Source organism: Paenibacillus phytorum, from assembly GCF_013141715.1.
In the GTDB taxonomy this organism is placed as follows: Bacteria; Bacillota; Bacilli; order Paenibacillales; family NBRC-103111; genus Paenibacillus_E; species Paenibacillus_E phytorum.
In genome coordinates this window covers 1-43436 of the sequence record NZ_WHOA01000203.1, presented here as the reverse complement: position 1 = coordinate 43436, position 43436 = coordinate 1, and the positions used below count along the sequence as shown (strand labels likewise).

At 45.8% G+C, this 43436-nt stretch carries 30 protein-coding genes; 11 read left to right on the top strand and 19 right to left on the bottom strand.

What is annotated here, in order from left to right; translation table 11 throughout:
• Together GC098_RS29145 and GC098_RS29140 are read left to right on the top strand one after the other, a co-directional pair.
• Positions 1 to 198, top strand: a 198-nt coding sequence (locus tag GC098_RS29145) for an alpha-helical endospore appendage domain-containing protein (RefSeq protein WP_512699025.1), incomplete at its 5' end; no start/stop codon positions are given.
• On the top strand, positions 198 to 482 hold the full coding sequence (locus GC098_RS29140; protein ID WP_171646806.1) for a hypothetical protein: 285 nt from the start codon (positions 198 to 200) through the stop codon (positions 480 to 482). The genes GC098_RS29145 and GC098_RS29140, both read left to right, overlap by 1 nt.
• Here GC098_RS29140 and GC098_RS29135 read toward each other — a convergent pair.
• The 5 genes from GC098_RS29135 to GC098_RS29115 form a co-directional block, all read right to left on the bottom strand.
• The gene (locus tag GC098_RS29135; protein ID WP_171646804.1) at positions 462 to 1451 is read right to left on the bottom strand and encodes a ketoacyl-ACP synthase III; all 990 of its coding nucleotides are present in this window, start codon (positions 1449 to 1451) and stop codon (positions 462 to 464) included. The genes GC098_RS29140 and GC098_RS29135 overlap by 21 nt on opposite strands.
• A 774-nt stretch (positions 1452 to 2225) precedes the next feature.
• Positions 2226 to 3482, bottom strand: a complete 1257-nt coding sequence (locus GC098_RS29130) for a Gfo/Idh/MocA family protein (protein ID WP_171646802.1) — start codon at positions 3480 to 3482, stop codon at positions 2226 to 2228.
• Positions 3483 to 3504: 22 nt separating this feature from the next.
• Positions 3505 to 5091, bottom strand: coding sequence for an extracellular solute-binding protein (locus GC098_RS29125; protein WP_171646800.1), 1587 nt, complete (start codon positions 5089 to 5091; stop codon positions 3505 to 3507).
• A 37-nt stretch (positions 5092 to 5128) separates the two neighbouring features.
• A complete protein-coding gene (locus GC098_RS29120; RefSeq protein ID WP_171646798.1) occupies positions 5129 to 6013 on the bottom strand; it encodes a carbohydrate ABC transporter permease in 885 nt (294 codons plus the stop codon).
• A gap of 24 nt (positions 6014 to 6037) precedes the next feature.
• Positions 6038 to 6982, bottom strand: a complete 945-nt coding sequence (locus GC098_RS29115) for an ABC transporter permease (RefSeq protein ID WP_171646796.1) — start codon at positions 6980 to 6982, stop codon at positions 6038 to 6040.
• 256 nt (positions 6983 to 7238) lie between these two features.
• Here GC098_RS29115 and GC098_RS29110 point away from each other — a divergent pair, with 256 nt between their 5' ends.
• Positions 7239 to 9497, top strand: a complete 2259-nt coding sequence (locus GC098_RS29110) for a helix-turn-helix transcriptional regulator (protein ID WP_171646794.1) — start codon at positions 7239 to 7241, stop codon at positions 9495 to 9497.
• Positions 9498 to 9582: 85 nt separating this feature from the next.
• Here GC098_RS29110 and GC098_RS29105 read toward each other — a convergent pair whose 3' ends face one another.
• Positions 9583 to 9819 (bottom strand): IclR family transcriptional regulator domain-containing protein, encoded by a 237-nt coding sequence (locus tag GC098_RS29105; protein ID WP_246359038.1) that lies wholly within the window; start codon positions 9817 to 9819, stop codon positions 9583 to 9585.
• Entirely contained in the window at positions 9803 to 10201 is a 399-nt protein-coding gene (locus GC098_RS29100; RefSeq protein WP_171646791.1) for a helix-turn-helix domain-containing protein, read from the bottom strand. Before GC098_RS29100 ends, GC098_RS29105 begins: the two co-directional genes overlap by 17 nt.
• A 154-nt stretch (positions 10202 to 10355) precedes the next feature.
• Here GC098_RS29100 and GC098_RS29095 point away from each other — a divergent pair, with 154 nt between their 5' ends.
• Both GC098_RS29095 and GC098_RS29090 read left to right on the top strand, forming a co-directional pair.
• Positions 10356 to 11405, top strand: a complete 1050-nt coding sequence (locus GC098_RS29095; protein ID WP_171646789.1) for an alpha/beta hydrolase — start codon at positions 10356 to 10358, stop codon at positions 11403 to 11405.
• A 484-nt stretch (positions 11406 to 11889) separates the two neighbouring features.
• Positions 11890 to 12690 (top strand): peptidoglycan-binding protein, encoded by an 801-nt coding sequence (locus tag GC098_RS29090; RefSeq protein WP_246359037.1) that lies wholly within the window; start codon positions 11890 to 11892, stop codon positions 12688 to 12690.
• Between the two features lie 235 nt (positions 12691 to 12925).
• On the opposite strand, the gene GC098_RS29085 is transcribed toward GC098_RS29090, so the two are convergent.
• Both GC098_RS29085 and GC098_RS29080 read right to left on the bottom strand, forming a co-directional pair.
• A complete protein-coding gene (locus tag GC098_RS29085) occupies positions 12926 to 13957 on the bottom strand; it encodes an anthranilate phosphoribosyltransferase (protein WP_171646787.1) in 1032 nt (343 codons plus the stop codon).
• Positions 13954 to 14604, bottom strand: a complete 651-nt coding sequence (locus GC098_RS29080) for an ANTAR domain-containing response regulator (protein ID WP_171646785.1) — start codon at positions 14602 to 14604, stop codon at positions 13954 to 13956. Before GC098_RS29080 ends, GC098_RS29085 begins: the two co-directional genes overlap by 4 nt.
• A gap of 462 nt (positions 14605 to 15066) precedes the next feature.
• Between GC098_RS29080 and GC098_RS29075 the strand changes: the two genes are divergently transcribed.
• The 4 genes from GC098_RS29075 (at position 15067) to GC098_RS29060 (ending at position 21535) form a co-directional block, all read left to right on the top strand.
• Positions 15067 to 16308 (top strand): nitrate/nitrite transporter, encoded by a 1242-nt coding sequence (locus GC098_RS29075; protein ID WP_171646783.1) that lies wholly within the window; start codon positions 15067 to 15069, stop codon positions 16306 to 16308.
• Between the two features lie 241 nt (positions 16309 to 16549).
• Positions 16550 to 18970 (top strand): nitrite reductase large subunit NirB, encoded by a 2421-nt coding sequence (gene nirB, locus GC098_RS29070; RefSeq protein WP_171646781.1) that lies wholly within the window; start codon positions 16550 to 16552, stop codon positions 18968 to 18970.
• 29 nt (positions 18971 to 18999) lie between these two features.
• Entirely contained in the window at positions 19000 to 19350 is a 351-nt protein-coding gene (gene nirD / locus GC098_RS29065; protein ID WP_064743424.1) for a nitrite reductase small subunit NirD, read from the top strand.
• Between the two features lie 76 nt (positions 19351 to 19426).
• A complete protein-coding gene (locus GC098_RS29060; protein ID WP_246321303.1) occupies positions 19427 to 21535 on the top strand; it encodes a molybdopterin oxidoreductase family protein in 2109 nt (702 codons plus the stop codon).
• Positions 21536 to 21615: 80 nt separating this feature from the next.
• On the opposite strand, the gene GC098_RS29055 is transcribed toward GC098_RS29060, so the two are convergent.
• From GC098_RS29055 to GC098_RS29010, 10 genes are all read right to left on the bottom strand, one after another.
• Positions 21616 to 22317, bottom strand: coding sequence for a DUF1961 family protein (locus GC098_RS29055; RefSeq protein WP_171646779.1), 702 nt, complete (start codon positions 22315 to 22317; stop codon positions 21616 to 21618).
• Positions 22318 to 22350: 33 nt separating this feature from the next.
• The gene (locus tag GC098_RS29050) at positions 22351 to 23937 is read right to left on the bottom strand and encodes a sulfatase family protein (protein WP_171646777.1); all 1587 of its coding nucleotides are present in this window, start codon (positions 23935 to 23937) and stop codon (positions 22351 to 22353) included.
• On the bottom strand, positions 23934 to 25133 hold the full coding sequence (locus GC098_RS29045) for an oligogalacturonate lyase family protein (RefSeq protein ID WP_216625460.1): 1200 nt from the start codon (positions 25131 to 25133) through the stop codon (positions 23934 to 23936). Before GC098_RS29045 ends, GC098_RS29050 begins: the two co-directional genes overlap by 4 nt.
• 75 nt (positions 25134 to 25208) lie before the next feature.
• Positions 25209 to 26765, bottom strand: coding sequence for an extracellular solute-binding protein (locus GC098_RS29040; protein WP_171646775.1), 1557 nt, complete (start codon positions 26763 to 26765; stop codon positions 25209 to 25211).
• Positions 26766 to 26897: 132 nt separating this feature from the next.
• Positions 26898 to 27779 carry a carbohydrate ABC transporter permease gene (locus GC098_RS29035; RefSeq protein ID WP_171646773.1) on the bottom strand — a complete coding sequence of 294 codons (882 nt, stop codon included), beginning with the start codon at positions 27777 to 27779 and terminating at the stop codon, positions 26898 to 26900.
• Positions 27780 to 27839: 60 nt separating this feature from the next.
• Positions 27840 to 28805: an ABC transporter permease gene (locus tag GC098_RS29030; RefSeq protein WP_376773973.1), complete on the bottom strand. Its 966-nt coding sequence runs from the start codon at positions 28803 to 28805 to the stop codon at positions 27840 to 27842.
• Positions 28806 to 28972: 167 nt separating this feature from the next.
• A complete protein-coding gene (locus GC098_RS29025) occupies positions 28973 to 30031 on the bottom strand; it encodes a glycoside hydrolase family 88/105 protein (RefSeq protein WP_246359036.1) in 1059 nt (352 codons plus the stop codon).
• A 48-nt stretch (positions 30032 to 30079) separates the two neighbouring features.
• Positions 30080 to 32725, bottom strand: a complete 2646-nt coding sequence (locus tag GC098_RS29020; protein ID WP_171646768.1) for an exo-rhamnogalacturonan lyase family protein — start codon at positions 32723 to 32725, stop codon at positions 30080 to 30082.
• 183 nt (positions 32726 to 32908) lie between these two features.
• The gene (locus GC098_RS41335; protein ID WP_171646766.1) at positions 32909 to 35209 is read right to left on the bottom strand and encodes an AraC family transcriptional regulator; all 2301 of its coding nucleotides are present in this window, start codon (positions 35207 to 35209) and stop codon (positions 32909 to 32911) included.
• A gap of 167 nt (positions 35210 to 35376) precedes the next feature.
• A complete protein-coding gene (locus tag GC098_RS29010; RefSeq protein ID WP_171646764.1) occupies positions 35377 to 39729 on the bottom strand; it encodes a DEAD/DEAH box helicase in 4353 nt (1450 codons plus the stop codon).
• Between the two features lie 426 nt (positions 39730 to 40155).
• Here GC098_RS29010 and GC098_RS29005 point away from each other — a divergent pair, with 426 nt between their 5' ends.
• Both GC098_RS29005 and GC098_RS29000 read left to right on the top strand, forming a co-directional pair.
• The gene (locus GC098_RS29005) at positions 40156 to 40683 is read left to right on the top strand and encodes a hypothetical protein (protein ID WP_171646762.1); all 528 of its coding nucleotides are present in this window, start codon (positions 40156 to 40158) and stop codon (positions 40681 to 40683) included.
• Between the two features lie 468 nt (positions 40684 to 41151).
• Positions 41152 to 43170, top strand: a complete 2019-nt coding sequence (locus GC098_RS29000) for an S-layer homology domain-containing protein (RefSeq protein ID WP_171646760.1) — start codon at positions 41152 to 41154, stop codon at positions 43168 to 43170.
• Positions 43171 to 43436 lie beyond the last annotated feature (266 nt).

Here is a 43436-nt window from a genome sequence, read left to right as displayed (position 1 = left end):
CATGAACATCAGATGAAACAATCTGGAGAGATTCATGAGTATGTGATAGAGCTCATCGATGGTTTAACGAAGATGGAGAACTCCTTAAACCGACATATGCAGGCTCTTCTTGGACAAAATGAATCGGGAGCAGGTGCAGGGGGAGACGGTTCGAACGGAGTGGGTAACTTATTTTCGTTTGGTGGGGATGATAAGTAATGAAAGCATCGAATCGTGAGAGAGTTGAATTGCATATGCTAACCTCGCTGGCTAGAAGCCAGCGAGCCTTATGCCGAATCATAGAGACGATAGCGGATCAAGTAGCGGTCTCCGAGGAGCTTGCAGTCCATATGGCTGAGAATCTTAAGACGATAAGTGAATACCAGCGTTCGATGATTCAGAAAATAACGAAACAAAGTCCACGTCAACGCCGGTTAGGAACGCCCGGCAAGCCGTGGATCAGCAAGAATGTCGCTCGCGGATCATCCCCAACGCATGATTAAACCCGCGTGAGTAAGACCCCCGCCAAAGCCAAAAAGCAGCAGCATATCACCGGCTTTGACCTTACCCTCTTGTATGCCTAGATCCAGAGCGAGAGGAATGGAAGCCGCGGATGTATTGCCATAGTATTCAAGGCTGTACAGCGCTTTTTCGAATGGAATACCGCTCTTTTCACAGATGGATTCAATAATTCGAAGGTTAGCGCTATGAGGAATGAACCAATCAATTGCAGTATGAGGTAAACGGCCTTTTGCGAGCAGCTTCTCGATTCCTTGCGGGACAGTCGTTACGGCATATTTGTACACCTCGCGGCCGTTCTGGACGAGCTTGCCTTCACCCGTTAATGGCGTTCCGTTCAATTCAGAGGCAAGTCCGGTTCGGTATACGTGCTTGCCGCCTGTACCGTCCGATCCAAGATGGTGAGCAAGAAAAGCAGGATTTTCTTCTTCCCTTTCAACTATCACGGCTCCGGCGCCATCACCGAAAAGAATGCAGGTGGAACGATCCGTGTAGTCTGTAATTTTGGATAAAGAATCGCCACCGACGACGAGTACTTTGCGGTGTACCCCAGCAGCAACAAGGCCGCTTGCTGTATGCAGGGCATAAGCGAACCCGGAGCAGGTGGCATTGAGGTCGTAGGCACCAGTTTCAGGGATGCCGAAATGAGCTTGAATCTGGCAAGCGACAGGGGTGGAAGGCAGATCCGGTGTATGGGTAGCGACGATGATTAAATCAACATCGCTCAGTGATGTCGGATATCTAGTGAGCATATTTTGTACAGCTGCTATACATAAATGGCTTGTGAATTCATTCGCTGCTGCAATTCTACGTTCCCGAATTCCTGTGCGTTGAACGATCCATTCATCATTCGTGTCGACCATACCTTGGAGATCCGCGTTGCTTAGTATGCGATCGGGCACGTAGCTGCCGATTGCTGTGACTCTAGCTTGCAAAGGGGAAGCGATTGACATCAATGATTCACTCCTTATTGGTATCTGATATTAGTACTAGGTACTAAATATAATTACACTTTATCGGATACTCGGGGTAAAGTCAATGGAAAAAGAACCATTTCCCTTTCGTTATATCGAAGTGTGACCCGAAAGATGGACACTTTGAAAAAAGTGACCTTTTTCGGGTCTTTTAACAGTTATATTCTTGAATAAGAAAGGTTGGGGATTACACGTGGGAACTAGTTGGAATAGGAGGGGAATAAGGTTTGAATGAATGAATGAATGAATGAATGAATGAATGAACCCATCTTCTCAGTTGAATGATGTTGCAGAAAGTGCAACAATTTTGCCTAGATCCCACCTCTATCCCTTCAGTGTTGCATAATGTACAACAATTTATCTCCATACAGGCCATTTCGCGACAAATGGGTTCGAATTGTTGTACAAGCTACAACTTTTGCTTGCAAAATAGCCTTTAGATGTGTGAATTGTTGTAGAAACGACAACATTGGTAATCACGGTTGCGCATCGAAGTTATTGAACGACAAAAAAATCGAATTTTGGAGTTATGTCTAACAGTTTTGAGGCGGCACAATGAATGAATAGACAGTCTCTTTCAACCAGCATTCAAGCTAGGTGTGGTTAAAGCTTTGGACATAAAAAAAGATGACTCCCGGTGAATACCGAATACAGGAGCCATCTTTGAACAGCTTAAACTAGGGTCTTTCTTTTAAGTGTCCACGATTTGGGTCAAAGTCCATATCGAGGGAATTGGCTCTGCTTATTTTTCCGCTATGTTTTCATATTATGAATGGCAAATTCGGATAAATCTATGGACTTCCCATGATTCAATCGGGACTCTTCAGCAGCAAAAGCCATCAAATGGCTGCGCACGGATGCAGATGCGGATGTCAAGCTTTCTCCTCCGTCGTAGTTCCTTACTTCCTCAAGGAAGCTGCTCACGATTCCAGAGTCCCCGCCGCCATGGCCGCTTGTTGGAGTCGCAATTTTAATCTCCGTCTCCTCATGTGTGACGAAATCTAGCAGGGTCAACTTGTCTTCGTCCCCGCGAAGCTCGCCTTTGGTGCCCATAATCTGAATCCTTCTCTCCTGGTGACGAGTGAAGCCGCACATGCTGAACATCGCCGTAGCCCCATTCGCGAATTCCATATTGACAACTTGATGATCAACGACATTATTATCGCTTTTGTATACGCAGCGTCCATAAGGGGTTTCCTTCAAGCCTTTGACGATATTTTCCCTTGTCAGTTCTTCTGTGAAATGTCTCGCCCATCCTTTTCCTTCTCCTAAGTAAAACCGTGGTGCAGAATAGGGACAGGTCGATTCGACCGTACAGCCATTAACGCAATAATCCGTTGATCCTTCAGGGGCATTCCCGGAATGAAAATGCATCAAGGAGCCGTAAGAGCTGACACGCACACAAGGCTGATCCATTAACCAGGAGAGCACATCCATATCATGGCATGATTTGGAAAGAATCATCGGGCTTGAGGTATCGGAGTTATTCCAGTTTCCTCTAACGAAGCTGTGAGCAATATGCCAATAACCGACGTTCTCGTTTAATTGAATGGAAACGACTTGGCCAATTCTGTCCTCTTGGATCAGCCGTTTAATAGCAGACCAGAACGGCGTATAGCGGAGAACGTGACAGATGGTAAGTAGTCGGTTATTTTCCTTTGACGCTTTCTCCATCTCCAAGCATTCCTTTGGACTGGGTGACATGGGTTTTTCCAATAGCACATGATATTTGTTGTTCAAAGCTTGAAGTGTAGGATGGTAATGCATCCGGTCCTGCGTGCAAATCATCGCAATATCTGCCATTTGCGGCTGCTCCAGCAGCTTTTCCCAGGATCCAAAGCAGCGATCCTCTGGAATTCCGTGCTCTTTGGCAAAACTTGCCCTTCGCTCCGGATTCGATTCTGCAACGGCGACGAATTTCAATAAGTGAGGGTAATTGATGGCATAAGGCGCATAACCATGGGCGCCTCTCGCTCCCGCACCGATCAGTACAGCTGTAAGCTCCTTCATAGTAGGTTCTCTCCTTGAGGAATTACTTTTTCCATTCCCCTTGTAATTTCATATCATTAAGCTCTTTGTTGACTTCATCGATAGCCTGTTTTCCGCCTTTAGCCATCCATTCATCAACCATCTTATCCCAATCGGATATCGGTCTTTGACCCACAACCATTTTGGTCGTTTCATCCGTAATATATTGGTTCAATTCCGTCTTTTTCTCCATAAACGTAAGGGGATGAATCCGACTGATTGGATTTACATAAAACGGTGAACTTTTCAAAAGATCGGCTAGCTTTTGGTTGAATACTTTTCCATCAGCTGTTTTATTCATTTTCGCGTAATCATACAGAATGTCATCGCCAGTCTGCCATCCTTCGTTTAAGATATAGGCATTAGGCGCAACATTAGATCTGTTTTCCTTCATTTGTTGCGCGATTCCGTCAACCATTTTATAACCTTTGCCTTCATGACCGTTCATCCAATCGAAGTATTCGTTCTTCGGATTCTGCTGATCGAAGGGAACGGGCTTTCTGAAGTAATCGATGATCTCCAGGATGCGTTTTACTTTATTCGGATCGTTTTTCAGCTTGGCCGAAATCATATACATACGATAAAAGCCACTCCCTAGTGTATAGCCGGAATTCCCGTCCGCTGTTTTAAACGGAGGAATCGGAACGACTACCGCCTTCGGATCATTTTTCATCAATACTTCAAAGTCAACGCCGCCCGGCCCGCCAGGTCCCGGTTGATCGTACCAAATCCCGACTTTACCCGCGTTAAACGCTTTAAATACGTCGTTATATTTCGTAACAGCCCAATCTTTATTGAGCGCGCCTGCCTTGTAAACATCAGCAAGGAACTGAATCTTTTCTTTATTGGCTTGAGAAATATTGCCGGGGATCAACTGTCCGCTTGGATTCTTATGATACCATGCGGTATTGCTGTAGTAAGCGCCAAATCCCGGATCATAATAAATCCCTTTAGCAAGACCTAAACCTACGGTATCGTCTTTCCCGTTTCCGTCCGGATCGTTTTTCGAGAAAGCAGTTACAACTTGCTTCAGCTCTTCATAGGTGGTCGGCATTTTAAGACCAAGTTTATCCAACCAATCTTGGCGGATAAGCGGTTTCTTTCCGCCTTTTGCCGTAAAGTAGGTTGGAATCCCGTAGATTTTCCCGTCCACTTTCAAAGGATCCCATACATAATCCGGAACCGCTTTAAATGTGTCATATTGCTTAATGAACTCATCCAATGGAAGGTAAGCACCTTGCTTCGCCCATTTCACGAAGTTGGAATCAACTTCCTCCATGCCGATCACATCCGGAAGATCGCCGGAAGCCATTTTTACAGCAAGCTTTTCATCATAGGTATCCCAGGGAATATACTGCGACTTGAAATCAACCTTAAACTTTTCATTGATTGCTTTTACCGCGTCACTATCCGGTGGCGGGACTGGATCTTCCCAAGAACCTTCAAACCAATTGATCGTCACTTTTTTGTCGGTATCCGTCCCAGCCTTGCCGGTTTCTTGTGGGGCCGTAGATTGCCCGCTGGAACAAGCCGCCAGACTGGTTGCCATAGTAAGAGACAGTAGGACAGTAGTTATACGTTTCATTTGCATGTAGAACCCTCCTCATTGTTATGTAATCGGTACTCCCTTATCCTTTCACTGATCCCAACATCACCCCTTTCGCAAAATGCTTTTGCAGAAACGGATATACAAGTAAAATCGGGATCGTTGCGAGCAGGACAGCAGCCATACCAATCGTCTCGGCGGGCGGCGGGTTTTGAGCCAATCCCATTAGGTGACCATCAGAAAGTGTCCCTGAAGCTTGCTCCAAAATGACGATTTGGCGCAATATGACCTGTACGGTCCATTTTGCTGGATCACTAATATAGATTAATGCCGAGAAATAAGTGTTCCAGTTGCCTACCGCATAAAACAAACCAAATGCCGCGAGAGCAGGCTTAGAAAGCGGGATGATAATGCGGGAAAAAATTTGCAAATCATTTGCACCATCCATGTAAGCAGCTTCCGATAAATCTTGAGGGATACCCATGAAAAACTGCCTCATCACGATCAAGTTGAACGAGTTGATCGCACCTGGAATGATAAGCGCCCAATACGTATTGAGCAAGTGTGTTGCTTTTACCACTAAGTAGGTTGGGATAATGCCTGCACCGAAAACAAAGGTAAACAGCACAAGGAATAAATAAAATCGTTGGCCCCATATTTGGCGCGACAGCGCATAAGCCATCATGGAAGTCAGCAGTAGACTTATCAACGAACCAACGATTGTAACAAAGACAGTAACGCCAATAGAACGGACAAACGCTTTGGAATCAAAAATGTAATTGTAAGCGTCAAGCACCCATGTCTTCGGAAACAGCAGTAATTCCTTTTGTACAAATTCAGCGTAAGACGTAAATGAAGTAACAATCATATAATAAAACGGAAACAGCATGATCAAGCTAATCACAATAAGTATAAGCGCATTGAGCGCATTCATCGATTTACTTCGCCAACTTAAATGTGAATTCATTCCCTTTACCTCCTTATCTGATGATTAAAAGACGCCTTCTTCACCGAATCGCTTCGCCAGACGGTTTGCCCCAACGATCAAGATTAAGCCAACAAACGATTTGAAGAGACCGACCGCAGTCGCGAAGCTAAAGTCCGATTGTTCGATACCTTTGTAGTAAACGAACGTATCAAGCACGTTGCCCATTTCCCTGTTAAACGGATTAATCATCAAGAAGATTTGTTCAAAACCAACGTCGAGGACGCTCCCGAGCCGTAAAATCAACAAAATGACAATCGTGCTGCGAATAGCTGGCAGCGTAATATGCCAAATCTGCCTCAGTCGGCTTGCACCATCGACAACAGCCGCTTCGTACAAGCTTGGGTTCACACCTGATAGGGCGGCGAGGAAAATAATTGTACCCCAGCCGGATTCCTTCCAGATCACTTCCAAGACGATCAAGGGCATGAACCAGCTTGGCTCCTGCAGAAAAGGAATGGGCTGCATCCCAAAGACATGGGATAATAGTTGATTAGCAATCCCCTCTGATTTGAGAAATACTGTTGCGATTCCAACGACCACAACCCATGATAAAAAGTGAGGCAAATAAATGATGGATTGAATGATGCGCTTTAGCTTCTCGCTGCGTAATTCATTTAGCATGAGCGACAAAAGAATAGAAAACGGGAAGGCAAACACAATCTGCAAGAAGGACAAGTATAGCGTGTTCCAGATGACCCGAATCACTTCGCTATCTTCAAAAATCTTCTTAAAATGTTTCATCCCAACCCAGTCGCTATGAAGAAATCCTTTAAATGCACTGAAATCCTGAAAGGCGATAATATTGCCCAACATAGGAACGTAGCGGTAAATAATGAAATAAGCAAGTCCCGGCAGAAGGAGCAGATACAAATATTTTTCTTTCCACAATCTGGATGCGAGCGAATTTCTCTTCTTCTTCACAATCCTACTTTCTGCGATTATTTCCATTGTCTTCCCCCCTATATTTATGTACTATAAAAAGATCACTTATGTTTGTGAAACCGTTTTCAATAATGACACGTGTTGGCGTAACGCCGATCTACAGAACCATCAGTGGATGTTGCCATATGACCCATACTAATCAGAAAGATGGGAAGAGGCTATCCGTAAAATTTTCATTACCGATCATTTCTTCGAAAAATCCGTAAAAAAACACAATTTTCAATAAAATGATCACTCTTATTACGAAGGAGGATTCAAGAACATGCGAAGAATACGACAGTTGAAACTCAATACCCGCTCTATTTTTGTCAAATTGCTGATAAGCTTCCTAGTGATCATCCTCCTGTTTGTCTCGTTTAATTTATTTTCACTTACATTTTTCAGAAAGAGCGTACGGGATGAGCTGATTAAATATAACGATACCAACATGTCCAATACGACTCACGACTTTGAAGAATATTTTCAACTGCTGAACAGCATCATTGTCAATTTGTACTTAAATAAAAACCTTCGGGATTCAGATTCAGCATCCATCGATTACGTCGCCGCCAATCATGTGATCGACGATCTGCGAAACACGGTCTCCAATCCCCGTTTTTATTTAAATAACTTGTTTGTCTACGATATCAAACATTCACTTATTCTCGAAAAAGCAAGAGGAGCAAGTCCAGAAGCGATATTCAGCCAACTCTATACGAATCCAGACTACACCTATGACTTCTGGAAACAGGAATTTGCCCAAAAAGTCTTCTTCAAAATGTATCCCGCGGCTACCTTTACGGAAGCGCCCAATCTTAGTCCTGTGTCACAAACCGGCCTTGTTTTTCCTTTAATGATAAAAAGTGATTTTTATCCCGACTATATTATGCTTGCCTTTATCGATACCAATAGGTTATACAAGGCGTTTCATCAATCGATCAACGATAACTTTTACATGTTGGACAATCTAGGGCATCCTTTGTTCTCGTCCGATTCTACCAGTCGGCATCAACTTCCGGTTTTGGAACCGGGTAAAGATTGGATCAAGGAAAACGGGAATTACTATTTTTATAAAAAAGGGGAGGTCACTGGATTTACGTACGTCAATATTGTCCCGGATGCCGCGATTTCGTCCCAAATATTCCATTTGAACTTGACTCTTATTGCGCTTCTCGTCATTTCGGTCCTTATAAGCATTGCAGCGTCCGTCTTCTTTAGCATGAGGTTTAACAATCCGGTCAAAAAAATAGTGGATTCGATCCGGCATTTTAACGAAAAAAATACGCTCGGCAAACACACGAATGAATTTGAACTGATTAAAGAAAATATTGGTTTCATGTTGAAATCGAATCAAGACGCCCATATGAACTTGGAGAAAAAAACGTCTCTCCTTCGTTATTACGCGTACATGAAACGGTTAAAACGTATTCATAGCGATTCCGATGAGATCCATGCTTCAGATGAAATGAACCAGCCGTTTCGCTTTATCTTATTTCAACTAACTTTCAAAATACAATTTTCTCAGGATATAAGCGAGGAAAAGGAACGCGCCACCTATTTTATTCGGGAGTATGTCAATCAAGCGATGGGAAAAGAATTGAACGATGCCCATACTTTTCAGATCGAAACGGATCAAATATTATCTATTGTGTATATGAACGATCAGACCCAGCAATGGATGGAAGTTTTAAATACGATTAAGCAAGTCCTGGCAACCGATAAGGAATACTTTTTTTTCACTATAGCCGTTAGTGATTTATATGAGCATTCTTCTGAACAGACATCCGCCTATGAACAAGTCGTGAAATTGGTCAAACATCGCCCTTTTGACGATGAGACTAGGATTTTATATGACGAGGACGTGAAAGAGGAGTCTTTCTTGCTCCCAGGTACCCTCGAACAGGAAATAAACGTTAACCTACAGGAAGGTAACGATACCCTGGTCCTACAAACGCTGCGTCGTGTTCTTAAGCAAATGAAAAAGAAAGAGGTGAGCACGCCTGTTTTCTATCGGTTTGCGGAGGAAATAACAGATAAAGTCCAGCGAATACTAAACTCTCTGCATCTGGATACCAACCAAGTGGCGGGTTCGGCGAAATCGATTCGACTCATGCACACCACCCAGGAATTGGAACAATATTTCGAGATGATCCTGAACGAAGCAGGTCAGTTGATCCGGTTGAAAAAGGAAGAACGCGACCCGATCGTCAGCTTTATAGTCGACTATTTGCAGGATCATTACTCGGAAGATATCACATTGGATCTAATAGCCGGTAAACTTAACATTACCGGGGGTTATCTATCCACTTATTTTAAGGAGAAAACAGGAACCAACTTCGTTGACTTCGTTAATGAGTTCCGTATCAAGCAGGCGGTTAAGCTGCTTATGCAAACGGATATGAAAATTCAAGATATTGCTCTCCAAGCAGGCTATCAAACCATGAGTTCCTTTAACCGCATCTTTAAAAAGTATCTAGGTGTTACGCCAAGCGAATATCGGAGAAACAATATTCAGTTAAACGAGGGTGCGAGTGGTTATTAGAAAATAGTCTCAGAAAAACAGCGGTCACAACCCAGAAAGTACGGGGATGTGAACCGCTGTTCTTCATAATAGGACCATTATCAGATCATTTCAGAAAACCGAACTGACGCGATATCTCTTTCGCCGTCTTTACGACTTTATGGGTATAGAAGACGATTCGGTCCTCATCCATACGCTGCGTCGGAGCAATTAAAGTAATCGCGGATATGACCTGACCTACTGAATCCCGAATGGGGGATGAGATGGAGACCATGTTTTCGATAAATTCACTGATACATACGCAATAGTCTTGATTACGAATTTGTTTAAGCTGTTCTTTCAACTGGATAGGGTCGGTAATGGTTCTGGATGTATGCGATTTCATTTTCTTCTAATACAGCAACACGGAGTGCTTCGGAAGTTTCGCGAGCAAGACGTTGAATAATAGGGCTTGCTGCTTGCGATAAGTCCCAATAGGTTGTGACAATAACGTGATACAGCGAAGCGATTCGTTGGCCGAGCCTGTATTTATGAGTGATTGGATCTTGGAAAACAAACCCTTCACTCAGTAAGGTGGACAGCAACCGACTGGTTGTGCTTTTGCTGAGACTCAATTCATCGGCTAGCTCAGTCAGCCTTTTTTCGGGTGTTTTCACGGTAAATAATTTTAATAGACGCAAGGCGTTTTTAACGGAAGAAAGTAGTTGCGGATTTGTATTCGGCACGAGTTGATATAAGCCCCTCTCCGATTCATTTTAGTGTTCCGCATAGAGGAACAATCGCATTGTTTGAGTTCACAATTGCCTATTATTATACATACATAAGAGCTCTTATCCAATCCAGTTTTGATAAACAATTTGAGAGTTAGGAGATGTATGTATGAACAGTAAAGAACAGTATGTAAAAGTGATCAAACCGATTCCCGATTCAGATGCCGTGGGCCAATTAGACCCGCGAGTGTATCATATTCAGAAACAACAGGCGGAGGTTATGGCATCGACAGAGAGGCCGAATTTCGATCCTTCTGATATACCAAATTTCGTTAAAGCGATGAGGGCTATGATGGGATGGAAGAACGAGGATGTTACTCAGACTGAAATTGCGAACGCTTGCAAAACCATTGAGGGAACGAACGGCCCGATTCCGCTGCGTATTTACACGCCTTCACAAGAAAGAAGTTTACCGGTGATCGTATTCTTTCATGGTGGCGGTTTTATTGGCGGAACCGTTGACGTCGTTGAGAACCCATGCAAAGCTTTGGCTGAAAAAGCCGGGGCTGTCGTAGTCTCAGTCGATTACCGGCTTGCCCCAGAGCATCCGTTTCCTGCAGGACTAATGGATTGCTTCGAAACCGTTCAGTGGGTTTACGAGCACGCCAGTGAAATCGGTGTTGATCCACAGCGAATCGCAGTGGCTGGCGATAGCGCAGGAGGCAATTTGGCTACGGTTTGCGCCTTGATGGACCGTGACAAAGGAACGGGGATGATTAAATATCAAGCGCTTATTTATCCTACTGTTAATATGGGCGCTGTCGAAACGGAAGATTTCAAATGGAGCCTAGATGAATACGACATTCGCAATCACGAAGAGTTCATTGTCGCTGGGATTGAAGGATTGCGAGGAGGCAGCGGTATGCTGCTAAATCTGTACCTGCAAAATCGCACGAAGCTAACGGATCCTTATGTAGCCCCGCTATTGGCGAACGATTTAAGCGGCATGCCAGAGACCTTGATCATCACGGCGGAATTTGACTACTTAAGGATAGAGGATGAAGCTTACGCTAAAAAGTTAGCCCGCTCGGGTGTGCCGACGAAGCTGATTCAGTATAACGGCATGGATCATGCGTTTTTGGATAAGACAGGTTTATATCCGCAGGCGGAAGATTGTGTCAATGAAATCGCTAAAGAAATAAAGCGTATATTCGCCTAAGGCAATTGATAGGAGTACGGCATGTAGCGGAACGCATCGATGTTGTAGAAAGTGCAACAATTGCTGCCTAGATCCCGCCTTTCTCCCTCCTTTGTTGCATAATGTACAACAATTTGGTCCAATATTGGCTATTTCGCAACAAATGGGTTCAAAATGTTGTACAAACTGCAACTTCAGAGTACAAAATAGCCTTTTGGCGTATGAATTGTTGTAGAAAACACAACATTGGTAGCCACTTTAGCCTATCTACCTTTACGAAGCAGCCTAAACGAGTCTAAAAGGAGTTATGCCTACCCGTTGTAAGGAATCATGGGGTGATCAAGAGGTTACCCCTTTTAATGAGGCGAAAGACATAACCACGCGGATTTTCTGGGCTTTGAGACGGTTCACCCTTACCTTGAAACGACATCCAACCCATATTTCTTTATTATGGATAATAGTCGTGAATTTGGTCATTCTAATGCTATCGTCCACTGTGTGACGAATGATGCTGATGACGGGGAGTGAACGTAAACGCATGTTACAGGGTAAAAAAAAGCATGTCTGGATTATTCTAATCTGTATCGCATTGTTCTGCTCATCCACAACCACCGCTTTTGCCTATGGTAAAGGGGCTAAGGGGCCTGATGTCTATGCGGTGCAAGGGATGCTGAAGTCACTTGGCTACTATAGCGGACCTATTACGGGCTACTATGGTAATCAAACCCTACAGGGTGTTAAAGCGTTTCAAAGCAGATACGGACTTCCTGCGACTGGGAATGTAGATGATCAAACGCTGCAATCCATCCTGTGGGCTTACGGTAATTTAAAAATTGCCAAGAAGCCGACACCACCAACACCAGCTCCTCCACCAGCTGCACCAAAGCCTACGCCTAAACCGCAAGTCCCATCGACTACGGAATTAACGGTGGAGGAGCAGCAAATGCTGGATTTGGTTAACAAGGAGCGTGCTGCTGTGGGGCTTTCTCCATTTGCTGTCGACCCGGCGCTTACCAAAACGGCTAGACTAAAAAGCCAAGATATGGTCGATAACAATTATTTCTCCCACGATTCACCGACGTATGGTTCGCCATTCGATATGATGGAGAAATTTGGCATTACGTATAACGCGGCGGGAGAGAATATTGCTTGCAATCAAAGTGTACAAGCGGCTCATGAGGCGTTGATGAATTCTCCAGGACACAAAGCGAATATACTCAGCAAAGATTACACCCATATTGGGATCGGCATCGTAAACGGCGGTCCGTGTGGTAAAATGTTTACCCAGCAGTTTATTGGAAAATGAAAATGAAAATGAAAAAAGAGCCCATTGGGGCTCTTTTTTCACCACAATAGAATTTATAAATTTCCGAGGACTCTTGGAAGTGAAAATTCTATTTGGCGATAAAACCTACCGATTCATTGGGGCCCCCGCAAAGTAATCGGATTTTGCTTCAAAGCATGACTTCACTTTGTGGGGTAGAAGAGCGGTCGCACATCTTTGAATGGCCTCGATAGAGGTTTTCTCATAAGTATAAAAATTAAGTGGCGGATACCGGATTAATTGCTTCTGTCCACTCAGTGAATTTTTGTAGAGCAGCCCCTTGCTCAATCGCATGTCGGGCCAAATAAATACCTTCTTCAATGGATCCTGCCTTCTGGGAAACCCACAGACGCACGGCACTATTCAGTAAAACCATATTCAAGTAGGGAAGCTCAGCTTCTCCGCGAAGAACGGATAATGCCGTTTCTCCTTGCAGCTGAGCGGTCCATTCAATCTCCGGCACCTCGACCATTAATTCGTAAATCTCAGGATCAACAATGAATAATTCACTGGTGCCCTCTTGAATTAGGTATGTCCGTGTGCGCTTGTCTACGGATAAGTCTTCGGAGCCTTCCATACCCTGCACGACTATGCCGCGAGAGACGCCCAGTTCGATTAATAAATTGGTGATTTTCTCGAACACCGTACCGTGAAACACACCGACAGCCATGAAGGGTGCTTCCGTAAAGCGCAGCAGCTTCTCTGCTGTGTTGAACACGGTCCGCAGACCGAGTTCCTTGCGCAGTTCGCGCAGCTCGCCGAGCGGTGCACACCAGCTCTCCGTTGGTGCGAACAGGAAGCCTGTTCGCGCTGCAGCTGATATGAGCGCTTCGCGTGACGCGTCAAGCGCGGGTACATTAAGTGCCGCTAGCACATCGGACAACGTGATGCCCCATTTGGGCGGCATACTCGGACTGCCGTGCAGCGTAGTGGGAAGTCCGCAGGCCGCGAGAACGAACGCGGTCGGTAAAGTCGCGATGAACGTACGTGAGCGTCCATCATAAGGTCCGGCGCAATCCATGCTGCCGGGTATTGGATAGGTCTGGATACGCTGGCGCAAGGCATCGATGAAGGCCTTTAACTCATCAGGAGATTCCATTTTGATACGTTCTGCAACGAGAAAAGCGCCCATTTGAGCCTGTGTAGCGGCTCCGGTTAGAATGAGCTCCGCTGCTTGTGAAGCTTCTTCATAGGAAAGGTCTCTGGCTCCGCGCTTTCCGCGGCCTACTTCTTTTAATAAAGATATCATCGTTTGCGACCTCCTTGTTTCTGATCCTTTAGTATTTGATACACCTTGACAATGGAGGTAGCGACGTCCACCATACGTTTTCGTTCATTCATGGCTTGTTTGCGCAAAAAATCATAAGCCTCTGCTTCGGAGATACCTTTGATTTCACATAAGATTCGCTTCGCCTGATCGACCCATTTGCGCTCCTCCAGTTTGGAGAGAAGCTGTTCGCGCTCTTGCTGCCATTCGGTTCGCCTAAAGTAATGATTCACACCAAGGAGCAGCGCACAGTGAATTTCAAGAGGACTCATCGCAGAACCGATTAAACCATCAATACCGGCGTCCATTCTACATTCATTAGAAGGAAAAGTTTGAGCATCACACCACCAGAAGAGAGGAAGGCTGCGATGAGCAAGTACACTCGAGCGCCATGGTTCCACTTGATCAGGACCTACCGATAATAAAACAGCATCGACCTTGGGGATCATAAATGAAATTTCTTTTACATTAGATGCTACATATATGCGAAATCCCAAATCCTTCAGCGTCGCTTCAGGCAAGGATTCCTTTTCATTATTCGTAACATTCAGCTCGGTAATTGACGACGAGGAGGAGGTAGCTGAGCGAGTTTGTTTAAACTCGTCGATCAGTATAAATGATTGTAACATTTGAATACCTCCTATCGTGGGTAGCTTCTTTCCAATGGCAACTTCATGTAAGGTTTTCGCGATATCGTGATTTATTATACGGCATTACTATAGCATATGACTATAAAATTTGTCGATATGATAGAAGGAATCTCACATATAAAATTTTGTGTTATGTTTATTGACACGACGGCTATGTCATACTATAATCAAATTAGAAATCGGCACAATGATGTGCCACTAACGAAGGCAATGGCGCCTATCCCCTTACAAATACGTAACCGGATAGGCTATTTATGTTCTATTTACTGAAAATCAACTAAAATGCTGTTCACGATGATGTGGGCAGCAGTGGCAAAGAGGCCGATAAGCATCCCACACAAGTTGGGGTATGTTTGTCGGCCTTTTCTGTCAAAGAACAGTCAAACACGTCTGGGTAGGAAAAAAAGAAGGCGAAAAGCCTCACAAAAGGAGAGGGAATGCATGGTTGATCGGAAAAGTTTTATGCAAGTGGGGCACAAAGGGTCATTGTTCAGTTCATTTTTATATTTTGACATGAGCTTCATGGTTTGGGTTCTTCTTGGGCCGATAGCGGTTATTCTAGCTAATGATTTTCATCTGGATGCTGCTGAAAAGGCGAATCTCGTTGCATTGCCTACCTTAGGAGGAGCCGTACTTCGATTGGTACTGGGCGTTCTGACAGATAAGATAGGCCCTAAGCTTACAGGACAAATCGGACTAACGTTAACCTTAGTACCATTATTCTGGGGTTGGCAGTTTGCAAACACAATGGGTGATATGTACTTCGTTGCACTGATGCTGGGTATTGCAGGCGCAAGTTTTGCGGCAGCATTACCACTTGCCAGCAGCTGGTACCCACCGCAGTATCAAGGATTAGCGATGGGGATTGCAGGGGCAGGTAACAGTGGAACGATCTTCGCTACCTTATTTGCAAACCGAATAGCACAGCATTATGGAGATTGGCATGTTGTTTTCGGCATTGCGATGATTCCGATTGCGTTAACCTTAATCATCTTTAGTGTATTGGCAAAGGATAGCCCGAATAAACCGGCACCGAAAACGGTTAAGGAATACGGCAAAGTATTGAAACAGAAAGATTCCTGGTTGTTCTGTATTTTGTACAGTGTAACATTCGGCGGTTTCGTTGGAATGGCATCTTATTTAACCATCTTCTTCAATACGCAATATGGTCTTGCTCCAGTTAAAGCAGCTGATTTTACTACGATATGCGTAATCGGCGGCAGCTTCTTCCGACCAGTAGGCGGCTGGCTGGCAGACAAAATTGGCGGCATTCGGATGTTAATGGTCTTGTACGGCGTTGTCGCTTTGATGATGGCTGGCATCTCTACACTGCCATCACTTTCCTTAACAACGATTATGCTCTTCATTGCCATGATGGCTTTCGGTATGGGGAATGGATCCGTTTTCCAACTTGTTCCGCAGCGCTTCAAGACGGAAATCGGTGTTATAACTGGAATCGTTGGAGCAGCAGGTGGTTTGGGCGGATACTTCTTACCCAAGATTCTCGGTAACTTGAAACTAACGACAGGTTCTTTTACACCAGGGTTCCTAATCTTAAGTGCGATTGCGATTACATGTCTCTTGTTGATCGCCATTGTGCAAGGGCAATGGAAACGTACTTGGATCGGTGAAGGCGGCAAAGTGAAGGTGGCTCCAGCTTCTATGGATAGTGTGCATGCTTAAATAACAGGTTCAAGCCGCTGGTCGTATGGCCAGCGGCATATAAGTAAAGCCTTTGCTCATGCAGCTTGAGTGTCCAGGCTGCATGCGCAAAGACGTTTACTTGCTTACCGTCTTTGGAAGTTCAAATCGAACTTCTCAAGCTCCATATCCCAATTTGTCATTTGGGGGCGTGAGCTCCTGAATGGCCCTTTTTCAAAAAAAACGAACTTTTTAATAGTAAATGGATGGAAGGATGATCACAATGACAGTCAAAAAAGAGAAGTTGGTCCTAGTCGGAAACGGAATGGCGGGCGTTAACGCTGTTGAACATTTACTTAAACTTACACCTGATAAATATGAGGTTACGATTTTTGGCAGTGAACCGCATCCGAATTATAATCGAATCTTGTTGTCCTACGTACTTGCGGGAGATTCCAAGGTAGAGGATATCGTCATTCATCCCTATGAATGGTATGCGAATAACCACATCACCTTGCATACCAACCAAACCATTACAGACATCGATACAGCAGCACAAACCGTAACGAGTGATAAGGGACTGACAGTTTCTTATGATAAATTGATTTTGGCTACAGGATCTAATCCCTTTATGATTCCAATGCCTGGCGCTGATAAAGAAGGGGTTATGGCGTACAGAACCATTCGTGATTGTGAAATTATGATCGAGTCCGCTAAAAAGTATAAAAAAGCGATCGTTATCGGTGGCGGTTTATTAGGATTAGAAGCGGCGAGAGGCTTCCTTAACTTAGGTATGAAGGTTGATGTTGTTCATATTGTAGATACAATTATGGAGCGTCAGCTTGATCGAACGGCGTCCAAAATGCTGCAAGCGGCGCTTGAAGAGCAGGGTATCAACTTCTTGCTTGAGAAGCAATCCGCGGAAATCGTTGGCGACAAGCGGGTAACAGGCTTGAAATTCAAAGATGGTACTGTTGCTGAGGCCAATCTTATCGTTATGGCAGTAGGGATTCGTCCCAATGTTGAACTTGCGAAAAAGGCTGGAGTTGAGTGCAATCCTGGCATCATTGTGAATGACTATTTGCAAACAAGTGCTCCCAATGTTTATGCGGTTGGGGAATGCGCGATGCATCGTGGGATTGCTTATGGATTGGTGGCACCGCTCTACGAGCAAGGTGCTGTGCTTGCTAAACATTTGGCAGGCGTGGAAACGGGTCCTTATGAAGGGTCTATCCTTTATACGAAGCTTAAAGTATCTGGTGTTGACGTTTTCTCAGGCGGACAGTTCGGCGATGCGGAAGGCACGAAAGCCATTCGCATTCATGATGAGTTCACTGGTGTTTATAAGAAAGTTGTGATTAAAGACAATAAAATCATCGGTGCGGTTCTCTTCGGAGATACGGCGGATGGTACGCGACTTATGCAAATGATTCGGGAAGAAACAGATGTTAGCGGCTTGGAAAAAACGGCTATTTTGACGGATTCATCCGGAGGCGGAGCGGCATCGGGTGTTGCTGACATGAAAGACGATGCCATCATATGTGGTTGTAACGGCGTTACCAAAGGAACGATTTGTTCAGTGATCAAGGATCAAGGATTAACGACAGTGGATGAAGTGAAAAATTGTACGACAGCTTCTCGTTCTTGCGGCGGTTGTAAACCACTCGTTAGTGATTTGTTGGCATTTACACTAGGAGCTTCCTATGATAAGAACGCTGCGAAAGAGACGATTTGCGCTTGTACAGACCATACACGTGATGAAGTCGTTACAGCGATTCGTGAAAAAGGGTTATCCCATGTACGTGAAGTGATGAACGTCCTTGGCTGGAAAAATGATGAAGGCTGCTCGAAATGCCGTCCTGCGCTCAACTACTATCTAGGTATGGTAAGTCCAGATACGTATAAAGACGATAGTACTTCACGTTTTGTAAATGAGCGTATGCACGCTAACATTCAGAAAGATGGAACGTACTCCGTAGTTCCACGGATCTATGGCGGTGTAACCAATCCGACGGAATTGAAGCGTATTGCAGAAGTAGCCGAGCAGTTCAATGTCCCAACTGTGAAGTTTACAGGTGGACAGCGTCTTGATTTGCTTGGTGTGAAGAAAGAAGATCTTACCGCGATGTGGGAAGCCTTAGATATGCCTTCCGGTTATGCTTATGGTAAAGCCTTACGAACTGTAAAAACGTGTGTGGGAGAAACTTTCTGCCGATTCGGCACGGGTGACGCGATGGGTGTAGGTATCGAGCTGGAGAAACGTTTTGAACGCTTGAACACACCTGCCAAAGTAAAGCTAGCGGTATCCGGATGTCCTCGAAATTGTGCGGAATCAGGGATCAAAGATTTAGGCATCGTTTCGGTTGATGGCGGTTGGGAGCTTTATGCCGGAGGAAATGGCGGTGTGAAGGTACGCGTGGGTGATCTATTGACTACTGTCAAGACGGAGCAAGACATTATCGAATATACAGAAGCATATCTGCAGTACTATCGTGAAACAGGTAAATATGGTGAGCGCACAAGCGAGTGGGTGCACCGACTTGGTATCGAGCATATCCGTGATGTGGTTGAGAATGAGGAAGAGCGTAAACAATTGTGTGCTCGTATGGATCTAGCGCTTTCTGTGACGAAGGACCCTTGGAAACAAGCGATTGATAGCAAAAAAATTCAACGTGACCTTTATGAAGTTGTAGAGCTTAACTAGAAAAAGAGGAAAGTCGGGAGGAGCAGACTATGAAAACACAAGAAGAGCAAATGATTTGGGTGCAGGCCGTTTCTTATGACGATTTAGCTGTTAACACAGGAAAAACAATTCGGTATCAAGGAGAAGAGGTAGCACTCTTCAAGCTGAAAAGCGGCAAGCTTCAAGCCATCCAGAACCGCTGTCCTCATAAAGAGGGCGTCCTTGCGGAAGGAATTGTATGTGATGACCACGTCTTCTGTCCGATGCATGATCGCAAGATTCATCTCCCTTCCGGTCTCGTTCAAGCTCCGGATACGGGGTGTGTACGAACGTATTCTACGAAAGTTCATGATGGAACGGTATTTATTGGATTTCCGATAAACAAAGAATTAGCCTGCTAACGCTTTGTTGACCGCATAGGCACATTCAGATACATTGAGATTTCATAGAGAGCTTTATCATCGGGGGTGGGGTGCGTTGAAATCAGCACTATTGGCTTTACCTAAAGAACAACCCTCCTCCCATTGCTGCTTTTGCAGCATGCAGTGCGGATTGGAGATTATGCCGAGTGAGAAGACGTCAGGTCTCACGATTAAACCAAGCCCGAACTTTCCTGTGGCGACTAGCCGTCTTTGTCAGAAAGGATTGAATGCACTGGATCATGTGCTTCATGCCGATCGGATTCTTAAGCCATTGACTAGGGGGATTGGTGAGCCACGGCGGTGGCGAACTGTCTCTTGGGACCATGCGTTTGCAGACATTGCTGAACGGATTCAAGGACTTCAAGCAACGTATGGCCTTGATGCCATTGGCGTGTATGGCGGGGGCTCACTTACCAATGAAGTTAGTTACTTACTTGGTAAGTTTACCCGAGTAGCACTCAGGTCCAAATACATTGATTATAATGGTAGATACTGTATGTCCTCAGCGGCCGCAGCCAGTAATCAGGCTTTCGGGATCGATCGCGGGATGACAATGCCTCTAACGGAAGTTCCGAATGCGAAATATATCATTCTCGCAGGAACGAATATTGCGGAATGCCAGCCGACAATGATGCCTTATTTACTTGAAGCGAAGAAAAAAGGCGCAGTGATCGTAACGATTGATCCGCGTAATACCATGACATCGAAGGTAGCCGATATCCATGTTCGTCTACAACCGGGATTCGACTCTGTATTTATAAACGGACTCCTACATGTCATGGTGGAGGAGAAACTCGTTCATCATCGATTCATTGAAGAACGCACGGTTGGATTTGAGCAATTGAAGGAGGCCGTTAAGCCTTTCACCCCAGCGAGAGTGGAGGAGCTAACTGGCATTCTAGAAGCCGTAATTCGTACGATAGCTCGTGGATTCGCGAAGGCGGAGACAGGGATTGTACTTACAGCACGTGGCTTGGAACAGCAAGTGAACGGGGTAGAGAACACGCTGAATTACATTAATTTAGCCTTGATCACCGGCAAAATAGGGCGCAAAGGCTGCGGCTATGGCGCCGTGACTGGCCAGGCGAACGGGCAAGGTGGACGCGAGCATGGGCAGAAGGCGGACCAACTGCCGGGCTATCGTTTGATCGAAGACCCAGCTGCGCGTGAGCATGTAGCCAAGGTATGGGGCATCGATCCAAGTGAACTGCCTGGCAAAGGGGTTTCTGCTTATGAACTGCTGCAGAAGATAGATGAAGGTGAAATCAAGGCCTTAATCGTCCTCGGATCGAATCCGCTCGTATCCAGCCCAAATAATCGGATGGTGGAGCGGGCGCTGCAGAAGCTGGAGCTGCTTGTTGTCGTTGACATGTTCGAAACCGAAACGGCGCGTTATGCCCATTATTTGTTACCAGGGTCATCCTTTGCGGAAGCAGAAGGTACGATGACCAATCTGGAAGGACGCGTGTTTCACCGCCAGAAAGCGATGGAGCTTCCGGGAAACAGCAGACTTGATTTCCACATTATTTGTCAGCTAGCAGAAGCGCTAGGCCGGGGAGCCTATTTTCAATATGCGGGTATTGAAGATGTGTTTCGCGAGTTGGCAGCTGCTACGGCAGGTGGGAAAGCGGATTACAGTGGCATTACGTATGAGCGGCTTCAGGAGGAGAAAGGCATATTCTGGCCGTGTCCTGCTCCTGACCACCCGGGTACACCGCTATTATTTGAGAATCATTTTAATCATTCCGATGGCAAAGCCAGATTGTTCGGTATTAAGCCGAAAATGCCGGCAGAACCAATTGATACGGATTATCCCATCGTACTTACAACGGGTAGGCTTGCGAATCATTATTTAAGTGGTGCACAAACACGTCGAACGGAAGCGTTGAATAAGAAGGCTCCCGTTCCCGTTGCCGAGATTCATCCATGGCTCGCTAAGAGAATTGGACTGAGTATGGATAACAAGATCCGCATTACAAGCCGCCGTGGATCCTTGATATTCGAAGTCAAAGTGACGGAAGGTATTCAGCCTCGTACGGTTTTTGTGCCCTTTCATTGGGGTGATGAGCATTCGATTAATCAATTAACGAATGATGCGTTGGATCCCACGAGTCGGATGCCGGAGTTTAAAATATGCGCAGTAAAAGTGGAACGTGTCGAGTAGACCGCACTCAGCTTAGTTGGCTTGGCCAAAGAACTAAGCAGGTGCGGTCTTTTTTTTGTGGGTAATAGTGAGGTAGGAGTTTACAAAGCATGCTTTTTTGAAATCGAATATACAGTAAGATTGGCGTATTCGGCAATAAGAGGAGCCATCTGGCGAAAGCCGATCTTTCCTCCGGTAAGAGGCTTCCCAAATGTTTTTCCGTCATCGGTCCAATGCAAGACAGTCAGATCATTGATGGCGAATAAAATTTCACTTCCCCATTTAAACAATTTCATCCGGTATGGACCTTTGGCATCGGTAACGGACGGAATCGGATCTCCGCCCTGCGAAACCAGATGAAAGCCATAGCTTTTACGCAGATTGCACGTATGAAAACTCCGCTCCTCTTCTTCCTTGCGTCTGAAGTAGGATACATGGAAAGCGTCGATATCTCCATGGTGATATTGGTCGTACGCACCTGATCTTACGGAAAGCAGGCTGTCAAACAAATCTTCACTACGGATCCCTTTTGCGGCAAAAAATAAGATGCAAAGACCCGGCTCGTGAATCGGCCAAAAATCCCAAGTGATCGCGATGTTGTCTGGAAATTCAACCGGACACCAATAAACGAAATTCGATTTCTGCCCAAGCTTTGGGTCAAGCTTATTCTCCAGCCGCATTCGATTCAGTGGAAAACTGGCAACAGCCTGCCCTTCCATTTTGAAATCAAGCACATCGCTTTCAACGGCTAAAGGATTTTGATATAAAAGCTCATCTAGCATGAATATTTCATTCCAATCCATGTTGTACGTCACCCTCACTCATCTACTGGTGAATTACTTATCTTTTGATCCAATCAAGGTTATAAGGCTGCTCCAATCTCCGCCCAACGCTTTCCAAAACCAGGAGCGCTGCTGTTCAGGAAGCATCGAAGGCGGAACTCTGGAATCCCAAGGCATTCGAGAGAACGGCCTTGGGTTCGTTTTGGTTTCTTGAGGTTGAAAAGGAATCACCTTCAACTTAAACCCTGTTTCATCGAGTGCAATTTCAGGATTTCCATAGTCGATAACCCAACGAATAGCTTCCTCTTGATGCTCTTTTTTAACATGCTGAAAGTCTGGATCATCCGCCAAATCAATAAGCTCATGCGGATCGCTTAGGAGATTGTACAGCTCTTCGTAACCGCCATTCTGATAAAAGAGGTATTTCCACTCTTTGCTGCGGACATGGAGCATATAGTTAGGTGCCACATAGAATTCAGAACAGACGATATCTCGGCGAACCGAGGAAGGTTCCGTGAGGAGTTCCAATAGATCCAAACCAGACCTTCCGTCGTAATTGCGATTTTCACTGGCCCGATTAACCAGAGTAGGGAAAATATCGAGCAGGGTAGTCAATTCATCACAGCGGGTACCCGGATGAATAACGCCGGGCCACCATGCTAACATCGGGATGTGCAAACTGCCCTCGTGCCCTAAGTTTTTAAACCATAATCGGTGATCGCCGAGAAGTTCTCCATGATCCGATGTGAAAATAACGAGTGTATGATCTGCCAGCCCCTCTTCCTCTAGCGTTTGCATGATCCGACCTATTTGTTCATCAATAAACGTAATATTGGCATAATAATAAGCCCTGTTTGTGAGATTAGCGTGCTCCGAGTACAGATCGGCTTCCATTGCTTGACGATGCGATTTCAAATAAGGATTTTTCGACGTTCCATCCTTATCGGAAACCCAAGGCCTCGGCATTTCTTCCGGAGCATATAAATCCGTCAAGTGTGAAGGACAATCGAAAGGAGCGTGAGGCTTGACGAACGACGTCCATAAGAAAAATGGTTTGTTAGAGGGTCTTTCCGCTTTTAGCCACTCTACCGTTCGATCCCCGCACCATTGTGTGATGTGAAGCTCTTTGGGTAGGCCGTTCACAAGCGGCTTTAGCTCGTTATAACCGATCTCTGGAGGTTTCTCCCACCCCCAGGCATCATGCTCCATCAGATATCGGTCATAATCATCAAAACGGATATCCTGTATCCGTTCAGCCGTACGTACGCCCCTCATTTCTTCCGATAAAATGAGATGATCCATGCCATACGTTTGCTCATCCGGTGTAAAATGCATCTTTCCGATCGCTTGATTGTGATAGCCTGCTTTGGACAAATAAGCCGCAATCGACTCATCGGCGGCAATAGCAGGGGCTGATTCGTTGTTGAACACATTCGTCTTTCCCGCGGCAAACCCCGTCATCGTGCAGGCTCTGGCAGGAGCACAGAGAGGGTAAGGGGTAATCGCATTTTCGAATACGGCCCCTTCCTGCGCCAATCGATCCAAATGTGGGGTTTGAATCGTTTTATTTCCGTAAACCCCCAACGTATCCCACCGCTGCTGGTCCGTAAAGATGAGAAGTAGGTTCGGTTGTGTCTTCATGTAACAGGCATCTCGGGTAAAGATTCGAATTCCGGCATGTCGACCATGTACAAGTTACCATATCCCGACATATCACTCGTAAATAGCACATGCTTACCGTCCGGGCTTAGCCTCGGATGAACGTGAAGAATTTGCGAATGGAAACTTCCACGATGCTTACATAGTATACGTGGACCTTTAAACCCGGATCCGTCATTCCGCCATACCTGCAGCGTATCCTGGAATTGCTGTCCATGATAAGCGCTCGTTTGCTGACCGTCACCGATAACAAGCGATAGATCATTTGAATGTACATGCATATTTTGAAAAGGAAATTCGTACTGCTGGACATGACTGTTATCAAAAAGGACAGCCCCAATTATTTTCCCGGTGTGATCCTCAAGAGAATTGGTAAAACCGTGGTAGCCGATATGAATGCCATCTGACAGCCAATATTCGTGGCCGACATATTCATTAGGCTGCTTATCCTTTACCTTCCAGTAACGTCCCGTTTCGATATCCAGCACCCAGATCCGATGATCAATCTGTTCCCAGGGCCCTTCATGACAAAATGTTAACAGATGAGCTTGCGTTGGCGATGTATTGACGTGGCCGATCCACAGCTGGTCCTCATGAAGCTTTTTCGCTTTCCCATCGACAGGGGAAACTGCCATAATCATACAGTGCGGCTTCGCACCGAAATACTCCTCAAAACCCAAGTAACCGTTCTTGGTATCCATCGCGATACGGTCCGTTAAATCCTCGTTCAGGCCGAAGCATAACCACTGCCCGTCTGCGGTGCAGCTCAAGCTGCCGAATTTATAATCTTGTGGAATCGTATAGAGAATCCTTTCTTCCATCGTTCCCAGGTCGATTGCCATAATCGAATTGTCATAGTAGAAATAGGCCTCATGTCCGTCTGGATGAAGAAAGGTACCCTGAATCCGAGATTCACGACCGCGTTCCAAATCCGTTAATTGGGTAATCACGCCATCGTGCAGATCCATGCTGTACAGATTGGTAACATTCTCGCGGTCTGAACCAAAGAGCAGCTTCCCATCTCCATAGAAGCCATTATTCGTAAAATAGATATGGTGACTGTGCGAGCAGTGATTCGTTAGCTGAGTTACGGTTACACCCGTTATCAAATCTGTATAGCTGCGCCGTTCCGAAGGCCAAACCGTTCCTTTACCGCCTCTGGATCTTGCCATTGTCATCGCAATCGCTCCTTTCGGTCCAGTCCCACTGAGCGACTGGACCTTATCCTTAAAAAGTAGGCATACGTACTTACCTTATTTAGCCTTACTTGCAGCGAAAGCTTCACTTATTTCTTTCGTATAGTCATCGCCACCGCTCTTTTTCCACAAATCCATTTCGGCTTTATAGCCGGCTTCATCGATTTTTCCGACAATAAATTTAATTCGTGCGTCTTCCACCATTTGATCCAACTGCGCGCCTTTTTGCGTATAGGTTGCCGTTGTAAAGGGTTCTCCGGGATTTGTAACAATGATTTTTTCATTTGCCTTTTGCACTTCGACCGACTTCGTGCGAAGCGGTGTAGATGGTTTGAACATGTCAGGTATAATATACGGAATCGAAGATAAGATCTGATTCATATTCTTGTTATTAATATCAGGAGCCATAGGGTCAGTCGGAACGATAAGAATAACCTGTTTGCCGTCTTCCACTTTATAATGAACACCTTCAATACCAAAGTTGAGTAACGCTTGCATGTCTTTATCGTTGGTTTTATCCAAGAAAGTAAGCACTTTCTTCAGATCAGCTTCTGTTTTAACGCTGGATTTCGAGATGAGGAACATGCCGTTGTGTCCAGCTGTCGGTTGATTATGAAGACCAGTAGGGCCACTTACTGCTCCAATTAAATCAATACTGCCCTTAGGATTGACTTGTTTCATTTTCTCTTCAATTTGATAGGAACGTTCTGTGACGTCAACCGCCACACCCGCTTGTCCGTTAATAATCGGATCATTCCATTTCGCCGAATCATATACCGCAAAATCTTGATTGATTAACTTCTCATCATACAGTTTTTTGAAAAATTTGAGTGCTTCCATATATTCTGGGGTCAAATGGGCGGGTATCAGCTTGCCGTCTTTCTCAGCCCACTTATTCGGAGCCCCGAACCAAGTTTGCATAATATCAAAGGGGCCAGCATATTTGGTTACGACCATGCCATACGTATCGTCTTTGCCGTTTTTATCGGGATCGTTTTTGGAGAATGCCTTTAACATATTGTAAAACTCATCAATAGTTTTCGGTTCCTGCATGCCTAAATTATCAAGCCAATCCTTACGGTAGCTTATCCCCATACGTCCGATCGGGCGGGATACATAGAGACCATAGTATTTACCGTTTACCGACGTATTGTTAAGAACAGTTGGGTTCGCTTGTTTAAGATTCGGATAATCCTTGAGATAAGGGCCTATTTCCCAGAATGCGCCTCCTTTGATCGCGTTGGCAACAGCAGGCAATTTCGCGTTATTTACAAATAAAAGAGAAGGAATCGAACCGGAAGCAAGCGTTATGTTCAGTTTATCGTTATAGCTTGCATCAGGAACAAATTGAAAATCCAGCTTCGTGTTCGTATATTCTTCTACTTTTTTCCACACTTTACTTTCCGGGGTAGCCGTATCATTGTAGTAGCTCTTCAACATAATACTGATTGGTAATGGCTTTTCTACTGCTGCCGTCGTCGCTCCTGCGGTGGCCTTAGCTGTGTCTGTCGCTTTAGACCCGTCAGTACTTGAACTGCACCCTGCAATAACTGTAACTGCTAATAACACGCTAGTTGTTGCATACAATGGTTTTTTCTTTTTATCCCAATTCATATTCTTTTGCCTCCCTTTGTCAAATCAAAAATGTATTTGTATATGATGAAGCAAGCACCTGTCGTCAATGCCTTTCCGGTCTTGAACCGATGCTGCGACAATCCGAAAATAATCCCTTCACATCGAAAACGATTAACCTTTTACCGCGCCAATTAAAACCCCTTTAGCAAAATACTTTTGAATAAACGGGTAAACCATCAAAATCGGTAATGTACCCACGACGATGATTGCCATTTTAATCGATTGATCCGGAGGTTTTACGTAAGTAGGATCGTAAGTTCCCATTTCTAGCGAGCCCGTTGCCATAAGTACAATTTGCCGCAATAGCACCTGCATCGGCCACTTCTTGGCGTCTGATAGATAGATCAGCGCATTAAAGAAATCGTTCCAGTGTGCAACAGCGTAGAAAAGAGCGAATGTTGCGATAACTGGTTTAGAAAGCGGTAGAACAATCCGCCACAGCACACCAATATCGTTACACCCATCAATTCGGGCCGATTCAATCAGTTCGTTAGGGATTTCTTGAAAAAATGATTTTATAACAATCAAATTAAAAGCGTTGATCGCGACAGGCAGCATGACCGCCCAGTAGGTGTTCAATAGTCCCAAACTTTTCACAACCAGATAAGTAGGAATAATCCCACCGCTAAACACCATCGTGAAGATGATCATGTTCATGACGACATTTCTGCCAATCATATGGCTCCGCGATAAAGCATAGGCCATCGTAAAGGTAAAGAAAAGATTTACAAGAGTACCCCCAATGGTTATAAATACGGATACTCCCAAACTTCGCGGTAACGTATTATCTTTAAAAACAAATTTATAGGCATCAAATGTGATATCTTTGGGAATGAGGAAAAAGGATCTGCTTCCTATCTCGAGATCGCTTGCGAACGATCCCGCCACGATATACATGACCGGAAGGATCATGGCAAGGGCAACGATAGCAAGAAACAAATAATTGGCGATATCAAACAATTTTTCGCCTATAGACGAATGACGTGTGTTCATCGTACTCTCCTCCTAAGAGTTTTGCGATAGCAAAACTGACTTCGTAAGCATACGCAAAGATCAGAATATGCCGGAATGTCCAGCCCTTTTGGCTAAATAATTCGTTGTAAAAACGAGAATGACACCGATAACGGCTTTAAATAGCCCTACTGCCGCGCTGTAGCTGAAAGCGCCTTGAATGATCCCCGCTGTGTAAACATACGTGTCAAACACTTCAGCAACCGACCTGTTTAACGGATTAATCATTAATAATACTTGTTCAAACCCACGGTCCATAAAGTGACCCATTCGCAATATCAGCACGACAATGATCGTTCCCTGAATAGCTGGCAGCGTAATATGCCAGAGCTGGCGAAATCGATTTGCTCCATCGACGATGGCCGCTTCATATTGCTCTTGATCTACGCCCGCAAGCGCTGCTAGGAAGATGATCGTTCCCCAACCCATCTCTTTCCAAATACTCTGTGTGATAATCATGGGACGAAACCAGTCTTCACTTGTTAGAAAGTCTATTTTATGCCCGAATACCTTCAGCATGAATTCATTGATGACTCCACCTTCTGTCGTCAAAAGAAGATAGGAAATACTTGCAACAATAACCATCGAAATAAAATGCGGGATATAAATCAGCGATTGAATAAAACGTTTGTAAAAAGATTTGCGGACTTCGTTTAACAATACCGCCAGTAGGATTGGCGCCGGGAAGAAAAACACCATATCATATAAACCAAGCAAAAGCGTATTTCGTATCAATTTGAAGAAGACAGGATCTTGAAAAAATTGCTTGAAATTATCTAGTCCGACCCACTCGCTTTTTAAAAAACCGACATAAGGCTGATAGTTTTTGAAGGCTAACAGGACCCCCCACATTGGAACATATTTAAATATGATAAAGTAGGCCAATCCCGGCAGAAGCAGCAGCAGCAAATATTTATCTCTTAATACTTTAGCTATCAGCGTGCTTCGCTTGGAAGTTCTTACGGCTCGGACAGGCACGATGTGCTGTTCAGCATCAGATGCTTTGATCATGTTCTCACTCCTTCGCAATTGAAATTTTAGCTTGTGGCTTTGTAAGTTAAACACTATAAGATTCAAAAATTTCTGACAACAACACTATTTTGAAACCGCTTTCTTAAAAAAGTATGAAGTTAGAAAAAAAGTATTATCGCCATGGGAATGGGTTGAACATTCCTTTACTCGGTTTGTGAAATGTATTTCAACCAATTGTACTTCAGAAGCGAAGAGAGGAATACTAATGCCAGTCCCTGTCCCCAGCCTTGAATCCGTTCATGAGCGACCCCTTTGTAGCCGTCGGCGTCTTTCATTACAGCCGTTCCAGCCGAAACGTCCAACACTGTACCGTTATTCGAAATTTTCGATAATATGGCAGGCACGGCCTTCTGAATATACTTATTGTACATAGGGGCGCCGATGGCTTCGTTATATCGAATCAATCCGGCGGCAAGTCCCGCAGAGCCCGATGTTTCCTCATAAGAGGTCGGATCATTCAGCACGGTGTGCCAGAGCCCATGATCAGATTGGAGCCGGACGATGCTGCTAAGTTGATCACGCAGCGAATCGTACATTTTCATATAGGACGGATGTGTGACTTCTACGATATGCAGCGCTTCCGACATCGTATAAGCTGCCCATGAATTGCCACGCGCCCAATAGACAGCGGACATGTTGTTCTGGGCGATATGATCCCAACCGTGAACATATAGATTTGTTTCACGATCCTGCAAGAAGCGCTCGTGTGCATGGTACTGCAGTAAGCCATCCTCCAGCCAATCGTTTCTTTCAAGTAAAGTGCCAATGCGGATGAGAAAATATCCGGCCATAAACATCGTATCGACCCAAGCCTGCTGCGGGAAATCGTAATTTTGCGATACGGTATGCTGAAACACGCCATCCGCGAATCGTACCGCATCTGTTCTCAAGAACTCCGCCATTTGGACCGCTATATCCAGATAACGTTCCGATTTGGTTTGACCGTACAGTGTAAGCAATGTATGACCAATGGATACCGCGTTGACAGTTAACCTAGGAATGCCGTCCTCCAACTGCTCATCGATCCACGTTTGCAATTGATCCAAATACTTTAATTCACCAGTAGCCAGATAAGCTTGGCCTACGCCGTAGAAAGCGACTCCGGCAGGCCAATCCCATGTCATATCCATTTGAAACGTTCTGGTTACTAGCCGCTCGATGGCTTGTTTAATATTCGTTTCATTGATCGTTACGTATTTCAAAACAGTTCCTCCTCGAACATTGAAATTTGAAATCTTAGACTGCATCGATTATTTCTTCTGATCCGCGGCATAGGAAGCGCTCAGATATTCAGCATTCAGCTCCGTCGGCAGTTCGTTCCCGATTAGCTCCAGGCACATGATCGCGTTCAAGGACCATTGCGACGTTACATTTGTCGTGATGCTCGGCAGTTCTTGAATAGGTCGGACATACGCGTGCTCAGGCACTTGATAGGTTCGCGTCGCGTCCTCGCTGCCCCCCGGCAGACGATTCTCCAGCATGATCCGCCATGTTATCGCAGCCAGAGCAGCATTACTGCGTCGGTTGGCTGCGTAAGCCGCCATCGATGCCGCAAACATCGGCCAGCTGAATTTATTATGATCGATGTCTCCATTCGTTCGGGCTAACTTTTCCTCAGGTTCTAGGTAATAAAATTCCCCGAATTCTACGAGCATGTCATCCCATTCAGGATCGGAGAGAAGTTGCGAAAGCTCTATCCACACTTGCGGCGCGCCGAAGGAAATGACCATATGATATCCGTAGTTGCCGTCGCTGATATGGGTAAGAATCCCAGTATTCGGATCGTATCCGAATGTCGTGCCTGATAAGAGCCGGAACGGTGCGGACTTCAAATTCTTAATCCCTTGCAGGATCTTATCTCGGTATTTCGAATTCTCAAAGCGTTCCCATTGCGACATCCAATTCGAGCTAAAAGCTGCCCAGTCTGGACCGCTCCTCACGTGCGTAAGATGTTCATCTTTCGGGAAATAGGCTCGCATCGGATCGATTCCGACGGTGGCGAAATCAGCATCGGCCACTTCCTCCAAAATATCTCCAATACGTTCATCTGCTGTCAAGAAGTAGTAGTAACGGTGCAAACCAGCCATTGCGATACGCGCTTCCTTGCATCCGCAACCCCAGTGAACGACGTTATGCCGAGAACCGAGTCCTGCATATTCTCCGAGATGATAGACATCCACTTCACTCGTATGACGCGTCATGGCCTCCGCCATGCGGAACAAATCTGCACGTCCCGACCGCAAGAACGAGAGCCAAAGCCAGATGTTCGGCACAAGCTCGGTGTTCTGCCAGGCAAACCCGCCTACGTCGTATCGCCATTCGTGCCGTACGGGATCGTACGTATGCATGAAATCTCCATAATCCCAGAAACCGTACCACCGCCGCCTCTCAACCTCTTGCTTGTAGAAGCTCAAACAGGCGTCGAGTTGATCTTCGATCCAAGCTTTGGCAGGCGTGCTGCGGTCAGGCAGACTCCAGATACCGAAAACATTCGTATCATGATAACGTGCAGGCTCACATAAGAGCTGCGGCGGGGTTTGAATATGGCTAGTCATGTTTGCAAGGTCGGCAGCAGCGGGTGTCCCATCACAGCACCACAGCATAAGCTCGTTCGTATTTCCGATTCCATATGGTGTGCTGCGCAGCTCTTCCGATCCCTCATAGGCGGATTCCACATACGTTGTCGTATCGTAATGACGCATATCCATAGCTGCGGCATCTGGTGACCAGAACCAGAGTGTTAGATTGGCTTCATCTGTCGTCATACCGGTTACTTCCAAAGACGATGGATGCTTCTGCCAAAAATTGCGAAGCCCTGCTGCAAGCCCGCCGTGAGTGTCACCGGCATATACAAGCCCTTTCGCACGGTTACCGCTGACGGCCTTCACTGGGCTGCATTCTTTATATGTTTGCTTGACGATAGAATAGGAGTCGGCGGAAAGCTGCGTCAACTTAAAGCTGTCCCAGGCAGCGGAATCATCCAGCAGCGCTTTGAATTTCGCATCTTTCTCATGATCAAATGCAATCGCTTCCCCAGCTTGCTGACGCCAGAACATGTCCAGGTAGACGCCCTTCGTCCGCCATGTCGACAAATGCCGGGGCGATTCACTGAAAAAGCCTGTATCGCCAGCGAAACGAACGTACCTGTTATAAAGAGGGGCTTTCAGCGGCAAAGCAAAAGAGATGCCAAGCCCTTTCACGAAGTCCTCTTGTGGATCTCCATTGAACAATGAGGTGTGGACAATCCGAATTGATGCTTGGTTTGCATAGAAATACAGACGCAGCCGGAAGGGGAGCCAAGAACGGTCGGCTTTCTTGGAGATATGCTCGCCCTCCACCATGAGTACGACCCGTGAAGGGCCCTCCTGTTCGATCGTTACGGATGTGACCTTGCCACGAAACGATTCTTCCTGATAAAGACGCCCGCTTGATGTCGTTCGTCGTTCTTCGCGAATACAGACGAGTGAACCATCCGAGCTGATCAGCTTCTCCCCGTGATATAGAGCGCGGATGAATGACTTTCCTTGTTTTCCGACGATACACCGGATGACTCCGGTATCGACGGTCACTTCATCAGCCGATTGAGTAACCTTCATACGGGATCTCGCATGGATTGTTATGGACTGTTCATCGGCGGCTTGTAGTGTATAACCTTCACTTTCAGGCTTATCGAACGATGCGGCGTGCGCTGTCCATTTCACGCTGCCGTCAGGCCAATAAGCGGTTGGCCAGCTTTGAAGCGCGAGCGGGTTTCCTGACGAATCAATAAGAGTGAAAGTGCCAGCTTGCGACCGATTTAATTCACCTATGTGCCAAGGTACTCCCCATGTAACACCGCAAGAGTTTGGAAGTTCTTCCTCCAACCAATGCACGCGGAGTTGCTTTTTCTCTCCCATGTTTTCTTTACCCCTCTCCGAATTTGTTTTAGGTCTTGGTTCAAGATTAGTTTCTATGTGAATTTCCTTCAACTACACTTTCTAACTCCATACATGACGGGACATTTCACTTTTTTGCGGGATTAAGACTTTTTTTCAAAACAAAAAAACAAACCGCCATTGCAGGCGGTTTGCGGGATGAAGCTATTCATTTCTGTTTAACTCCCGATATCGGCTTGGTGTTATGCCTTCTTGTTTCTTAAAGATTCGGTTAAAATAGCTTGGCTGATATCCAGCCTTTTCGGCAATATCGTTGATTTTCATATCCGTGTCACGCAAAAGCTCCTTCGCTTTTTCAATACGCAGCTCGGTTAAATAGTCAATAAAGTTTTTACCGCTGACCTGCTTGAACGCTTTGCTTAACGCAACCGTATTCGTGCCTGCGTAGTCGGCACAGCTGTCCAGAGATATTTCCTTCATGTAATTGTTCTGAAGATAAATCATCGCAGTTTCCACAGTTCTTTTCACTTCCACGTCGGATCGCGATTCCAGTTCCACCATGCATGGATTCACTACTTTATCATGGAACCAGGCGATCATTTTCTGTGGGTCCCCGATTTGCATAAGTTGTTCGTATAAATTAGCCGATTTAAATATTCGATTTGGATCCAAGTTCGAAAGTCGTATAGCATGCAAGATACTACCGAGTAATTGGAGATTACCTTGCTGAATGTCGATCACCTTGGCTCCGCGTTCGAGCAGTTCTTCCATGAAAGCCTGAATAAGCTGCTTCGCTTCTTCATTCTGGCCGATTCGAATAGCCTGAATTATCGCTCTTTCGAGCGCGAATGGATAATGAATTTCGTGGTTCTCTTTCTCGAGTTCATCCAGTGATTCCAGGTCGATAATTTGGTTCCGGCTTTCGAAGCGGCGTCTGCTTGATGCCTGCATCGCTTCCTCGAAGCGAGAGGGCACATGTATGACAGACATAGCGAGATTGCCGATCGTGACCGATACGTACATTTTCAGCGTGTGATGAATCCCTTGAGCCAGTTCTTGACTGAACGTTTTGATTATTTCCGGCTTTTCAATTTCATCCGGAAGGAAGATGAGGATACCGATCGACAAATCGTGAAAGTTCAACACTTCCGCTTGATCGAAACGACTCGATGCGAGCTCCTTCGTAATATTGGCAGCAGCGAAAGTGACAAGCCCTTCATCACCGGACAAGAAGCGCCCCTCTAAGTTTTCAAACCCGCTCAATTGAATATACAGCATGGCGTATTGCCTATTGTCCACTGACCAGCCGAAATTGCGCATTCTCTCCAGAAGAGATTGCTCGGAGTATGAGTAGAGATACCCTTGAACAAGTTGAAGCAGGAAGCCTTCCTTGAGATGAGGGAGCTGCTCCTCCAGCTTATTCTGAAGCGTCATACTCTCTCTAGTCAAATGCAGCCATTCTTTCTCAATGATCTTAAAATCATCATTTTGTTCTTTCCGGAGCGCCGCTAAACCTGTCTTTCCAGTTAGCAAGTTGACTAACTGTGCGATAGGTGAATAGATGCGCCGTGAAGCCAGCCAAGATAAAACGAACGCGAGCAGCAGCATCGCGATGCTTAGCGTCAAGACCAATTGGGAAATAAAAACGACAGGCTTGGTAATTGCGCTAATCGGAGACGCAGTGACATAAGTCCAAGAAGCACCGACACGCGACATGGTGCCGAAGGCTACCGTGTACGTCGTTTGGTTCCAATCAAACAGGAATGAGCCTGATTTCGCCTTACTGGTAAGTACCTCTCTCTTAATAGCTTCATCTAGCTGCGATGCTGGTTCTTTCCCTGAGCTAGACAGCAATTGATCGCCATTTTCCTCCAGCAGAAACGTACCCCCGTCGTTATAAGGGGCTAACGTTTGCAGCAATTTGGCGACCTTCGCGGTGTCGATCCGAACCGCAATGACCCCAAACGGGTTCTCGTTAGTTTCAGGTATTTTTACCATTAACGACAATGAATTATCACGCGGAAGTCCGGACTCCGAAGTATGCTGGGACCAGAAAACCTTCTTATCAATGGCGAGCAAATTCCTGTATCCTTCGATCTGTACGGCACTGGTTAATGCCTCGTATTGCGGATGAAACCGCACGGGCGCTGCCCCTTCCAAGAACAATTCTGTTTCCGCAGCCAGTGGATTGGCGCCTTTCATATTGGCTAGTGTCTGTGTCATGTTACGAGCAATCTCGAAATCACGCGATAGTTTTAAACTCGCTAATGAGTAACTGAAGCTTGGATCGAATGCCCAATGCATAACCGACGTCTCCAAGTAAGAGAACTGTTCGTCAATATTGGCTGCTCTCAACTGAATCTGTTTATTATGCATCTGAAGCAGTTCGTTCTCAAGACGCTCGCCGGCAAACCAATAAATCACACCGCCGAAGATAAGTCCGGGAATACTGGAGATGATCAGAATTAAAATCCAATTGTCTCGGAAGCGCTTACTTCTGAACACGATTTAATTCCCCCTGATATCTTCTTTTAAACCTATACGGATATGGATAATTTGCAGCTGTAACCCTTCAGCAATAAAAGGTTCCTTCATATAATACCATGTGAATGGTCAACCGAGAATTGACTCTTGATCATATTTTCAAAGCAGAAGGTAAGAGTAGGCCGTACTCAGCTTAGTTGGCTTGGCCAAAGAACTAAGCTGGTGCGGTCTTTTTCTGCGCCTAGAAGTTTCAAATATTCCTGTTCGGGCGCCTCTGCGATACGTACACCGTTCCAAGTTTCGATGACGATTTTACGTAGTTGATGTTGTTTAAGGAACTGGCGAAACATACTTTTTAACTCGTGGACGATGGTCATTTTATCGTTATTTTGGTTCGCTGTTGGTGCAAGTTGATAAATCCGCTTGCCATTATTCTCGATCCAATACAACCACTCACTGCCTTTGAGGGCTAAGTAATTACCGCTTTTACGGGAAAATGAAACGCCAGAAATCTCAGGCCATGGGACAATTAGTCCAAAGGGATTAGCCGGATCAATAGCACTTAAAAGCGTGAATTTATGTTGACTCTCGGAAGCGTTACCTGCTTGCTGGTACAGACGAGTGATGAATTCTTTGGATGCGAACTGCAGAGCATGTAAATCAGTAATGAATAGCCCGCGGACAACAAGACCCCATTCTTCCAACTGACGAAGCGCTGTCTGAATGGCTTCCCATGGAAACGGACAGTGAGTAGATACGAGATCTTTGGTGATGATGCCAAAACGCTCCAGCAGATGATGCGTCCACTGCATAGCGGACGATTGCTTATCGAAGGCAGGGCTAAGCAGGGAATCGAGAGGATACCAACGTCCAAGGCCTGACTGGAATTTATCCGGTTTCTTAGAAGCTCCTGCGGCATGTAGTCGAAGCGGAGCGAACTGGTCGTTGGCAGCCTGTCCATCCCACACTAATTGCAGCAGCTCCTCTAACAATGAAGAGGGAGCCCGCCCAGTTTCAATACCCAGCTTGCTCAGAAAGATGGCCCCTTTTTCCTGCAGAAGGCTAAGAAGCTCAGGGTATGAGGCTGGTCTTTGGTTTGCAATAGTGAGACAGGGCTCATACAGAGAGCTGCTTTCTGCCAGAAAGAAGGCAATGCGGCCTTCCTTTTCGTCGGGCTCTTTGCGGCCTATCCAAACAATTTGACCTGAAGAGCACAAGGTGTCTAGATCTTGTTTGCGGTATGAAAGCTGACGCGTCGGAAATAAGACAGACTCCCAAAGTGAGACGGGCAGGAAGAAGCCTTGCAAATCCTCAATAATTTCGCGAAGCAGTTCCATTCCGGGAACATCAGTTCTATCTGCGAGTTTGCGCCTAAGCGGCATATGCGTCATATAGGTGAGAGGGGATACAGCCTCGCCACTACGTCGATAGGACTGAAGGGACAGACGAATTAATCGGGAAGCTACCTTGCTGCTCGTCCACAGTTCTTCGATTTCTGGATCGGCAAAAGGTGCGACAGTTAACGTACCATCTTGAACGGCGCTCTGAATCCAATCAGCTGCAACGGCAAGTTCCACCTCAAAGCGGGCTGTCAACTCTTCTGTTGTGAAAGAGAGCTTCCCGTCTGCAAATCTTTGAAACACAAACGATTTGGCAACCATAGAATCCGAGAGTGAAGAATAGAACTCTAATTCATCACTGCAGATATAGCGGGTCTCTTTCGTAAAGAAAGCTGTTGTTGTCCTGCCTTGCCCAAGGAGATCATTGATCCATGCTGTAACGATTGTATGAGAGGCTGAACTAGCCTTGACGAGTTCATCCAAAGAGGAATCGCCACGTTCTTTCAAATAACGAAACACCTCTTGGGCAGAGGCTAGCGGTTCATCCGTCAGAGCGAGTTTATGTTCCTCTGCCTCGATGACTTGAGGGCTAACGGCGCTGCGGATCGCTTCAGATCCGAAAATATCGGCTGCCATTTGGCGGCTAAAGCCAAGTAATTCAACCTGTAAATCCTGCGTTAACGCATCGGATTCATATAATTTCTGCGACACGTAGTCAAACTTAAATTGCGCAGCCAGCGGTGATGGGAAATGGTTGCGATGAACGGCAAATTGAATACTTCCTGTATGTATAGCTTCTAAAATGCACTGAAGATGCTGAATATCGACATGCTCTTCCAGGCATTCTCGCATGGCTTCCTGAAACAAAGGAAAGCGTTCTTTGAATGGTAGAGCTTCCTTCATGAGTTCTTGTCCACGCAGTCGCTTAACCCAAGCGGGGATACGTGTGAAGCTGCGGGAAAGTAGTAAGGATGTTTCTGCCAGTCGTTGGAAAGCTGCACCAAACATCCCAGATTCGGCTACAGCTTCAATGATGAACTGTTCCGCTTCTATAGTAGAGATGGACATGATGGCATGCAAAATCGATTCCTGGAAGCTGGGGAAAATGAGCTCTATGCCATTGTCTTTTGCATTGGTATAGATAGCGGTTAGCCCTTTTTTTTTAAGGTGCCGATCCATGGACATTAACCAAGTACGGTTCAGCTTGCGACCGAATAGGCTGTGCAAAATATAGTGTGTTTGATTGTTTTCATCGGCAAAAGTTTCTATGACAACCGTTGTATCTGTTGGGACTGTATTTACAGCGATTTGATTGCGAACGATACCGATGAGAGCTTGGCTAGCCTCCGAATCAAAGTGAAAATGATCCATGAGCCAGTCTTGGACGTCAAGATCAGCTTGCGTGTGAGGAAGCGGCTGCAACCGATCACGCAGCTCTCGCCATAATTGACCCGTTTGAACGCCGAGTTCAAACGACTTTCCGCCGGTTTCCCCGCGCCAGAAGGGGACTTCACTGTAACGGTTGTCGGCTTCCTGGACATAAATGCGCTCTGGACGCTTGCGGACGATACGCCAAGAAGCCGTACCCAATTGAAACACGTCGCCGACAGACGACTCGTGGATGAATTCTTCATCCAGCTCACCGAGGTGAAGCCCGGTTTCATTGTGATGCACGGGATAGGCCGTGCTCTGAGGGATTGTGCCCGCGCCGGTGAGCGCGGCCATCTGTGTGGCCGCCAACCGTTCTAAGCGGCCGGTTTCACGATCCCATGCGATGAGCGGACGCACGAAGGGGTACAGCCCTGCGAGCACCTCGAGCATCGCGAGCCAGCGTTCGCGCGGCAGCTCGCGGAAGGAGTCGCTCTGCGCGAGCAGGCGCTCTAGGCGCGGCACATCCAGCTCGTCGCCCATGGCTACCATGGCGACGAGCTGCTGCGCGAGGACATCAAGGCTGCCCCGCGGGATGCGGATGGCCTCGATGTCGCGCGCCGCGATCCGCCGGCTGAGCACGGCAAGCTCCGGCAGCAGGCTGCGGCTGCGCGCTAGCAGCACGCCGCGGCTGACGCTGCCGACGGCGTGGCCGGCCCGGCCGATCCGCTGGATGCCTGCGGCAGCGGTGAAAGGCGAGTCGATCTGGATCACCAGATCGACATGACCGACGTCGATGCCGAGCTCCAGCGACGACGTGGCAACCAGGCAGCGAAGCTCGCCAGCCTTGAGCAAGCGCTCGACCTCGAGCCGCTTCTCGCGGGCGACGCTGCCGTGGTGGCTACTCGCGATCTCATGACCGACATGGTCATTGAGTCGCAAGGTTAGTCGTTCGCAAAGCCTTCGGCTATTTGCGAAGATAAGCACTGTGCTGCAGCCTTCCATAAGCTGCAGCAGGCGCTCCACAAGAGGCGTCCATATCGCCTCTTTATCAGCCCCAGCCCGCGCAGGTTCCGGCATCGTCACCTGAAGTGCGTACTGCTTCTCGGCTTTGCTCTCGATAATAGCTACATGCCGCGGCTGGTCAGCTTCCCAGCCGCCAAGATAACGAGCGACCCGCTCGATAGGCTTTTGCGTGGCTGACACGCCGATCCGCTGGACGGATCGCCCGCACCACGCGTTCAGCCGTTCCAGCGTGAGCGACAAGTGCATACCGCGCTTGTCCGCTGCCAGATCGTGGATTTCGTCGACGACGATCTGTTCCACGCTTTTTAGCATTTCTCGCGCGCGCGGAGAAGTCAGCAGCAAATACAACGATTCTGGCGTGGTCACCAGCAGATCTGGCGGCTGTTTCAGCATCGATGCCCGAGTGCTTTGATTGGTATCGCCGGTACGAACCCCAATCGTGAGTCCCCTCCAGGCGGTTTCCTTTTCGAAAGAGGAAGCTGTCTCCTCAATTTCTGCCATAAAATGAATCAAATGATCATGAATATCATTATTCAGCGCCTTGAGAGGTGTCACGACAAGCACGCGAACACCGGCTGTGTAAATGTCCTCAAGTTCCTGCTTCTTTTTAAGAACACCGTCCAAACAAGGCAGTAATGCTGCCAGTGTTTTACCCGAGCCTGTTGGGGAAGAGATGAGAGTGTGAGTGCCAGAACGTATTTGTTTCCACGCCTGCTTCTGAACATCCGTAGGTTCACCAAAACGAGAAGCAAACCAAGACCTCAGAATGGGATGAAAATGAGATAAATCCTGCGCTATGTCCTTCATTGCCTTCGCTCCCTTGCTCACAATTTCTTCCAACATAGCATATTGTGAGGGTCATCGCCAGCGGTACGGAATATGACAGTTATGAATAATCATGCGCATTTTCCGCATGTACCCTGTTCCCCCTTTTAGGATGTCCCATATTATACAGCATCAAATTATTAAGGGGTGTGCAAGCTCTTTGAAAAAATTGATCGCTAGACGAAGACGCACGGGTATAAGTAAGCCTTTACTAAATCCACGAGTCGCTGTTGCAAGGAACTTCCCAGTCCCTAATAATAACTTTCGTAAATTCTTTGAATTTATAAATTCGTGTGAAACAGGATGGTTCGATATCCAAGTAACTAGTGGCGTCAACATCAGATTTCTTATGCGCATAGACAGTGCAACCGATCATTCTATTACGGGGATATATTTAAACCATCTGGGATGAGTGACTATGCAACAATTCAATTAAATACAGTTGTCAACGTGTTCGACCCTGGGGGATTGGGGACATTTTGCGTACTACCTCCTGATGATAAATCAGGTGATGTAGTTATCGTCTGTATTAGTGGTTTTCGTGGTGGTACTAAAAATGGTATGACCAGATTACGGGGTATATTGCGAAACAGGCTTAGATCAGCTTATGGAGTAAATCCTGATAACATATTTCATAGAAGTTGGAATATCAATCATAGTAATGATCCTCTGTTTTTCCCATTGGTTAACGATCTGGTTCGGGAAATCAATAGAAGAACTTTGAACCCAAGCTATTTGGCTATCATTGGTCATTCCTTTGGTGGTTGGGCCGCATGTAGATTATCGAAAGTAACAAAAAAAACTCCAAATTTTATAGGACTCGTTGATCCTGTATTTGGTATTAGTAATACTTTGATGAACCCTAGAGATGTGCCCCGGGGGAGTGTAATTACGAATTGGTTTCAAAATAATACTGTCAGCATCCCTATGTCTTGATAAGACGATACCCTGCACGCCTCTTGTAAATGGGATTTCCTGTGGTTTTCAAGACGTCCCGGGAGCGGTACGTAAACCTGTAGAGTTTCTGCGAACTGCTAGTGGGACAATAAGAACGGTGAATTGTTTAGGTAAAGGCCGAGTTCGACTTCGTGCTTCACATGTTACCATTGACGATGATGCTCGTATTCACCGCCTTATTTTCAATCAGATTAACAATGATCTAAGTAAAATAATAAAAAATGATGCCTAAGCACTTCTCTTCTCGGGGGGCTTCTTTTATTTTTTCATTTATCAGGAAGTAAGCTTCCATCTTCATACGAAAACGATAATCTGTCCATAGCTTCTTTTGATAAAGGAAAGTTTATCTATGGAAAATAAAAGGATACCCTCCTAAAAATAACCATACCAACGAACTCTTCTGATACATGTAGTATTCAAATAAAGAAGGAGAGTGTGTGAAGCGTGATGCTCAGAAAAGTAATAGCGACGGGTCTTGCTTTCGTTATGATCATGGGAAGCGGCACAGCCGTTCTAGCCAAAGACAATGGAAATAAAAAAGATGACAGTAAGGTTGAGATTCATCTTACCTTTGACGATTTGCAAAGTGCGGAGTGGGCGATACGCTATATCGCGAGCTTAGCATCCAAGCGTGTGTTTGAAGGGTATGAGGATGGTACCTTTAAACCTCATAATACGGTTTCCCGAATCGAAGCGATTACGGCTGCCGTTCGTTTGATGGGACTGCGCAGCCAAGCCGAATCATCAGCAGAAATGAGCACTCATCTTAATTTTAAAGATGCTGATAAAGTTCCTTCTTGGGCAGTCGGTTATGTAGCAGTAGCTTTAGAAAATGATTTGTTCTCGGAAAATGACGATATGGTTCAGCCTCAAAAGGAAGGTGACCGGCTTTGGGCAACGACGCTTTTAGTTAAAGCGTTGAAGTTAGAAGCTCAGGCGAAAGCGAAAATGAACACGACGCTGCCATTTAAAGATGCGAAACAAATTCCTGCAGGCGCTGTGGGGTATGTAGCTGTTGCCATCGAGAAAGGTTTGATTGATGGTTTCGAAGACAACACATTTAGGCCAAATCAACCGGTAACACGGGCTCAGCTCGCAGCTTTGCTAGATCGTACGGGCGGTCAATTGCCAGAACAAGGGAATAACACGATAAATGGAACTGTAAGCAGGGTTGTTACCAACAACACGCTTAGTATCACGAGTTCAGGCACAACATCAACTTATCCTCTGCATCCAGATGTTTTCATTTATCGGAACGGGGCCAAAGTAAACGCATCTGCTTTGCAAGCTGGGGATGTAGTGAAAGTACGTACATTTAATGGTCAAATTGTATTCATTGAAGTAACCAATGCCGTGCAATCCATTATCTACAGCGGCACTGTAAGTGCGGCAGTTACGAATAATACATTGACGCTATCAAAAGCTGGAACTACCTCTACACTACCGCTTCATCCGGATGTCGTCGTTTATCGCAACGGCATTAAAGTGAGTGCGTATGACCTAAAAGTTGGTGATGAAGTTAACATTCGCACTTCGGATAATAAGGTCATCTACATCGAAGTCACCAAATCGATTGTACCTATTTCAAGCAGCGGGACAGTTAGCGCGACCGTTAGTAACAATGTGCTGAAGCTTACGAAATCAGGCGTTACAACTTCATACACCCTGCATCCAGATGTGGTCATTTATCGGAATGGCGTGAAAGTTAATGCTTCCTCTCTGCTAGTTGGCGATGAGGTGAACGTTCGCACATCCGATAATAAAGTCATCTTCATTGAAGTAACACAAACGGCACAAGCCATTACGAATAGCGGGACAGTTAGCGCAGTTGTCAGCAATAACGTGCTTAAGCTCCAAAAGTCAGGTGTTACATTTGAGTTAATACTTCACTCGGATGTTATCGTTTATCGCAATGGGTTGAAAGTCAATGCTTCCGATTTGCAAGTTGGAGACGAAGTCAATATTCGCACGACCGAAAATAAAGTCATATATATTGAAGTGACCAAAATGGTTCAACCCATTACAAACAACGGTACAGTAAGCGCCGTAGTGAGCAACAATGAACTGAAGCTCACGAAGTCGGGAGTTACAACTGTATTCACACTTCATCCGGATGTCGTTGTTTATCGGAACGGCGTGAAGGTCAGAGCTGTTGATTTAAAAGTAGGCGATGAAGTCGATATCCGCACCTCGGACAATAAAGTCATTTACATTGAAGTGACCAAAATGATCGATGCGAATTTACCATTTGATCTTTTAGGAAAGTTAAAGGGAACTACCCTCAATACCCAAGGTGAACTTGCAACGATTTCTATCACTCAAACCAATAATGGTAGGGAACAAACAACGATCTATCAGGTATCCTCTGGTGTCACGCTTTCGGGCAACTTGGCCTTATTTAAGGAAGGGAATCTTATCCAGCTAAAAGGTGTTAACAAGCTCGTAACCTCCATCACGATCAAATAATATGCGAAAAGAAGAGGCTGACTCAAAAGGTTAAAACCTTGGGAGCGGCCTCTTTTTTGTTCCGATACGGAGCGAAATCTAACAGGAATTCCTCCCGTTAATTTGGCGTTAATTGTTCTAAACAGTCATCTAACTGGAAAACCTCCCTCTAATTTTTTGGGGAATCGCTATTCAGCGAGAAAACCTCTGAAATAACGGGAGATTTTCCATGTAAACTAAACTTTTTTAGAAAAAAACCAAATTAACGGTAGGTTTTCCCTGTATTA

What these genes read in the sequence shown, in the direction of transcription:
- GC098_RS29140 (WP_171646806.1), top strand. Translation starts at nt 198, where the DNA reads ATGAAAGCATCGAATCGTGAGAGAGTTGAATTGCATATGCTAACCTCG.
- GC098_RS29135 (WP_171646804.1), bottom strand. Translation starts at nt 1,451, where the DNA reads ATGTCAATCGCTTCCCCTTTGCAAGCTAGAGTCACAGCAATCGGCAGC.
- GC098_RS29130 (WP_171646802.1), bottom strand. Translation starts at nt 3,482, where the DNA reads ATGAAGGAGCTTACAGCTGTACTGATCGGTGCGGGAGCGAGAGGCGCC.
- GC098_RS29125 (WP_171646800.1), bottom strand. Translation starts at nt 5,091, where the DNA reads ATGCAAATGAAACGTATAACTACTGTCCTACTGTCTCTTACTATGGCA.
- GC098_RS29120 (WP_171646798.1), bottom strand. Translation starts at nt 6,013, where the DNA reads ATGAATTCACATTTAAGTTGGCGAAGTAAATCGATGAATGCGCTCAAT.
- GC098_RS29115 (WP_171646796.1), bottom strand. Translation starts at nt 6,982, where the DNA reads ATGGAAATAATCGCAGAAAGTAGGATTGTGAAGAAGAAGAGAAATTCG.
- GC098_RS29110 (WP_171646794.1), top strand. Translation starts at nt 7,239, where the DNA reads ATGCGAAGAATACGACAGTTGAAACTCAATACCCGCTCTATTTTTGTC.
- GC098_RS29095 (WP_171646789.1), top strand. Translation starts at nt 10,356, where the DNA reads ATGAACAGTAAAGAACAGTATGTAAAAGTGATCAAACCGATTCCCGAT.
- GC098_RS29090 (WP_246359037.1), top strand. Translation starts at nt 11,890, where the DNA reads ATGATGCTGATGACGGGGAGTGAACGTAAACGCATGTTACAGGGTAAA.
- GC098_RS29085 (WP_171646787.1), bottom strand. Translation starts at nt 13,957, where the DNA reads ATGATATCTTTATTAAAAGAAGTAGGCCGCGGAAAGCGCGGAGCCAGA.
- GC098_RS29080 (WP_171646785.1), bottom strand. Translation starts at nt 14,604, where the DNA reads ATGTTACAATCATTTATACTGATCGACGAGTTTAAACAAACTCGCTCA.
- GC098_RS29075 (WP_171646783.1), top strand. Translation starts at nt 15,067, where the DNA reads ATGGTTGATCGGAAAAGTTTTATGCAAGTGGGGCACAAAGGGTCATTG.
- nirB (WP_171646781.1), top strand. Translation starts at nt 16,550, where the DNA reads ATGACAGTCAAAAAAGAGAAGTTGGTCCTAGTCGGAAACGGAATGGCG.
- nirD (WP_064743424.1), top strand. Translation starts at nt 19,000, where the DNA reads ATGAAAACACAAGAAGAGCAAATGATTTGGGTGCAGGCCGTTTCTTAT.
- GC098_RS29055 (WP_171646779.1), bottom strand. Translation starts at nt 22,317, where the DNA reads ATGGATTGGAATGAAATATTCATGCTAGATGAGCTTTTATATCAAAAT.
- GC098_RS29050 (WP_171646777.1), bottom strand. Translation starts at nt 23,937, where the DNA reads ATGAAGACACAACCGAACCTACTTCTCATCTTTACGGACCAGCAGCGG.
- GC098_RS29045 (WP_216625460.1), bottom strand. Translation starts at nt 25,133, where the DNA reads ATGACAATGGCAAGATCCAGAGGCGGTAAAGGAACGGTTTGGCCTTCG.
- GC098_RS29040 (WP_171646775.1), bottom strand. Translation starts at nt 26,765, where the DNA reads ATGAATTGGGATAAAAAGAAAAAACCATTGTATGCAACAACTAGCGTG.
- GC098_RS29035 (WP_171646773.1), bottom strand. Translation starts at nt 27,779, where the DNA reads ATGAACACACGTCATTCGTCTATAGGCGAAAAATTGTTTGATATCGCC.
- GC098_RS29020 (WP_171646768.1), bottom strand. Translation starts at nt 32,725, where the DNA reads ATGGGAGAGAAAAAGCAACTCCGCGTGCATTGGTTGGAGGAAGAACTT.
- GC098_RS29010 (WP_171646764.1), bottom strand. Translation starts at nt 39,729, where the DNA reads ATGAAGGACATAGCGCAGGATTTATCTCATTTTCATCCCATTCTGAGG.
- GC098_RS29005 (WP_171646762.1), top strand. Translation starts at nt 40,156, where the DNA reads ATGAGTGACTATGCAACAATTCAATTAAATACAGTTGTCAACGTGTTC.
- GC098_RS29000 (WP_171646760.1), top strand. Translation starts at nt 41,152, where the DNA reads ATGCTCAGAAAAGTAATAGCGACGGGTCTTGCTTTCGTTATGATCATG.